The following is a 51,398-nucleotide window of genomic DNA, read 5'->3' as shown; positions in this document are numbered from 1 at the left end:
AAAACACAACCCGCTACGGGGGAGACTTACCCGAAATCTGATTTATTCAACAAAGCCCTACGCTTTCTAAAAAAAGTCTGATTAGATTTTTAAACATTCAAATCCCTTTGTAGAAAGTCGGCTAAATCATCCAGGCTTGAAAAAGCATTTGATTTCATTTTTTCAAATAATTTTGAAAGGATTGGCTCGCAAAAATAATAGAGCATCTCCAGTTTTGCCTGGTACAGAATCCAGTAATAATCGGGGTTAATAGCTTTCAAATGGCGGGCAGCGAGAGCGCATTTCTGTTGAATGCCATAGAACTGGAGAGCAAATACCCCTTGTGGTAATTTTGTCGTGAGACGTTCAACAACAACTTTCGAAATAAGGCTGGAGTGAGAAAGCGCGACCGAGGCCGCAGTAGCAAACGCATAGCGTGTTGCTCCCGCTACGTTCATATGAGCGCTAAGTTCTGCAATTCTTTTTGTGAGTTTACGGGCTGAACCTTCTGCATTACCATCCTCTATGTCATCACATATCGTTTTCAGGTACAGATAAAATATGTGTGCAATGACGTCGGCGTGTTTGAAAATCGACTCTATTGAGTAGAGCGTTCTGATTTCTTCAGCTTTTAACTCCTGACAGACATCATTATACTGGGGTATAAAACATGATGAATACCAACTAACTCGTTCAATACCAGAATATATATCGGATGCAACCCCTTTTGCAGATCGTAAAATGCCACCTGTTGCGTACTGCACAGTGAGAGCCAAATGGCGGTCACTCTGAAATTTTGTCCTTAAATAATCAGAAGCCTTCATGACGTGACATCCTTAATGCGTTTTATAATTTACCTTATTATTGCTACCACATAACTAATATCCTCTTTTTTAAAGACAGCTGGTAAGCATTAAATGTTATACGAAATCAATATATTTCAATGGTTTCTGATTGATGTTATCAATCCAGCGCCTTCACCATTTTCCCGCTCGCCACAAACGTGCCCGCTCCCAGATGATGCAGCGTATTCAGCTTATCCCCGTCAAACTGCCAGCGCCCGGCGACAAATGCGCGTGCATCCGCCGCGGCGGAAACCACTTCGCCAAACAGGGTGTCATATTTCTCTGCCGCAGAGGTTACAGGCAATAACCGGCACTCCATCCACGCCAGGCATTTCTCTTCAATCACCGGCAGGCCAAGCTCAGGCCCGTTCACGACCGGGATCCCGTAGCAGTTAAATTTATCTTCGTCGCGCCCGCTGACGCTGCCGACCGCGTATGTCCAGTTGGCTGCCGCCACCCCGGGGATCACAATGCCGAATTTCCCGCTGCGCTCGATCAGCTCCCGTGACCAGGCGCTTTTGTCGACCACAATCGCGATGCGCGGCGGTTCAAACTCGACCGGCATAGACCATGCGGCGGCCATGACGTTGCGACGATCGATGGTCTCATCCCGGCTGGTGATGAGCACGGTGGGTCCGTGATTCAGAAGACGGCTGGCATGACGTAATTCAACAGGGCGAAAGTGGCTCATAGGATCTCCTCGTGTACACGATGAGTATGACGAAAAAGCACTTTTGCGCATATGCATAAGGGAAAATAGTTTATAAACAGGGAATATCCCATTCTGGAGCCAAACATGTCCCCATTTCTGAGTGCTTATTTCGCCCGCACGGGCTGGCAGCAGCCCGTACAGGTTGATATCGATACCCTGCGGGGGCTGCATTTACACCATAACTGCGCCATCCCTTTCGAAAATATCGACGTTGTATTGCCGCGGGAAATTCATCTGGACGACGGGTGTCTGGTGGACAAACTGGTCACCGCACGTCGCGGGGGATATTGCTTCGAGCAAAACGGTCTGTTCGAGCGGGTATTACGCGAAGTTGGGTTTACCGTGCGCAGCGTGCTGGGGCGGGTTGTGCTGGCTAATCCGTCGCAGATGCCTCCGCGCACGCACCGGCTACTGCTGGTGGAGCTTAACGGCGAACGCTGGATCGCCGATGTGGGATTTGGCGGACAAACGCTGACGGCGCCGATTCGTTTGATCGCCAACGAGGAGCAGGAAACCCCGCACGGGATTTATCGTTTGCTGAGCGAGGGTAACGACTGGGTACTGCAATTCCGCCATCACGAGCACTGGCAGTCGATGTACCATTTTGACCTGGCGACCCAGTACTTCAACGATTACGTGATGGGAAATTTCTGGTCGGCGCACTGGCCGCAGTCCCATTTTCGTCATCACCTGCTGATGTGCCGCCATCTGCCGGACGGCGGCAAGCTGACGCTGACCAACTTTAATTTTACCCACTGGCAGAATGGTCATGTGGAGGAGCAGATCCATTTGCCGGATGCGGAGGCGCTGTATAAGCTCATGCAGGAGCGGTTCGGACTGGGCGTTGATGACCCGAAGCACGGCTTTACCCTGGCAGAACTAACGGCAGTGATGGCGGGGTTTGATACGCATCCCCAGGCGGGTAAATAGCCCGGTGGCGGCTACGCCTGACCGGGCCTGCGGGAGCATGAACGCAGGTCGGGAAAGGCGAAGCCGCCACCCGACAAAATCAACGGCGCGATCTCACTACCTGATACCGACGGGTGAAGTACTCAAACGGCGCGCTCCACACGTGCACCAGACGGGTGAACGGGAAGATAAGGAAGATCGTCATCCCCAGCACCAGATGCACGCGGAAGATCGGCGCGACGCCGCTTAACATCTCCGACGAGCCACCCCTGAACGTCACGATCCCCTGCGCCCAGCCGACCAGCTTCATCATCTCGCTTCCGTCAGGATACTGGGCGGAGAACGGAATGGTCGACAGCCCAAGAATGCACTGAAGCAGCAGGATACTCATGATGATGATATCCGGCGTGGTGGACGTGGCGCGTACCCGCTGGTTGAACAGGCGGCGGTAAAGCAGCATTGACCCGCCAATCAGCGTCAGCACCCCGCAAATCCCGCCCGCGATCATGGCTAACTGCTGTTTAACCGCGACGGGTAAAAACCAGGCGTACATCCAGTGGGGGGTTAACATGCCGAACAGGTGCCCGAAGAAGATCCCCAGGATCCCGATATGAAACAGGTTCGAGGCCCAGCTCATCCCGCGTTTGCTGAGCATCTGGCTCGACGAGGCGCGCCAGGTGTACTGCCCGTAGTCGTAGCGCAACCAGCTACCGAGGAAAAAAACGGTGGCGCAGATATACGGATAAATGTCATAGAAAAACACGTTCAGGTAATGTGTCATTTTGGGCCTCCGGCGCTGACGTCCACGTACTGCGGCGCGACGTCCTGGCTAAAGCGTCGTTGATATTGCTGCATCGGCGAGCTGTCGCACGATGTGGCGTTGTCTTCGATAAACTTCACCTGTTCCTCTTCCCACACCGCGTCCAGCGCCTGACGGGTATCATCCCGTTTTTCACCGGACACCTGTTTCGCCACGCTGTCGCTGGAAAGCCGCGTTTCCGCCAGCGTCAGCAGGGCGTCAAACAGCTGGTAATGCGCCACGCCGCGCTGTTTCAGGCGGCCACCAATCAGCGCCAGGATCGGCGCGACGTTTTGCAGCCCTTCGCGCGCTTCGTCGTCGGTAACGATGCTAAGGTATTCCAGATAGAGCGGCAGATAGTCCGGCAGCTCGCGGCAGTCCAGCTGAAGGCCCGCTTTCTCATACTGACTCATGAGATCGACCATCGCCTGACCGCGATCGCGAGACTCGGCGTGAACATGCTCGAACAGCAGTAGCGAGGTTGCGCGACCACGTTCAAACACTTCACACCATTCAGCCTGCTTATCCAGCAGCGGGGCGCTCAGGTGCTGCTGCGCAAACGGCAGCAGCATGGGCGCGTCCTGTTCAACCAGGGAAAGCGCTTCGTCGCGGTTTTCCCACAGCAGTTCATCGGGATACTCTATCAGCAGCGCGATGATTTTGAGGATTTGCATTACTCTCCCTCCCCGTGATCGCGCACCTCGGTGATGTTAATCGCATCGATGCGGCTGCTGTTGAAGAGGTTGAATTTGGTGTCAGAGCCGTGGCAGCCGTCGCCAAAGGTGAAGCCGCAGCCGTTTTTCTCCGGGAAGGCATCGCGCGCCATTTCACGGTGGCTGGTCGGGATCACGAAGCGGTCTTCGTAATTAGCAATCGCCAGGTAGCGATACATCTCCTCAACCTGCGCTTCGGTCAGGCCGACCTCTTCAATGGCGCGGGTATCGGTCACGCCTTCCACGGTCTGGGAGCGTTTGTAGTGACGCATCGCCATCATGCGTTTCAGGGCGCGCAGCACCGGCCCGGTATCGCCAGCGCTCAGCATGTTTGCCAGGTACTGCACCGGGATGCGCAGGCTTTCAACCGCAGGCAGGACGCCGTCGCTCTGCGGCAGACCGCCCGCATCCGCGTAGGACTGGATCGGCGACAGCGGCGGCACATACCAGACCATCGGCAGGGTGCGGTATTCCGGGTGTAGCGGCAGGGCGAGCTTCCAGTCCATCGCCATTTTGTAAACCGGCGAACGCTGGGCGGCGTCGATCACGTTCTGCGGAATACCCTGCTTCAGCGCCTCCTCAATCACCGCCGGATCGTTCGGGTTGAGGAACACGTCGCACTGACGCTCGTACAGATCGGTTTCATGCTCGGTGCTTGCCGCCTCTTCAATACGGTCCGCGTCGTACAGCAGCACGCCGAGATAGCGGATGCGCCCGACGCAGGTTTCCGAGCAGACGGTCGGCTGGCCGGACTCGATGCGCGGGTAGCAGAAGATGCATTTTTCTGATTTGCCGCTCTTCCAGTTGAAGTAAATTTTCTTGTACGGGCAGCCGCTGATGCACTGACGCCAGCCGCGGCATTTGTCCTGGTCGATCAGCACGATGCCGTCCTCTTCGCGCTTATAAATGGCGCCGCTCGGGCACGTGGCGACGCAGCTCGGGTTGAGGCAGTGCTCGCACAGGCGCGGCAGGTACATCATGAAGGTGTTTTCAAACTGACCGTACATCTCCTTCTGGATCTTCTGGAAGTTGCGGTCGCGGGCGCGCTTTTCAAACTCGCCACCCAGCAGCTCCTCCCAGTTGGGTCCCCAGACGATTTTGTCCATCCGCTTGCCGTCGATCAGCGAACGTGGGCGGGCGGTAGGGAGGTGATCCCCCTCCGGCGCGCGGTGCAGATCCTGATAGTCAAAGGTGAAGGGTTCATAGTAATCGTCAATCTGCGGCAACACGGGGTTGGCGAAAATCTTCGACAGTACGCCCATTTTGCCCCCGAGGCGCGGGGTCAGCTTACCGTGGATCCCGCATATCCAGCCGCCTTGCCACTCATCCTGATCTTCCCAGTTTTTCGGATAACCAATCCCCGGTTTGGTCTCCACGTTGTTAAACCACGCATACTCCATCCCTTCGCGCCCGGTCCAGACGTTCTTACAGGTGACCGAGCAGGTGTGGCAGCCAATGCATTTATCGAGATTCAGTACCATGCCAACCTGTGAGCGTATTTTCATTTTTTCGCCTCCTGTACCTGATCCCGACCTTCGCCGTCCAGCCAGTTAATGTTTTTCATTTTGCGGATCATGATGAACTCGTCGCGGTTCGAGCCGACGGTGCCGTAATAGTTGAAGCTGTAGGCCAGCTGCGCGTAGCCGCCAATCATGTGGGTCGGTTTCGGGCAGACGCGGGTGACGGAGTTGTGGATCCCGCCGCGCCGTCCGGTCACTTCTGACCCCGGAATGTTCAGGATGCGCTCCTGGGCGTGGTACATCATGGTCATGCCCGGCGGTACGCGCTGGCTGACCACTGCGCGTGCGGTGAGAGCGCCGTTGGCGTTGAAGGCTTCGATCCAGTCGTTGTCCTCAATGCCCAGCTCGCGCGCGTCGGTTTCGCTGATCCAGACAATCGGCCCACCGCGCGACAGGGTCTGCATCAGCAGGTTTTCGCTGTAGGTGGAGTGAATGCCCCATTTCTGGTGCGGCGTCAGGAAGTTGAGCGCTTTTTCCGGGAAGCCGTTCGGCGGGATCTCGCGCATATGGGTGACGCTGCGGGTATCAATCGGCGGACGATAGGCCACCAGACTCTCCCCGAAGGCGCGCATCCAGACGTGATCCTGATACAGCTGCTGGCGGCCTGAAATCGTGCGCCACGGGATCAGCTCGTGAACGTTGGTATAGCCTGCGTTATAGGAGACGTGCTCGCTCTCAAGGCCGGACCACGTCGGGCTGGAGATGATTTTGCGCGGCTGCGCCTGAATATCGCGGAAGCGGATTTTCTCGTCTTCTTTGTTCAGCGCCAGATGGGTGTGATCGCGCCCGGTCAGTTCCCCGAGGGCTTCCCAGGCTTTGACCGCGACCTGACCATTGGTTTCCGGCGCGAGGGCGAGGATCACCTCTGAAGCGTCAATGGCGGTCTCGATGCGCGGGCGACCTTTCGCCGGGCCGTCGAGCTTGACGTAGTTGAGCTTGCCGAGGAAATCGACCTCGTTCTGGGTGTTCCACGATATGCCTTTTCCGCCGTTGCCGAGCTTGTCCAGCAGCGGCCCAAGGGCCGTAAAGCGCTCGTAGGTTTCCGGGTAGTTGCGCTCGACCACGGCGATGTTCGGTGCCGTTTTGCCGGGGATCAGATCGCATTCGCCTTTGCGCCAGTCCAGAATATCAAACGGCTGCGACAGTTCCCCCGGTGAATCATGCTGTAGCGGCTGTAGCACCACGTCAGTTTCGGTGCCGAGATGCCCGACGCACACTTCAGAGAACACTTTGGCGATGCCCTTGTAGATCTCCCAGTCGCTGCGGGATTCCCACGCCGGGTCAACGGCGGCGGAAAGCGGGTGAATAAACGGATGCATGTCCGAGGTATTCATGTCGTCTTTTTCATACCAGGTGGCGGTGGGCAGGACGATATCCGAGAACAGGCAGGTGCTGGACATGCGGAAATCGAGCGTCACCAGCAGATCCAGCTTGCCCTCAATGGCGGCGGTTTGCCACTCCACCTCTTCAGGCTTCACGTCGTCCGTTGAGCCTAAATCCTCACCCTGAATACCGCTTTCGGTGCCAAGCAGGTATTTCAGCATGTACTCATGGCCTTTCCCGGACGAGCCGAGCAGGTTCGAGCGCCAGACGAACAGGTTGCGCGGGTGGTTCTTGCCGTTGTCCGGCTGTTCACAGGCGAAGCGAATATCACCCGATTTTAACGCCTGCACGGTATAGTCCTGCGGCGACATCCCGGCGGCGTCGGCGCGGGCTTTCACATGCAGCGGATTAAGGTTGAGCTGAGGGGCCGACGGCAGCCAGCCCATGCGCTCGGCGCGCACGTTGAAATCGATCAGGTGTCCGGTGAATTTCGTCGCGTCTGCAAGGGGAGAAAGCAACTCCTGGGCGGTCAGCTTCTCATAGCGCCACTGGCTGGCGTGGTTGTAGAAGTAGGAGGTGCTGTTCATCTGGCGCGGCGGGCGGTTCCAGTCCAGCGCGAAGGCCAGCGGCAGCCAGCCGGTTTGCGGGCGCAGCTTCTCCTGGCCCACATAGTGAGACCAGCCGCCGCCGCTCTGCCCGACGCAGCCGCAGAAGACCAGCATGTTGATCATCCCGCGGTAATTCATGTCCATGTGATACCAGTGGTTTACACCAGCACCGAGGATGATCATCGAACGGCCATGGGTTTTATGCGCCGTGTCGGCAAATTCGCGGGCGATTTTTTCAATCAGATACGCGGGCACGCCGGTAATTTGTTCGCCCCAGGCCGGGGTGTAGGCTTTTATCTCGGCGTAGTTTAACGCGGCGTTACTGTCTTCCAGACCGCGATCGAGGCCGTAGTTCGCCAGCACCAGATCGTACACGCTGACCACCCGTCGCTGGCTGCCGTCGGCCAGCGTCAGGTTTTTACTCGGTACGCGGCGCGTCAGCACCGGCTCCTGCTTCACGCTGCGGAAGTGTGGGTTTTCGTTACCGCCGAAGTACGGGAAGGCGACGTCCGCCACGCTGTCGTGGGTGATGAGCAGGGATAGCGTCAGCTCGGTTTCCTGACCCGCCGCCAGCGACTCCAGGTTCCATTTGCCTTTTTCACCCCAGCGGAAGCCGATGGATCCGTTCGGCGCCACCAGATTCCCGGCCACGTCAAAGGCGATGGTTTTCCACTCCGGATTATTGGTTTCGCCCAGCCCGTCGGCCAGATCCGACGCGCGCAGCATGCGGCCCGGCACCACGCGACCGTCTGCCTGCTCATCCAGCAGGACCAGCATCGGCATGTCGGTGTAGCGACGGCAATAGTTGAGGAAATACTCGCTCGGGTTATCAAGGTGGAACTCTTTAAGAATCACATGGCCCATCGCCATGGCGAGGGCGCTGTCGGTACCCTGTTTGGGAGCCAGCCACTGGTCGCTGAGCTTCGCCACCTCCGAGAAGTCCGGCGTAATGGCGACGGTCTTGGTCCCTTTGTAGCGCACTTCGGTGAAGAAGTGGGCGTCCGGGGTACGCGTCTGCGGCACGTTCGAGCCCCAGGCGATGATATAGCTGGAGTTGTACCAGTCGGCGGATTCCGGCACGTCGGTCTGCTCGCCCCAGGTCATCGGCGATGCGGGCGGCAGGTCGCAGTACCAGTCGTAAAAGCTCAGGCAGGTGCCACCCAGCAGGGAGAGATAGCGCGTTCCGGCGGCGTAAGAGACCATCGACATCGCCGGAATAGGGGAGAAACCGGCCACGCGATCCGGGCCGTAATGTTTGATGGTCCAGACGTTGGCGGCGGCAATAAGCTGGTTGAGTTCTTTCCAGTTTGAGCGGATAAACCCGCCTTTACCGCGCGCCTTTCTGTAGCTCTGCGCTTTTTGCGGATCGTTCTGTATGGCGTCCCAGGCCAGCACCGGATCGGTATGCTGCGCCAGCGCCTCGCGCCAGAGTTCAATCAGCCTGCGGCGCACCAGCGGGTATTTAAGACGGTTGGCGCTGTAGAGATACCACGAGTAGCTCGCGCCACGCGGGCAGCCGCGCGGTTCGTGGTTGGGCAGGTCAGGGCGGGTGCGCGGGTAGTCGGTCTGCTGGGTTTCCCAGGTCACCAGGCCATTTTTGACATAAATCTTCCAGCTACAGGAGCCGGTACAGTTAACGCCGTGGGTGGATCGTACAATTTTGTCGAACTGCCAGCGCTGACGGTAGCTGTCCTCCCAGTCGCGGTTGGTGTGATACACCTGCCCGTGTCCCTCGGCGAAACTGTCGCCTTTTGTTTTGAAGTAACGGAAGCGGTCCAACAGTTTGCTCATGACATTTCTCCTGCTTCGATAGCATGGCCGGAGGGTGAGGCATCACACTCCGGCGAAGATATAGTTATTATTTTTGTGAGGATTTGCGGCCATACACCAGCCAGGTGACGAGCACGCAGACGATGTAAAAAACGAGAAAGACTTTCATGGCGCCTACCGGAGAACCGGTCATCGCCAGTGACGTACCAAAGGCTTTGGGAATAAAGAACCCGCCCACCGCACCGATGGCAGAGATAAAGCCCAGCGCGGCAGCCGTTTCGGTCACAGCTTCATGCTGCGCCTGTTCGTCGCTCCCGCCCTGTTTTTTCACGCGGTCGAGGGTGATTTGACGGAAGATAACCGCGATCATCTGGAAGGTCGATCCGCTGCCCAGGCCTGCGGTCAGAAACAGGCCCATAAAGACCAGATAGAAGGCCATAAAACTGCCGGAACCTGATCCGGGAAGCGTCAGGAAAATCAGGGCGCTAAAGATGGCCATAAAAACAAAGTTGATCAGCGTAACGCGCACGCCGCCCAGCCGGTCAGAAATCATCCCGCCAGCCGAACGCGCCAGGGCGCCAATCAGCGGACCGAAGAAGGCGAGGTGCAGGATGTTCACGTCCGGGAACTGGGTTTTCGACAGCATGGCAAAGCCCGCCGAGAAGCCGATAAACGAGCCGAAAGTCGCCAGGTAGAGCAGGCTCAGCAGCCAGAGGTGAAAGCGCTTCAGCACCGGAAGCTGGCTGGCAATGGACGCTTTCGAACTGGCGATGTCATTCATGCCAAAAAACGCCGCAATGGTGGCCAGAATCAGCAGCGGCGCCCAGATCCAGGCCGCGTTCGCCAGCCACATCGTCGAGCCATCCTCCTGCGGTACGCCGTGCACGCCGAGGAAGGTGAACATCGGCAGGAAGATGACCAGCGGCGCAACCAGCTGCATCACGCTGACGCCCAGGTTTCCCAGCCCGCCGTTAATACCCAGCGCGCTGCCCTGTCTGGCTTTCGGGAAGAAGAAGCTGATGTTTCCCATGCTGGAAGCAAAGTTGGCGCCAGCAAAACCGCACAGCAGCGCGATGATGATGAAGACCCAATAGGGCGTAGCGGTATTCTGGATGGCGATCCCAAGCCAGACACAGGGCACCACCAGGATCACGGTGCTTAACACGGTCCAGTAACGTCCGCCAAATATCGGTACCATAAAAGAGTAGGGGACGCGCAATATCGCGCCGGAGAGAGAAGGTAATGCTGTTAGCATAAAAAGCTGATCGGTGCTGAAATTAAATCCGACCTTATTAAGATTCACCGCAATAGCGCTAAACAACATCCATACACAAAACGCCAGAAGCAAACACGCGACGGAAATCCACAGGTTTCTGCGTGCGATATGTTTCCCTTTATTCTCCCAAAATTGCGCGTTTTCCGGTTTCCAGTTACTCAACAGATGCTGATTACTCTTCTCACTTTGATGTGACATATCACCCTCTTGCTTACCAAATGAAGAGAAAAAAGAAGTGAAAACAGAAAGATAGTTGTCGATGGTTTGTAGAAATTATTGGATGTTATGGGATACATCTGAAAGGATAGATAAAAAAGCGAATCCCTGAGTTTGGAATGGGAATCAGGGTTCGCTTTATGTGTTACTAATTGTAACTTTTTGCAGAAATTAATACCCCGATGGGAGTATTAAAACAATTCGAGGGAGATAAGTTTATCCAGATGCTTATTAAATGCCGCATCGTCCATTTCAGGCATATTTAATACGTATATGCCGTCCAGTCCGCATACCAGGCCGATTAATCGCCAGGCAATATTTTCTGGCTGGTCAGCAAGCGTAAAGGCGTTGGCCTCTGCGCCGGCACGGATAATCGCGACCGTCTCCTGGTGCCACATCTCCATGGTCAGAACGTAAGCGCCTTTAATGTCGCTATCCCGGCTGGCAAGAATTTGCGCCTCCCGCCACAGTCGAATATAAGGCTCAAACCCGCCGTCATCGCTGCCGAGCATAGCATGCAGGCGCTCGCGCCACCCGGCGTTATCGCCTACGATTTCAGCGTCCAGTAAATCGCGGATCAGCCGCACAAACGCCAGCGATTTAAGTTCGCCCGCCGAGGCAAAGTGGTGATGAACCTGCCCGGTTGCAACGCCCGCTTCGGCGGCGATGCGGCGAACGGTCATCGCAGCTAACCCTTCAGTCAGCGCCACGCGCATCGCGGCCTGAAGGATCTCTTCCCGCCGTTCGTCCTTGCTCAGATAACGCATATTTTCTCACTCTTAATGGCAACGAAACGAGTGTAACAAAGAGCTGGACAAGTGTTCAACTTTACGTAGGATCGCAATCTGGACATGTGTCCAGTTTTTAAGTGATAAGGAAATTTATGTTTCGTCAGTGGTTAGCGTTAGTGATTATCGTGCTGGTGTATATCCCGGTGGCGATTGACGCGACGGTGCTGCACGTGGCGGCGCCAACATTGAGCATGACGTTAGGTGCCAGCGGCAACGAATTGCTGTGGATTATTGATATTTACTCGCTGGTGATGGCGGGGATGGTGCTGCCTATGGGCGCGCTGGGGGATCGCATTGGCTTCAAGCGCCTGCTGATGATCGGCAGCGTGCTGTTTGGCCTGTCTTCGTTAGCGGCGGCTTTTGCGCCGTCCGCGGGCTGGCTGATTGCCGCCCGCGCGTCGCTGGCGATAGGGGCGGCGATGATCATCCCGGCAACGCTTGCAGGGATCCGCACCCTGTTTACTGACGCGCGGCACCGTAATATTGCTCTCGGCGTCTGGGCGGCCGTTGGTTCGGGCGGCGCGGCGTTTGGCCCGCTGATTGGCGGCATGTTGCTGGAGCACTTCTATTGGGGGTCAGTGTTCCTGATTAACGTGCCGATCGTGCTGATCGTGGTTTCGCTTGCTGCGCGCTTTGTGCCTGTTCAGCAGGGGCGTCCCGAACAGCCGCTCAATATCAGCCATGCCATTATGCTGATTGTCGCCATTTTACTGCTGGTCTATAGCGCCAAAACCGCCCTTAAAGGAGTGCTGTCGCCGTGGATGGTGGCCTGCACGCTGCTTACCGGGGCGGTGATGCTGTTTATTTTCGTCCGTATCCAGCTGCGCGCCCGCGTGCCGATGATCGACATGCGTCTGTTTTGCCATCGCATCATTTTAAGCGGCGTGGTTATGGCAATGACCGCCATGATTGCGCTGGTGGGATTTGAACTGCTGATGGCGCAGGAGTTGCAGTTCGTGCATGGTTTTACGCCGTTTGAAGCAGGGATATTTATGCTGCCGGTGATGGTGGCGAGCGGATTTAGCGGACCGATCGCGGGTGTGCTGGTCGGGCGTCTGGGGCTACGCATTGTCGCGGCCGGGGGTATGGGGTTAAGCGCAATCAGTTTTATCGGCCTGTCGACGCTTGATTTCAGCACCCAACAGTGGCAGGCATGGAGCCTGATGGTGCTGCTGGGCTTCAGTGCCGCCAGTGCACTGCTGGCATCGACGTCAGCGATCATGGCCGCCGCCCCGAAAGAAAAAGCGGCAGCCGCAGGCGCGATCGAAACGATGTCCTATGAGCTGGGGGCCGGTCTGGGGATCGCCATTTTCGGTCTGCTCCTGACCCGCAGCTTTTCGGCGTCTATTGAACTGCCGCAGGGGATGAGCGCGTCGCTTACCGATAAAGCCTCGTCCTCCATCGGTGAAGCGATGAAGGTTGCGCAGGAGCTGACGCCGTCGCTGGCCGAGCCGGTAATAATGGCGGCAAAAACCGCCTTCATTACCTCGCACAGCGTGGCCCTGAGCAGCGCGGGAGGCATGCTGCTGATACTTGCGGTGGGTATCTGGTTTAGTCTGGCGAAGGTCGGGCAACAGCAATAAAAAAGGCCAGCCGTTAAGGCTGGCCTGAGTGCACTAACACATCTTAGAACTGGTAGGTCAGACCCACTGCCACGATGTTGTCGGTAGCCACTTTGGCATCTTTGGTGAACTGGCTGTCGTCAACCAGGTTGATTTTGTAATCAACGTAGGTGGACATGTTTTTGTTGAAGTAGTAGCTCGCGCCAACGTCAACGTATTCAACCAGATCCTGATCGCCGTAAGAACCGATGTCCTTACCTTTGGATTTCAGGTAAGCGATGGACGGACGCAGGCCGAAGTCGAACTGGTACTGAGCCACAACTTCGAAGTTCTGCGCTTTGTTGGCAACGTGACCGTTACCGAACGCCGTCATGTTGCGGGTTTCAGAGTAGGTGGTTGCCAGGTAGATGTTGTTCGCATCGTACTTCAGGCCAGCAGCCCAGACTTCTGCGTTTTCGCCACCGGCGTTCAGGTTGCTTGCTGCACGAACCTGACGGTCAGTACGGTCAGATTTCGCGTAGGTCGCACCCACACCAAAGCCGTCGAATTCATAGGTAGAAGAGAGACCCCAGCCGTCACCGTTGGATTCGGTGATGTCGTCACGGTCGTTTTTACCCTGGTACTGTGCCGCCACGTTCAGACCGTCAACCAGACCGAAGAAGTCGGTATTACGGTAGGTTGCAACGCCAGTGGTACGGCCAGTCATGAAGCCGTCAGTCTGCGTCCAGGTATCGCCACCGAATTCTGGCAGAACGTCAGTCCATGCGCCGATGTCATAAGCCACACCGTAGTTACGACCGTAGTCGAAAGAACCAAACTCATCGAATTTCAGACCAGCAAATGCCAGACGGGTTTTGTTGCCGTCTGCACCCTGATTTTCAGAGCGGTTGCCCTTGAACTCATATTCCCACTGGCCGTAACCGGTCAGCTGATCGTTGATCTGGGTTTCACCTTTGAAACCAAGACGCACATACGTTTTGTCGCCGTCGCTACCAGCATCATCAGAAAAATAGTGCAGACCCGTAACTTTGCCGTACAGATCCAGTTTGTTACCGTCTTTGTTAAAAACTTCAGCCGCGTTAACAACGCCTGCTGCCAACATGGAAGTGACTGCCACTGCAACTAATTTAAGTTTCATCTTAAATAATCCTTATAATTTTATTTAGGTATTTCCTAAGCCATCTGAGCGATTTTTAAACGAGGCTTATCGTCAATGGCAGACTATTTTTAAAATTCCATAGACTGCTTTCAATAATAAGTTTCAAAATATTAAAGATAATTTCAATTAGTGTGATCCTGATCCGATAAATTGCTCTCATCTCGCCGAAATAGATTAATATATATACATAAATTGATTATTAACCGACCATGATAATATGGCTACACATAGTTTATGAAGGTTTTAGTTTTTAGATGAAACTAACGGATATTAGCGCAAAATAAAAAAATATAAGGCGTGTAAACTTCTTTTAGAACAGTTGATTATGAATTTTACGGCGAGCAGAAGCTTGTTTTTGAATAAACACATTCAGAAATATACTATTGCAATTCGTGCTATATAGCCCGGGAATATTGGTAGTGAATTAATTACCTGTGTTGTCAGTTTATGTCAATTAACACAACTGTCTGGCTTTACATTTGCACTCTATACAGAAATATAAACACACGCGAATGTTAAGAATTATATTCCCGAGTGTGATCACATATTAAAATATTGTTAATTTTTTTGCCGGGCATATTTCGTGCCCGGCAAAAATAAAAAGCTATTTGCGTGTGGCGTACCAGCATAGCAACGATCCGGCGCAGACCATTAATGCCCCTTGCCAGAATGAGAATGAAAGCGGGGAGCTGAGTAAAAATGCCGCCAGTGCGGCGGAAAGAACGGGCGTGAAATAGGAGACAGCCGCAAGCACCGTCACGTTACCGTGGAGAATACCGATATTCCATGCGGCGTAGCCAAAGCCAAGGGCAACACCGCACATCAACAGCTTCACCACCACCGGTACGCTGAACACCATTTCGGGCTGATCGCTGACGGCATATTTAACCCACAGGCTCAGGGCAGTCAGCAGGACGAACAGGGTAATGCCATTTTGTCCTTTGGCATACTTACTGGTGACGGTGCAGTAGGCGGCCCAGATAAAGGCGCCGGCAAATGCCAGCCCATAACTTAGCGGGCTGGAGACGACGTTTTGCATGATGTCATTCAGATGCAGGCCGTTTTCGCCGCCTAAAACCCAGCACACGCCCAACAGCGAGACGAGAAGCCCCGGGATCACCCAGAGGGTGGATTTTTGCCCGTTGAATAAAATCGCGAATGCTATCGTCAGGCTTGGCCACAGATAATTGACCATACCCACTTCAATCGCCTGCGAGCGTGTTGCGGCATATCCCAATGACAGGGCCAGGCACATCTCATAGCTGACAAACAAGATGCTGCCCGCAATGAGATAGCGCGTGGAAAAACGCCGAAGATCCGGAAAACCTACCGTCATCAGACATAACAGCCCGCTGACGGTGTAAATCATTGCCGCGCCGCCCACCGGGCCCAGTCCCTCGCTGACGCTGCGGATAAGACCCACCATGGTGCTCCACAGCAATATGGCCGCCAGACCAATCAGCGTTGCTCTTTTTCTGTCCATTACCCTGCCAGTCTTTTAAAAATCAAAGGGAAAACTTATAGCATCTATCCGCGGCAGCTGGCGAATTTTCTCAGAGCCTGTTAACCCGAAAGGATTAAAAAATCGTACCGGCAGTGACTATTAAGGGGGCTAAGACTGGCGACCTTGATTTGACGCAAAAAAAACAGGGGCTTTGCTGTTAGTTTGCGGCGCGAAGTCTTATCAGATAACGAGGACAGCAATGGACGTCAGTCGCAGACAATTTTTTAAAATCTGCGCGGGCGGTATGGCCGGAACAACAGCCGCAATGCTGGGATTTGCTCCCAAAATGGCGCTGGCTCAGGCACGCAACTATAAACTGCTGCGCGCGAAAGAGATCCGTAACACCTGCACATACTGCTCCGTGGGTTGTGGGTTATTAATGTATAGCCTGGGGGATGGCGCGAAGAACGCCAAAGAAGCGATTTATCATATTGAAGGGGACCCGGATCATCCGGTGAGCCGCGGGGCGCTTTGCCCGAAAGGGGCGGGCCTGCTGGATTATGTTCACAGTGAAAACCGTCTGCGCTACCCGGAATATCGAGCGCCGGGTTCAGACAAATGGCAGCGCATCTCCTGGGACGAGGCCTTCTCCCGAATTGCAAAACTGATGAAAGCGGATCGCGACGCCAACTTTATTGAAAAGAACGAGCAGGGCGTCACCGTAAACCGCTGGACCTCCACCGGGATGCTGTGTGCCTCTGCGGCAAGTAATGAAACCGGCATGCTGACGCAAAAATTTGTGCGCTCCCTTGGCATGCTGGCGGTTGATAACCAGGCGCGCGTCTGACACGGACCAACGGTAGCAAGTCTTGCTCCAACATTTGGTCGCGGTGCGATGACCAACCACTGGGTTGATATCAAAAACGCTAACGTCGTGGTAGTGATGGGCGGTAACGCCGCTGAAGCCCATCCGGTGGGATTCCGCTGGGCGATGGAAGCGAAAAACAACAACGATGCGACGCTCATCGTCGTCGATCCACGCTTTACGCGTACGGCATCGGTGGCCGATATTTATGCGCCGATCCGCTCCGGTACGGATATTACGTTCCTTTCCGGCGTGCTGTTGTACCTGATCGAAAACAATAAGATTAATGCGGAATACGTTAAGCATTACACCAATGCCGGTCTGCTGGTGCGGGAGGATTTCGCCTTCGAAGATGGCCTGTTCAGCGGCTATGACGCCGGGAAACGTCAGTACGACAAATCGTCCTGGAACTATCAGTTCGATGAAAACGGCTACGCGAAACGCGATGACACCCTGACCGATCCGCGCTGCGTGTGGAACTTGCTGAAACAGCACGTTTCCCGCTACACGCCGGACGTGGTGGAAAACATCTGCGGCACGCCGAAAGCGGACTTCCTGAAAGTGTGTGAAGTGCTGGCCTCCACCAGCGCCGCCGACAGAACCACCACGTTCCTTTACGCACTGGGCTGGACGCAGCATACCGTGGGCGCGCAGAACATTCGCACCATGGCGATGATCCAGCTGCTGCTCGGCAACATGGGGATGGCCGGTGGCGGCGTGAACGCCCTGCGCGGACACTCCAATATTCAGGGCTTAACCGACCTCGGCCTGCTGTCGACCAGCCTGCCGGGTTACCTGACCCTGCCGTCCGAGAAACAGACCGACTGGCAAAGCTGGCTTGACGCCAACACGCCAAAAGCGACGCGCCCGGACCAGGTGAACTACTGGAGTAACTATCCGAAGTTTGCCGTCAGTCTGATGAAATCGTTCTACGGCGATGCGGCGCAGAAAGAGAACGACTGGGGCTTTGAGTGGTTGCCGAAATGGGACCAGGCTTACGATGTCATCAAGTATTTCAACATGATGGATAAGGGCGCCGTCACGGGGTATATCTGCCAGGGCTTTAACCCGGTGGCGTCATTCCCGGATAAAAACAAAGTTGTTCGTAGCCTGAGCAAGCTGAAGTACATGGTGGTTATCGATCCGCTGGTCACCGAAACGTCTACCTTCTGGCAAAACCACGGTGAATCAAACGATGTCGATCCGACAGCGATCCAGACCGAGGTGTTCCGCCTGCCATCGACCTGCTTTGCGGAAGAGGACGGTTCTATTGCCAACTCTGGCCGCTGGCTACAGTGGCACTGGAAAGGTCAGGATGCGCCGGGCGAAGCGCGTAATGACGGCGAAATTCTGGCGGGCATTTACCATCGCCTGCGCGAGATGTATCGCACAGAAGGTGGCAAAGGCGCTGAGCCGCTGCTGAAGATGAGCTGGAACTACAAGCAACCGGATCATCCCGAGTCCGAAGAGGTGGCAAAAGAGAACAACGGCGTGGCGCTTGCCGACCTGTACGATGCCAACGGCAATCTGGTGGCGAAGAAAGGCCAACTGCTGAACAGCTTTGCGCTGTTGCGTGACGACGGCACCACGGCCTCTTCCTGCTGGATCTACACCGGCAGCTGGACGGAGCAGGGTAATCAGATGGCCAACCGCGATAACGCCGATCCATCAGGCCTGGGTAACACCCTGGGCTGGGCATGGGCGTGGCCGTTGAACCGCCGCGTACTGTACAACCGTGCCTCCGCAGACGTGAACGGCAAGCCGTGGGATCCGAAACGCATGCTGATTGAGTGGAACGGCTCGAAGTGGACGGGGAACGATATCCCGGACTTCAACACCGCCCCGCCGGGCAGCAACACCGGGCCGTTTATCATGCAGCCGGAAGGGCTGGGACGTCTGTTTGCCATCGACAAACTGGCGGAAGGGCCGTTCCCGGAACACTACGAGCCGATGGAAACGCCGCTGGGGACCAACCCGCTGCACCCGAACGTGGTGTCCAGCCCGGTGGTGCGCATCTATGAAGAGGACGTGCTGCGTTTAGGTAAAAAAGACAAATTCCCGTATGTGGGAACGACCTACCGCCTGACCGAGCATTTCCATACCTGGACCAAACACGCGCGGCTTAACGCCATCGCGCAGCCGGAACAGTTTGTGGAGATAAGCGAAACGCTGGCGAAGGCGAAGGGCATTGCCAATGGCGACCACGTGAAGGTCAGCAGCAAGCGCGGCTTTATTCGTGCGGTGGCGGTGGTCACCCGTCGTCTGCAAACGCTGAACGTGCACGGCCAGCAGGTGGAAACGGTGGGTATTCCGCTGCACTGGGGCTTTGAAGGGGTGGCGCAGAAAGGCTACATCGCTAATACCCTGACGCCAAACGTCGGCGATTCCAACTCGCAAACGCCGGAGTACAAAGCGTTTCTGGTCAACATCGAGAAAGCGTAAGGAGCGATTAAATGGCGATGGAAACACAAGACATTATTAAACGCTCCGCGACTAACCCGATCACTCCCGCGCCTCGCGCGCGGGACTACAAGGCAGAAGTCGCCAAGCTGATCGATGTCTCCTCCTGCGTGGGCTGTAAAGCCTGCCAGGTGGCCTGTTCGGAGTGGAACGATATCCGCGACGAGGTGGGGCACTGCGTTGGCGTTTACGATAATCCGGCTGATCTGAGCGCTAAATCCTGGACGGTGATGCGCTTTAGCGAAACCGACCAGAACGGCAAACTGGAGTGGTTGATCCGCAAAGACGGCTGTATGCACTGTGAAGATCCGGGCTGCCTGAAGGCATGCCCGTCTGCTGGCGCAATCATTCAGTACGCCAACGGGATTGTCGACTTCCAGCAGGATAACTGCATCGGCTGCGGGTACTGCATCGCAGGCTGTCCGTTTAATATCCCGCGTCTCAATAAAGAGGATAATCGGGTCTATAAATGCACGCTGTGTGTCGATCGCGTCAGCGTCGGCCAGGAGCCTGCCTGCGTAAAAACCTGTCCGACCGGGGCGATCCACTTCGGCAGCAAAAAAGAGATGCTGGAAGTGGCGCAGCAGCGGGTGGATAAGCTCAAAGCGCGCGGCTATGACAAGGCAGGGATTTATAACCCGCAAGGCGTGGGCGGTACGCACGTCATGTATGTTCTGCACCACAATGACCAGCCGGAGTTGTATCACAATCTGCCGAAAGATCCGGCGATCGATACCTCCATCAATCTCTGGAAAGGGGCGCTCAAACCGCTTTCAGCAGCGGGCTTTATCGCCACCTTTGCCGGGCTGATTTATCACTACATCGGTATCGGGCCGAATAAAGAGGTGGATGACGACGAGGAGGAGCATCATGAGTAAGTCGAAAATGATAGTGCGCACAAAATTTGTCGATCGCGCCTGTCACTGGACGGTGGTCATCTGCTTCTTCCTGGTGGCGGTATCCGGCATTTCGTTCTTCTTCCCGACGCTACAGTGGCTGACGGAAACCTTCGGGACACCGCAGATGGGGCGCATTTTGCATCCGTTCTTCGGCGTGCTGATTTTCGTGGTGCTGATGTTTATGTTCGTGCGTTTCGTTCATCACAACATCCCTGACAAGCAGGATATTCCGTGGCTGAAGGGAATTGTTGAGGTTCTGAAAGGCAACGAGCATAAAGTCGCGAAGGTGGGTAAATACAACGCCGGACAGAAGATGATGTTCTGGACCATCATGAGCATGATTTTCGTGCTGCTGGTGACCGGAGTGATCATCTGGCGTCCGTATTTTGCCCAATACTTCCCGATTCAGGTGGTGCGCTACGCGCTGCTGATCCACGCGACCTCGGCCATCATTCTGATCCACGCCATCCTGATCCATATGTATATGGCATTCTGGGTGAAGGGGTCGATTAAAGGCATGATTGAAGGGAAGGTGAGCCGCCGCTGGGCGCAAAAACACCATCCGCGCTGGTACCGGGACGTTGAGCGTCTTGAAGCGCAAAAAGAGAGTTCGGAAGGGTTGAAGTAAACCTGGCGCCGTCGGCATTGTCCGGCGGCGCTGCGCTTGCGCGGGCGGGGATAACGACCTGGCAGGCTGACGTCATGTGTTAGTTAATAAGCGATCAATTGCTGCTATAACATCCTGACGAGCGTTACGTAAATTACAAACAAAGTCTTTTGGATTAATTTTCTGGTTATTAAGATGAGTTATCATTGGTGAATAAATCAGAAACGTTTCAAATTCAATATTGACTCGTGGGGCCAGATGGCTCTGCCATAACGGTAGCCTGTTATTTTTCGCGAGCGGTACAATGACGCGTGTGGGGAGATCGTCATAACAATCATCCTGAATGAGCATATAATAAGGAAGCTGATCCCGGGTTGCCGCAGACGTATTACGATAAACATTAAATTGTCTCAGCATCAAAGCACCTTGAAAAAATCATCATCAGTTATAGTCCCATGTTTCTCCACAAACTCATTCATTGCTCGTATAAATGCGCGATCCGCGTCAGACGGATGATGCGAGGCAACAGAGTATGGCTTCGCATCGACTACAGGCTTTGTGGATGGGATACGTCTTGAAGGGTTAGACTCTGCTGTACGTTTCATTAATATCTCCTTTGTTGGTACGGCCATTATCAACCGCAGCCAACAAAAAACAATACTGTTCCCCCTGGTAATCTACATTATGCGAGCCATCTTCCAGTAATATCAAAACCGTTCCGCAATATAGCGGAAGGGATATTTTGTAGGTTTCACTTTACCGATCTTGCGTTTCGGTAAATCCACCTTGTCTACGTGAATTTCTTTATAGGGGATCTGGGAAAGCAGATGCGAAATAATATTCAGTCGCACCCGTTTTTTATCTTCTGAACGCGCCACAAACCACGGCGCCCAGGCGGTGTCGGTTGCTTTAAACATCGCGTCGCGGGCGAGGGTATATTCATCCCACAGATTGAAAGATTTAATGTCCATTGGAGACAGTTTCCAGATCTTGCGACCATCATTAATGCGATCGCGCAGGCGGCGCTCCTGCTCTTTTGGCGTTACCTCAAGCCAGTACTTCAACAGGATGATCCCGGCATCGACCATCGCTTTTTCCATCACTGGCGTTCCATCAAGAAATTTTTCGACCTGCTCTTCGGTACAGAACCCCATGACTTTTTCCACCCCAGCGCGGTTGTACCAGCTGCGGTCGAAAATGACGATTTCACCGGCAGAGGGCAGATGGGAAACGTAACGCTGAAAATAGAGCTGACTTTTCTCTTTATCGGTCGGGGCCGGTAGCGCAACCACGCGGAACACCCGAGGGCTGACGCGCTCGGTGATCGCTTTGATAGTACCGCCCTTACCGGCGCCGTCTCGCCCTTCAAAAACAATACAGACCTTTAACCCTTTGGCGACCACCCATTGCTGGAGCTTAACCAGTTCAACATGGAGGCGGCGAAGCTCTTGTTCGTACGCTTTGGTTTTGAGTGGCGCATTTTTTGCGACATCATCAACACGGGTTTTCTTCTTACTGACCATGGTGGGTCTCCCTTTGTGTCCGGTCGCGGGATCGAGGCCGTATTAAGAGTGTAATCGACCTGAATGAATGGATTAATGTGTCAGAAAGTTGATTTGAACTGGCTCACCATACAAGTTTAATCAATAATGCACGCTGCATATTTTTCAACAGTGGTCGCGGTATGAAAAAGACAATTTTTTCGTTAGCACTGGGTACCTTTGGCCTGGGGATGGCTGAGTTTGGCATCATGGGTGTGCTGACAGAGCTGGCTCACGATACGGGAATTTCGATTCCCTCCGCCGGAAATATGATTTCGTTTTACGCTTTTGGCGTGGTGATCGGCGCGCCGATTGTGGCGCTGTTCTCCAGCAAATTCTCGCTGAAAACAACCCTGCTTTTTCTGGTGGCGATGTGCGTTGTCGGAAACGCACTCTTTACCTTCTCTGACTCCTACGTGGGGCTGGCGGCGGGGCGCTTAATCTCTGGTTTCCCGCATGGCGCGATTTTCGGTGTGGGGGCGATAATCCTGTCAAAAATCGCACCGCCGGGTAAAGTGACGGTCGCTGTGGCCGGGATGATTGCCGGGATGACCGTTGCCAACCTGCTTGGCGTTCCGCTCGGAACATGGCTCGGACACGAATTTAACTGGCGTTATACCTTTTTCTTAATTGCGGTCTTTGATGCGCTGGTGATCCTCTCTGTTCTGCTGTGGGTGCCAGACATTCGCGACACGACAACCACCCGGCTGGCCGAACAATTTCACTTCCTGAAGAAACCGGAACCGTGGCTGATTTTTGCCGCTACGATGTTTGGCAATGCCGGGGTGTTTGCCTGGTTTAGCTTCGTGAAGCCGTTTATGGTCAACGTGTCAGGTTTCTCCGAGGGCGTCATGACCGCGATCATGATGCTGATGGGGCTGGGCATGGTGCTGGGTAATGTGTTCAGCGGCAAGCTTTCGTCGCGCTTTAGTCCACTGCGCATTGCTGCCACCACCGACCTGGTGATTGTGGCTTCCCTGCTGGCGTTGTTCGCATTTGGCGAGCTTAAAACAGCTTCACTGGTGATGGGATTCGTCTGCTGTGCCGGGCTGTTTGCGCTCTCTGCGCCGCTGCAAATTCTGCTGCTGCAAAATGCGAAAGGCGGCGAGATGCTGGGGGCCGCAGGCGGGCAAATGGCGTTTAACCTCGGCAGCGCAATTGGCGCTTATTTCGGTGGATTGATGATTACGCTCGGCTTTAGCTGGAGCTATGTCACGCTGCCGGCCGCGATTTTATCCTTCTCTGCGATGACCTCTCTGCTGATGTATGGTTATTTATGTGCCAAAAAGCGTCAGGCCAACGCGCGCGCGTTGGCCTGAAGTCGCCTTTTGGGTCTCCACACCCTTCACCGGGGAGACCCTCGCGGTTAAGAACGTAAATCAATCACCATACGGCCACGGATCTGGCCCTGTTCCATCTCTTTGAAGATGGCGTTGATATCTTCCAGTGGGCGCATTGTAACTTTCGGTTTCACCTTACCTTCAGCCGCAAACTGGAAGGCTTCGAGCAGATCCTGACGGGTACCCACCAGGGAACCCACTACCTGAATCCCATCCAGAACCAGACGTGGAATATCCAGGCTCATCGCTTCTGGCGGCAGGCCTACAGCCACCACGCGGCCACCGGCTCGCACCGCGTCAACGGCAGAGTTGAAGGCCGCTTTCGCTACCGCCGTCACCACCGCCGCATGTGCACCGCCGGTTTTCTCCTGAATCACTTTTGCCGCATCTTCACTGCGGGAGTTCACGGTTAAGTCTGCGCCCATGCTGGCAGCGAGCTTCAGCTGCTCGTCATTCACGTCAATGGCGATAACTTTCGCATTGAAGACATTTTTGGCGTATTGCAGCGCGAGGTTGCCCAGACCGCCCAGACCGTAGATCGCAATCCACTGGCCGGGTTTGATGTCAGAAACTTTTACCGCTTTGTAGGTGGTGACCCCGGCGCAGGTGATACTGCTGGCCGCCGCAGAGTCCAGCCCCTCCGGGACTTTCACCGCGTAGTCCGCGGTGACGATGCACTCTTCCGCCATGCCGCCGTCAACGGAGTAACCCGCGTTTTTCACGTCACGGCACAGGGTTTCGTTGCCGGTATTACAATATTCACAATGGCCACAGCCTTCGAAGAACCACGCCACGCTTGCACGATCGCCAACTTTTAGCGACGTGACGCCCGGACCAATCTCTTTGACGATACCAATCCCTTCGTGGCCGAGGATCACCCCGGTCTTGTCGCCAAAATCGCCGTTTTTAACATGGAGATCGGTATGGCACACGCCACAGCACTCCATCTTCAGCAGCGCTTCACCATGCTTGAGCGCGCGTAAGGTTTTTTCTGTGACGTTAACCTGATGATCCTGAGTGACAACAGCAGCCTTCATGTGTTTCTCCTTTCATGATGAGTATCTGCATAGCAGGTCTGATTACCCATTAAGGATTAATACTTTGGCGCTGTAATGCAAGGAAACGGCAACATAATGTCATTAATTAATGCATTTTCGGATTAAGAAAAGGGCGTACCACGCATAAATTGGGGTGAAAAACACTGGCCCGGCGATCTCACCGCCGGGCTCAGATTTACAGCTGCGCTTCTATCACCTCAATCTCTTTTCGCCATTGTGCCTGCAACTGCGGTTTTTGGTGTTTTGGCTTGCGCGCCAAATCCTCTTCCAGCAGCGTTTCGAGGGCAACCAGGCGTTCAAGCAGATCGTCAGACGCTGAAGAGGGTGGCGTTGATGCGGCCTTCGACGCCTCAGGTACAACCGGACCGGTGCCCTCACGCAGGCGTTCAAACACCGCCTCCGCATCGTGCCATTCGCTCAGCCTGCCGTCCTCAATCAGCCAGAAACGGTTGCAACTCTGGCGAATTAACTGACGATCGTGGCTCACCAGCAGCACGCCGCCTTCAAACTGTTGCAGCGTTTCTGCCAGCGCCTCTTTGCCTTCCATGTCGAGGTGGTTGGTCGGTTCATCGAGCATCAGCAGACTATAGCGGGCAAGCGTCAGGCCGACAAACAGCAGGCGCGAACGTTCCCCGCCGCTCAGCGTACTGACTTTTTGCCCGTGACGCGCCCATGGGAACCCGGCACTGATGAGCGCCATTTTGCGGGTCTGCGGATCTGGCGCGAAAGGCTCCAGCGCATCAAGCAGCGCCGCATCGTCCGGCAACTGGTGCAGGGTCTGATCGTAGTAGCCGGGCGAGACGCGCGGGTGACGCTTAAGCCGGTCGTCCACGATCTCGTCGCGAAAATAACGCCAGATAAGCCTCAGCAGCGACGATTTACCACAGCCGTTACGTCCCACAATCGCCACGCGATCGCCGCTTTTCAGCCGGGCGCTGTCGAGCGTCAACAGGTCTGGCAAACCCGGCGCAGGGGGTACGCCGAGGTGGGTCATTTCCAGCAGGCGGTCAGCCCGAAGCGCGTCCCCGCGCAGGGTTAAGGTCCACTGGCTTCCCGCCGTCAGTTCCGTCTGACTCTCTTTCAGCCGTTCAACCTGTTTTTCCATCTGCTTAGCCTTCCGGGAGAGATCTTCGTTGTCGTAGACCTTGCCCCAGGTCGCGAGACGTCTGGCGCTGGCCGTTACGCGGTCGATCTCTTTTTGCTCTGCCTTATGGCGTAGCGCATCGCTTTCGTCTTTCGCGTCGAGCGCCTTGCGGGCGGCAGTGCAGGGAAGGGCGAAGGCGTGCAGCGTCTTATCGCGCAGGAACCAGCTGCCGTTGGTTACCGCGTCCAGCAACTGCCTGTCGTGTGAGACCAGCACAAAGCTGCCGGACCAGTTTTGTAAAAACTGCTCCAGCCACAGCAGGGTCGGCAAATCGAGGTGGTTGCTCGGTTCGTCCAGCAGCAGCAGATCCGGATCGTTTATCAACGCTCGTGCCAGCAGCAAACGCGTATGCTGACCGCCGCTCAGCGTGGCGGACTGCAACAGGGTTTCCTGCACCGTAAAGCCCATCCCGGCCAGCAGCGTCTCGGCTTTCCAGCGCAGGCTGTCGCGCTCAGCTAAAGGCAGCTGCGCCAGCACCGCATCCAGCATAGTCAGGGGATAAAGGGTCTCCGGCAGATGTTGTTCCACGCGCGCCAGCAGGCAATGTCCCGCCAGCGAAACGGTTCCGGCGGCAGGGGACTGCGTCCCGTCGAGGATTTTCAGCAGCGTACTTTTTCCGCAGCCGTTATCACCCAGCAGGCCAATGCGATCGCCTTTTTTTAACGTAAAGGAGAGAGAGTCGAAGAGCGTGCCGAACGCCGTATCAACGCGTAAAGAATGTGCAGTGAGTAGAGTGCTCATTGTTGCTTACCCAGGAGCTACAGGCATGTTTATGCCTCGTCAAACATCGCTGACGATAACTCAGTAAGCCCGAGAGAAGGGATTTCAGGGGTAGGTGTCTTCGCTCAAGCGGAAGTTATCGCAGCACGATACCGATAACGCTTGAGCTGGTGCGATCACCAAATGTATGTGAAACATTGAAAATTTCACAGTACAGCATAATTGGCCTCCTTATATATTCAGTAGGTTAATGGATGAAGGGAGTGTAGCGGGGGAAAATGGGTTTGGCTAGTGGGTAGAGCCGTATATTCCCCCCTCACCCTAACCCTCTCCCCAAAGGGGCGAGGAGACTGTCCGGTGCGGTTTTCACCCTCTCCCCTTTGGGGAGAGGGCTGGGTGAGGGGCAATATTTAAATCGAAGTACGACGATAGCTACGGTATTCCGGCATCCAGAAATTATCGTCAATCGCCTGCTGCAACGCGTCGGCAGAGGTTTTCACCGCGACGCCTTGCTGCTGCGCCATTTTGCCAACTGCAAAGGCAATAGCGCGGGACACTTTGTGAATGTCCTTCAGCTCAGGCAGTACCAGCCCTTCACCGTTGTTCACCAGCGGTGAGTGACCCGCCAGCGTTTCGCTCGCGGACATCAGCATTTCGTCGGTGATGCGTGACGCGCCGGAGGCGATAACCCCCAGACCAATACCCGGGAAAATATAGGAGTTATTACACTGTGCGATGGGGTAGAGTTTGTCCTTCCACAGCACCGGATCAAACGGACTGCCGGTCGCGACCAGCGCCTTACCTTCGGTCCAGGCGATGATATCCTGCGGCGTTGCCTCCACGCGTGAAGTCGGGTTAGACAGCGGCATCACGATTGGACGTTCGCAGTGTTTATGCATCTCGCGAATAATCTCCTCCGTGAAGAGACCGGTCTGCCCGGACACGCCGATCAGTATGTCCGGCTTCACGTTGCGCACCACGTCAAGAAGCGAGAGCACTTCGTTGTCGGTATCCCAGTTTTTCAGGTTCTCGCGCTTCTGCACCAGTTTGGTCTGGAACGGGAGCAGGTTCGGCATACCGTCGGTCAGCAGGCCAAAACGATCCACCATAAAGACGCGGGAGCGGGCCAGCTCTTCGCTTAAGCCTTCGCGCTGGGTCTGGGCAATAATTTGCTCGGCGATGCCGCAGCCCGCGGAGCCTGCGCCCAGGAAGACAATTTTCTGATAGCTGAGCTGGCTGCCTGCCGCACGGCTCGCAGCAATCAGCGTTCCCACGGTGACCGCCGCGGTGCCCTGAATGTCATCGTTGAACGAGCAGATCTCATCGCGGTAGCGGTTCAGCAGTGGCATGGCGTTTTTCTGCGCGAAGTCTTCGAACTGCAACAGCACGTCCGGCCAGCGGTGCTTCACGGCCTGGATGAAATCATCAACAAACTGATAGTACTCGTCGTCGGTAATGCGCGGGTGACGCCAGCCCATGTACAGCGGATCGTTCAACAGCTGTTGGTTGTTGGTCCCCACGTCCAGCACCACCGGCAGGGTGTAGGCCGGACTGATCCCGCCGCAGGCGGTATACAGTGAAAGCTTACCGATGGGGATCCCCATCCCGCCAATGCCCTGGTCGCCGAGGCCCAGAATACGTTCGCCATCGGTCACCACGATCACTTTGATGTTGTGGTTAGGCACGTTTTGCAGAATATCGTCCATGTTGTGACGGTTCTGGTAGGAGATGAACACACCGCGGGAACGGCGGTAGATCTCTGAGAAGCGTTCACACGCCGCGCCGACGGTTGGGGTGTAAATGACGGGCATCATCTCTTCGAGATGGTTCTGCACCAGGCGGTAGAAGAGGGTTTCGTTGGTGTCCTGGATATTACGCAGGTAGATGTGTTTATCGATTTCGGTTTTAAAGCCCTGATACTGGATCCAGGCACGTTCTGCCTGTTCTTCAATGGTTTCGACCACTTCAGGCAGCAGGCCCAGCAGGTTAAAGCTGCTGCGCTCTTCCATGCTGAAGGCGCTGCCTTTGTTCAGAAGGGGGAATTCCAGTAAAACCGGACCGGCGTAAGGAATATAAAGGGAACGATGTTTTTTCAGTTTGTTGTCCATGTCACTCACTCTTTTTAAGAAGATCCGTCCCTGACACTGCTGTTTGTCATCTTTCTGGCCTGTGCTACGGGGTGCGGTCGGGCGGTATTATAAAGGAGCTGAATATTAATTACCGCAACACATAAACAAAAACACCACCGGGGAAACCGATGGTGTTGTGAATTTCGTACTGGAACTTACTTGTCTGCCTGACGTTTCCTGCCCGTGGCGTGGGTCACTTGCTTTTCGCTCCCCTCTTCAATAACCACTTTACGCTGGTTAGAGAGCTTGTAGTTCAGTCCCAGAATATGGCGTGCCTGACGGTTCGATTTCATATTAACTCCTCAATCCTGTTGATAGTTTTAAGGACAAGTTTGCTTACGCAAACGAAATGTAACCCCTTAGGTTGCAGATCCAGCTTAGCAGGTTTTTACAAAGGTGCATTTTGCCCGCTGACGACGTAGTTAATGGTCTGCTGGTAGATGTCACTGAGAATGTCATTATCCGTGGATTCCACCCATTTGGTCAGTTCCATCAAAATGTCATCTTCAGTAACAACACCGTGCTCCGCCTGAAGACCCTGTGCAATCGCGTTAACGAGTTCGGGTTGTGCTGCTGTGGTATGTGCCGGGTAATAAGTAAACATGCTGCCTCCGTGTCGTTGTCTGTTTAATGTTACGGCGTGCAAAATCGTAATTCGTATTCAGATTGGCAAATATTTTTGCCGTTGTGGCTCAGATTCGTCCTGGAAATAAAAATATCATATCCCGTAGCACAGAAATAAAATTTAGGGTTTCCAGCGACGTAAATTTGTCGTTTTTTCATAAGGCATGGGCGTCGGCCAGGAGATCAATTCCACAATGCTCCCCCAGGGGGTTTGTCCGTAGCAGAAAGCATTATCTTCACCTTGCTCATCCGGAAACGTGAGCGGCTTTGGCTCGGTAAACATCTCGCCGCCGGCTGCGGTGAACGCAGCTATCGCCTTGTCAAAATCGTCAACATAAACAGCAAAATGCTGTAGGCCAAAGTCGCTGGCGCGGGCAGGCATACCCTGTTCAGGGCCATGCATTTCGAAAAGTTCTATGCCGGGTCCGTGAGGCATGGCGAGCATGCGGATGGCGTGAATTTTAGTGCCGGGAAATAATTTTAAGGTGTGTTGCTGGGCGGTCTGGTCAATATTATCGGTTTCAGCATCGACAGAATGATATAAAACCTGTGCGCCGAAAGCGCGTTCAAAAAATAGGGTGACTTTTTCAATGTCGGGCACCGTAATACCAATATGGTCAATGCCCCTTACTGACGATTGCATATTAATCTCCTGCTATAAAAAATGTAAATATAGCAGGAGATAATCAGGTGATTACCACTTCATTTCGCCGGTATTCACTTTCGCACTCAGTTCCAGCGAACTGACTTCCGCCAGGTTCGGCCACTGTTTTTTCATCGTGTTGATTACGTCGGTTGACGCTTTATGCGACGTGAGGGCCAGTTCAAACTGCTGAAGATAGCGACGGGTAAAGTCGATAGCGCCGGTACCCGCTGGCGGTGTCCCCAGGTAGTGGCCCGGAATAACGCGTTCGGGATGATGGGCTGCCATGCTATCCAGCGTCTGCTGCCACTGTTTGCGGCTTTCCGGCGTTTGGGTATCCGCCGTCCAGACGTGAATGCCCCACGAGACGCCCGTGCCGCCGAGGATGGTTTTTGCGGATGGGATCCAGACATACGCCGCATAGCTCTCAGGCTCTTCAATATTCACTCTCTCACCGTCAATCATAAAGGTGGTTGAGGCAAGCACTTGCGGCACGTAGAGCTGTGTCGGCGCGCCGTCTTTCATCTGCGGCCCCCAGAAGGCGAGCTTCGCGTCTTTTGTGGCCCTGATATGGTCCACCACCTGTTGCGTGGCGACAACTTTGGCGTTGGGGAAGGCTTTCACCAGCGGTTGCAGGCCGAAATAGAAATCCGGATCGCCGGAGGTGATCACAATTTTGTTCAGCGTTTTACCGCTGTGGCGGATTTTTTCTACCAGCGCTTCGCCATCTTTGACGCTGAACTGCGCGTCAAACAGCACCGCTTCTTTCGGGCCAGACACCAGGGTGGAAGAAACGGCAAAAATGCCTTTTTCCTGCGGGTTGTACGTATCAATGGTTAACGGCGCGGCAAAGACGGCCGGAGTGAAAAGGGTGGTCAGCAAAGCAAGGCGGGCGATTGTCATGGTTATGTCTCTGTTCTTCAGGAAAGTCTCTATTGTACGGATCTCTGCATTTGCCAGAATTCCTGAAACAGGAGATGCTTAGTTTCATAAATCGAGCAAATGGAGGTCAGAATGGATCGCGTTATTGCCGCTCAGGTGTACAACCGCATCTGTGAGCTGGGGAGTTTAAGCGCGGCGGCGCGGGCGCTGGGGATCTCCCGTCCGATGGTGAGCCGTTATCTGGAACAGATGGAGAAGTGGGCCGGTGCGCGGCTGGTAAACCGTTCCACCCGCAAGCTGACGCTGACGGCGGCGGGGGAGAAAGTCCTGCAAAAGACACGCACGCTCTCGCAAATTTCTCAGGAAATCGAAGATCAGTCCGTGAAGGAATCCCCCTCAGGCACCCTGCGTGTCGCCTGCGCGCATTTTACCGCGATGCAGATTATCGCTCCGGTGCTGCCGGATCTGTTGCAGCGTTACCCGCAGCTGCGCATTGAGCTGGATGTGAATAACCATCCGGTGAGCCTGGTTGGGGAGCGAATTGACGTGGCGATCCGTATCACCGATAACCCCGAGCCGGGCATGATCGCCCGCCGACTGGGAGAGTGTCGGTCCGTGCTTTGCGCTTCGCCGCTCTACCTCGCCAGCCGGGGTGTTCCAGAGCAACTAGAGGATTTAGCCCGGCACAACTGCCTGCATTACAGCTTTTTTGCCGGTCAGTCGTGGCGTTTTTTATCGCCCGAAGGGGAGCCGGTTACGACGGCGGTCAGCGGCAATCTCAGCGCCAGCATTTCGTCTCTGCTGATGGAGGCGGCGATAAACCACTGTGGTATTGCCATGCTGCCCGAGCGCGAGGCCGACACGGCGCTAAGGCAGGGTAGCCTGGTGCCGGTGCTCAGCGACTTTACGCCAAAACCGATTGGTATTTTTGGCATTTATCAGTCGCGTGACTACCAACCTGCGGCGCAGCGTGTGTTCCTTGACGCGCTGGCAAACCACCTTGCCACGCGCTCGGACTAATCTGTCTTCCACGCAAAATGGATTATGCGTCCTATACTTATCCCTTTGTAAGCCAAAAGGAGAGCAAGAATGACGATTCATAAGCACGGTTCAGCACACTGGTCTGGCGACATCAAACGCGGGAAAGGGACGGTTTCAACAGAGAGTGGCGTCCTTAACCAGCAACCTTACGGCTTTAACACCCGCTTTGAGGGCGAAAAAGGAACCAACCCGGAAGAGCTGATTGGTGCAGCGCACGCGGCCTGTTTCTCTATGGCCCTGTCGCTGATGCTGGGTGAAGCGGGCTACACCGCTGATTCCATCGATACCACGGCGGATGTCTCGCTGGATAAAACCGACAGCGGTTTTGCCATCAGCAAAGTGGCGCTGCAAAGCAAGGTGACGGTCCCGGGTATTGATCCACAGCAGTTCGACGGCATTATTCAGAAAGCGAAGGCGGGTTGTCCGGTGTCGCAGCTGTTGAAAGCGGAAATTACGCTGGATTACAAACTGAACTGATATCAGGCCGGGCAAATGCCCGGCTAACCTTTTACCGCCGCAGGGAAGACCTCGGCAAGCCACGCAATAAACACTCTCAGGCGATGCGTTAAATGCCGACTCTGTGGATAGACCACGTGAAAAGGATACGCCTTAGGACGCCAGTCGCTCAGGATCTCTACCAGCGCACCCGTTTTCAGATGCGCTCTCGCAGCATAGCCAAACGTCTGAATAATCCCTAAACCCGCCAGCGCCGCGGCCAGGTGTGCGTTGCTTTCATTGACTCCAAGATGGTGCGGAACGCTGATCTCCAGCGGTTCACTCCGCTCGAGGAACCGAAACGGGAATGCGCGTCCGGTAACGGGGGAAAGGTAGCTTATCAGCTTATGGCCGTTGCGCAGCTCCTGCGGATAGGCAGGGATGCCGTGAGTCTTAAGATAGCCCGGCGTCGCGCAGGCGATCATCCGGGCGTCACCGATATGCCGGGCGATAAGCGAAGAGTCATCCAGCGGGCCGCCGCGGATCACGCAGTCTACGTTTCCACTGATTAAATCTACCGGACGATCGGCTACCCCCAGGCTGATGCGCAGGTCCGGGTAGCGCTGAAAAAAATCCGGCAGCAGGGGTATCAACACGTCCCGGGCGGTTGAGCCTCCCACGTCGATACGCAAATGGCCTTTAGGCGTGCAGCACGATGCGCGAAAGGCGGTATCAATGTCCTCTATATCAATTAATACCCGCAGCACTTTCTCGTAATATTCCATGCCTTCTGCCGTCGTGACCACCCGGCGCGTAGTGCGATGCAGCAGCCGTGTTTCCAGGTGCGCTTCAAGTGATTTTACCAGCTTGCTCAGCGTGGCTATCGGCATGTTCAGGGAGTCTGCCGCTCGGGTAAAGCTTCCGGATTCAACCACCCGCGTAAAGGCGCGCATTGCCATTAGCTGATCCACACAGATCTCCTCTGATTATTTCCTGCTGTGAAAATTCATTTTCATTTTTGCCCGTTTATCGCTAATCCCGCAAGGACTAAAGTCTGCCTGACGCGGGCAAACGCTCCTCTTTTACATCACAACAGAAGGTTATGAGTATGAATACAACGCTTGCAGGAAAAATCGCTCTGGTGACCGGCGGCAGCACCGGTATTGGTCTCGCAACGGCACAGGAGCTGGCGGCGCAGGGAGCGAAGGTCTATATCACCGGACGTCGTCAGGCCGAACTGGATGCTGCCCGGGCAGACATTGGCGCCGCGGCGGTAGCTATCCGCGCGGACGTCTCCAGAATGGCCGATCTGGATGCGGTTTACGCGCAGATTGCTAAAAAAGAAGGACGACTCGATATTCTGTTCGCCAACGCCGGGGGCGGCGACATGCTGCCGCTGGGCGCCATCACCGAAGAGCAGTTTGACCGGATTTTTGCCACCAACGTGCGCGGCGTGCTGTTCACCGTCCAGAAAGCGCTGCCGCTGCTCTCCTCTGGTTCATCCATTATCCTCACCGGATCGACGGTTTCGATTAAGGGAACGGCGAATTTCAGCGTCTACAGCGCCAGTAAAGCCGCCGTGCGTAACTTTGCCCGCTCCTGGGCGCTGGACTTACAGGGCCGCGGGATACGCGTCAACGTCGTCAGCCCTGGCCCCGTGAAAACGCCCGGTCTTGGCGATCTGGTTCCCGAAGAACAGCGTCAGGGATTATACGATGCGCTGGCGGCCCAGGTGCCGCTGGGTCGCCTGGGCGCGCCGGGTGAAGTCGGGAAAGCCGTGGCGTTTCTGGCATCCGATGCCGCCAGCTTTATTAACGCCACGGAGCTGTTTGTCGATGGCGGGATGGCGCAAATCTAGCGGTTACGCCAGCAGCGTACGCTTCGGCCTCCCTCTGCGGGCTGAAGCAGCTGCGGCCGTTCGCACCCCTCTGTTGCCAGCGGGCAGCGGTCGCGAAAATAGCACCCATCGGGCAGGTGGCGATTACCCGGGAGATCGGTTTTGCGTAATGCCAGGTCTTCGTCCAGCGGTTCTCCGGTACGGGGAACGGAGTCAAGCAGCAGCTGCGTATACGGATGCCGCGGCTGTCCCAGCACCTGGTCCGCCGGACCCAGCTCCACAATCTGCCCCAGATACATCACCGCCACCCGGTCGCTCATGTGCCGGACCACCGAGACGGTGTGCGAGATCAGCACGTAGGTCAGATTGCGCTGCTGTTGCAGGGCAACCAGCAAATTGAGGATCTGCGCCTGGACGGAAATATCCAGCGCGCTGGTGGGTTCATCCAGCACGATGATGTCCGGATCCGAGGAGAGCGCCCGAGCAATGGCGATGCGCTGACGCTGGCCGCCGGAAAACGCATGCGGCAGACGGTCAAGATATTCCGCTCGAATGCCCACCTGCTGCGCCAGCGTCTCAGCCAGCTGGCGACGCTCCCGTTCGCTGCGGCGTTGCTGGATCCACACCGGCTCGGTGATGATGCGCCAGACGGGTAAACGTGGATCGAGAGACGAGAGCGGGTCCTGAAATACCATCTGCATACCGCCTGCCGCATTCGCGCGCTGACACGCACCGGTACTCGGTTGGAGCATGCCCATAAGCAGCTGAGCCAGCGTGCTTTTCCCACAGCCGGATTCCCCTACCACGCCCAGCGTTTCCCCGCGATGGATCCGGAGATCCATGCCGTTCAGAGCGTGCACCTGCTCCGTCACGCGCCCGAGCCAGTTTTTGCGTGCAGGAAAATTCACATGCACGCTGTCCAGTTCCAGCAGTACCTCAGACATGGCGTGTCTCCTGTTGTGGGTACCAGCAGGCTGCCTGCTGGCCTTCTGCGCCCGTGGAAATTAAGCGCGGCGTTTCACCGCATTTCGCTCCGGCCGCAAAACAGCGTTCGCGAAAGGCACATCCGCGTGGCAGGTGGCTGAGGTTAGGCACCGTGCCGGGAATAGCCGGGAGGATCTCGCGCGGTTCACCATTTTCCGGGGCACACCGCAGCAGGCCAATGGAATAGGGGTGTACAGGATGGTGAATTAAGGTCTGCGTGCTGCCGCTTTCGATCACGCTGCCTGCGTACATGACGTACATCCGGTCACAAAGCTGCGAGACGACCGCCATATCGTGGCTGATAAACAGCACCGACGTCCCGCTGGCGCGCGCTTTATGTTTCAACAGCCGTAGCACCTGGCGCTGAACGGTCACATCCAGCGCGGTGGTCGGTTCATCGGCAATGATCAGCTCCGGCTCGCAGGAGAAGGCGAGGGCGATCATCACCCGCTGGCGCATACCGCCGGAAAGCTCAAACGGATAGCGGTCCATCACCTGCGCCGCGTCCGGAATTTGCATCTCGCCCAGCAGGGCGACCGCCTTCTGCTGCGCGTCGCGGCGTGAAAGCGGCTGATGCTGGCGGATCACCTCCACCATCTGCCTGCCAATCCGGCGCGTGGGGTTGAGCGCCGTCATCGGCTCCTGAAAAATCATCGCCACCCTGGCGCCGCGCCACTGGCGAAGCTGTTTTTCTGATGCGTTCAGCACATCTTCCCCGAGCAGCGTCACCCGGCCATGGTGAACATGGTAACTGCCTTCCGGCAGCAGGCGCATCGCCAGCATCGCGGTGACCGATTTTCCCGAACCCGACTCGCCCACCACGCCGACAATTTCACCCCGGCCAATCTCCAGCGAAACGTGGTTCAGCGCATGTACATCGCCGCGAAAAATGGGGAAGCTCAGGTGCAAATCTTCAATCGATAATACGGAATCACTCATGACTGCTTCCCTCCTGATTTGGGATCCAGCAGGTCGCGAAGACCATCGCCAAACAGATTAAACCCGACCGCCGTGATCAAAATTGCCGCCCCCGGAAACGCGCAATACCACCACTGGTCTAGCACGTAGTTACGCCCGACGGCCACCATCGCGCCCCATTCGGCGGTGGGCTGCTGCGCGCCTAATCCGATAAAGCCCAGCGTGGCGGCCATCAGAATGGCGCTGCCGATATCCAGCGACGCCTGCACGATCAGCGGCGGCAGGGCGTTACGCAGGATATGCCAGCTGATCAGGTGCCAGCGCGATGCACCAAAAGTGCGGGCGGCCTGCACGTAGGTGAACTGACGCACGACCAGCGTCTGGCCACGCGCCAGCCGCACGTAAAACGGAATGCGCACGATCGCAATCGCCAGCATCGCGTTAAACAGGCTTGGGCCGAGCGCGGCGGCCAGCGCCATGGTCAGCACCAGCGAGGGGATGGAGAGCATAATGTCCATGATGCGCATGATGATGGCGTCGCCGCGTCCGCCGAGTACGCCGGACAAACAGCCGAGCAGCGAACCGATGCCGCCCGCAATCACCACCACCGCCAGCCCCGCCGTGATGGACTGCTGGCTGCCCACCAGCACGCGGCTGAACAGATCCCGTCCCACCTCATCGGTACCAAACCAGTGCTGGGACGAAGGCGCCTGCAAGCGGGCGGTCAGATCCAGCGCGTTCGGATCGTGCGGGACGATCCACGGCGAGACCACCATCATCAGCAGCATCACGATCATAATGACTCCGCCGATCAGCGTGAGCGGGCTTTTGCGCAACATCCAGAACAGCTTTGCCCAGTTGATGCGCTGTTTAGCGGTGCTGACGGGGACGGGCGTTTCCTGAGTTAACATCATTCGGCACCTCCGCGCCCGATTCGCGGGTCAATCCACAGATACAGCAGATCGACCACCAGATTAACGAAGACATAGGCCAGCGACACCACGACCGCAAAGCCCATGACGGCAGGGAAATCCAGCGCCTGAATGGAGGTCACCACCCAGGCGCCCATCCCTGGCCAGGCAAACACGGTTTCGGTGAGGACTGCCCCGTACAGCAGATCGCCCAGCGCCAGCCCGAGCACGGTAATGGAGGGGATCATGGCGTTGGGTAAGGCATAGCGCAGCACGATGTACCAGCCCGGCAACCCGCTTGCGCGGGCGGTACGAATGTAATCCTCGCTCAGCTGCTCCAGCATCGCGGAACGTACCTGACGCGCTACGATCCCCAGATGGACAAAAGCAAGCGTCAGGGAGGGTAAAATCAGGTGCTGTAGGGCGTTAAAAAACACTTCGCCGTTGCCTTCCAGCAGGGCGTCCAGCAGATAAAACCCGGTAACGTGGGCGGGGGGATCGAGCCAGTCGTCCAGCCTGCCGCCGCCGGGCAGAATTTGCAGCTGCCCGTAGAACAGAACGATAACCCCCAGTCCCAGCCAGAAGGCAGGCGTCGAAATGCCCGTCATCGCCATCAGCCGCACCAGGTGATCCAGCCAGCGGTTACGGTACACCGCCGATAAAATGCCCAGCGGCACGCCAATCACCAGCGCCAGCAGCAAAGAGCAGAAGGCCAATTCCAGCGTGGCGGGGAAAAAGGCTTTCAAATCTTCCGCAACGGGGCGACCGGTGCGAATGGATGTGCCCAGATCGCCGTGCGCCAGCGCCTCTACATAGCGGCCAAACTGAATGTAGAGCGGTTGATCCAGCCCCAGCTGCTGGCGGATGCCTTGCACGATGTCATCGCTGGCGCGGTCACCCGCCAGCAGGCGGGCCGGATCGCCGGGGATCAGGTGTGAAATAATAAAAGTAATAATACAGACACCGGCCACCACCAGGATTAACCCCCAGCAGCGCTGGCGCACAATGCTCCAGAACGTCATACACTTCCCCCCCGGCGTGGGCCGTTACTTACTCATGGTGGCGATGTTAAAGACCTGCTCAAGCATCGGGTTAAAGGTGAAGCCTTTGACCTCTTTGTTCATCGCCAGCTGGTAGTTCTTCTGGAACAGATAAACGTAAGCCGCTTCGTCAATCACCACTTTCTGCGCCTGCTGGTAATCTTTGGTGCGTTCCGCCTGATCGGTAGTTTTCAGTGCCGCCTGCAACAAGGCGTCGACCTCTTTGTTCTCATAGAATGAGCGGTTGCCCGGCAGCCCTTTTTTGTCCGATTCGAACCAGTAGTTCATGAACATATACGGGTCAGCGAAGTCCGGACTCCAGTTACCAATCGCAATGTCATAATCACCTTTGCCGACGCGGTCGCGCATGGTGGCGTTCGCCAGTTTCTCCAGCTTGACGTTGATTCCGAGCTTGCTCAGACTCGCCTGCGTGGAGAGGGCGATAGGCTCCCAGTTCGGGTCGTTATCGGAGTAGAGGAACGTCAGGCTGGCGGGTTTATCGTTGACCTTCTCCAGCGCTGCTTTGGCTTTCGCCTCGTCAAAGCTGTACTGCATGGCGTTCGCATCAAAGCCCCACATGCCTTCCGGGATCGGGCCGCGCATCTGCTTGCCGTTCCCGCTGAGAATGCCTTTCACCATTCCCTGATAGTCGGTGGCCCAGGAGACCGCGCGGCGCAAATCCACCTGATTCATCGGAGGCTTACTGTTGTTCAGATAGAGGTAGGTCACCCGCAGGGACGGGTATTCCGCCACGGCCACTTTGCCTTCCTGCTTCAGGGCGGCGAGCTGATCCACCGGCAGGGCGTCGGCGATATCCAGATCGCCACGGGAAAGTTGCAGGCGACGCGAGGCGCTTTCACCGATAATCTTCACCGAGACGCGCTTAAAGTGCGGTTTTTCGCCCGGCCAGTGTGGGTTGGGCACCATCACCAGCTGTTGACCTTTCCGCCAGCTTTTCAGCATAAACGGGCCGGAACCCGCGGTGTTTTGCGCCAGGAAACCGCGCGCATCGTCGGCGGCATTGGCTTTCAGCACCGCCGGGTTGACGATCGACGCGCCGTCATTGGCCAGTGTGTAGAGGAACGGGGCAAACGGCTGGCTGAGGGTGAATTTCACCGTATGCGCATCCACCGCGTCCACTTTCAAATCTTTCGGAAACGCTTCGGACGGCCCCTGGTTGATTTTCAGCAGACGTTCAAACGACAGCTTGACCGCTTCGGCGCTCACCGGCGTGCCGTCGGAAAATTTTGCATTATCCGCGAGGGTGAACGTCCACTCCTTCTGGTCGTCTGACGCCTTCCAGCCCGTCGACAAATCGCCTTCCACCTCCGTGGTGCCAGGCTTGTATTTCACCAGACGCTGGTACGAAGGGTAGGTCACCGTCCAGTCGTTGTTATCGATAGTGACCGCCGGATCCAGCGTTTGCGGATCGGCAGCTTTCCCAATTACCAGCATATCTTTTGGCACCGCCGCCAGCGCGAGTGGGGCGCTCAGGGCGAGCGTAGCGGCAATCAGGGTAGTAAGCAGCGTTGTTTTCATGGCCGGGCTCCAGAATTACAGTGAGTGTGTGGTCGGATAACAGGCGAACTGGTCATCTAACAGCGGATAGCTGGCGGCATTCGGCAGTTCGAAATGCCACCACTCGCTGCTGATGCCCACAAAACCGCCGCCGTACATCACGGCGTTCAGGAGCAGACGATTACGCTGCGCCTCGGGCGGAACGGAAGGGTGCCAGGCATGAGACCGGTCGTGCATTTCGTCAAACCCGGCCCCCATATCCAGCACATTGTCGTGTTCATCCATCAGCGTGACGTCAATGGCGGTGCCCCGGCTGTGGTTAGAGCCAATGGCGACATCCACCACGTATTCCGGATTGGGGCAGGCATCCCAGAGTTGCGCCTGCGCCTGCTGAGGGCGGTAGGCGTCGTAAACCACCAGTTTCAGACCCGCGAGCGCTGCGATGCTGATCGATTTCGCCAGCGCGGTGGCGGCATCCGTATGCAGCAGGCACGCGGCCTGCTGGTAGATCGGGCGGCCGGTAATGTTATCGGCGGTCGCGTATTTCAGATCGATATGCAGCGTGGGAAAGGTTTTCGCCACATCAATCAATTGACTCTCTTCAGGCATAGCTCCGCTCCTTTAGCGTTCAAATTGACCAAACTCTTGTTGTAGTTGTCGGTTGATTGCCAGACGCTCCGGCAGCGCATCTCCCAGCGCCTCCACAACGCCCGACAGCAGCAGGTTGAACAGACAGCTCACCGGCGCCAGCGAATCCCAGAAATGGCCGGTATCGGTCTTCACCTGGAGTAAATCAATCGGGTAATCCCGCGCCCACGGGCACCAGATATCGGTGATCAGCGCCATCGACAGGCCTTTTTCACTCGCCACGCGGCAGTACTGACGGGCAATGGCGGAGTAGGCGCGGGTATCCGTCAGCACGATATACGGGTTTGCAAAGCCGGAGTTAAGCGACTCCACCCAGCTGCCGGAGAGCCCCTCGGAATAGCTCACCCGCGGGCGCAGATACTCCAGATGGCTGAAGAATGCATTGGCGATCCCGCGCGTGGACTGGATCCCCAGCACGAAGACGGCATCGGCATGGGTAAGGTGCTGGACCACCTGCCTGAACGTTTCGCTTTGCGCCAGCTGGTAGACATGGGCAATGGCGTCCACCTCCAGCGACAGGGAGTGCTGAAGGCGATCTGACAGCGGCTGTTGCTGTTTCCAGGAGTCAAGACGCTCGTTAATGCCCCAGGGCTGGTGGGGATCGCGCAGGCTTTTTTTGGCATCATCCAGGTTGCGATAGCCCAGCTTGCGCAGAAAGCGTCCGACGGTGATCCCGCTGGTGGACGTGGCCAGCGCCACGCTCTCTGCCGTTTCAAAGGGGATCTGCCCGACGTGCGCCAGCATCCAGCTTGCCACCCGCTTTTCGCTCGGGGTGAGCTGGCTGAAAGTTGCTTCGATACGGCTCAACACCTCAGGTTTGGTCGTCATACCGCCTCGCTGTTAACTGGCTGTCAAAGGCCGGGTTTCTGTTACCGGATTAACAATGCAGGACGCGTGCCATGTTCACATTGCGGCGAAAACGCGCTGTGCAGCAAAGTTAATGCAATATTTGTTTAACAGATGATCAACATTTGTGCAGCGTAGTTCACTTTTGGTGCAGTGTCCGGGTTGAGGGGTATCTATTTGGTGAATACGTCAGTCTCTTCACATTTTTTGGTAAGATGCATGCTCTGGGAATAAGAGAGGGAGCCTCACATGGCGAATTTGCCCTGGCGGGTCAGCGTGCGCCTGATGGCTCTCGCAAAAAAAATAGCGATGGTCATCGGGATCATTGTGCTCGTTCTGCTGGCGGTGCGGGTTTATCTTTCGCAGCAGGGACCAGCCCTGCATCACTGGCACACCTGGCGGGCGGACGAAATGTCCGTGCAGGAGATAGATAACGCGAGCTTCGCGGCTTACGTCGCGCGGGAAAACGCCATCTTCACCGCTCTTGACGCGGAGGTGACGGCGAAAGTCACCCCCGCAGAGCGCACGCCGCTGAACCGCTATTACCGTCAAAGCCTGGTGTGGCCAGGACACTTTTCCCCGGATGTGAACCGGTCGTTTGTGCTGATGCCTGCCGGAAAACCGCGCGGAGCGGTTGTGTTGCTGCACGGTCTGACGGATTCCCCCTACAGCGTCAGGCATCTGGCCCTGAATTATCAAAAGCACGGCTTTGTGGCCGTTGTGCCGCGGTTACCCGGACACGGCACGGCACCGGGCGCGCTGACAAATGTTGAGTGGGAGGCATGGCTGGCGGCAACGCGCCTTGCGGTTCGTGAAGCGACGCGCCTGACGGGGAACGATCTCCCCCTGCATCTGGTGGGCTACTCCAACGGCGGGGCGCTGGCGATGAAATACGCCCTCGACGCCCTTGATGCGCCTGAACTGCGTAAACTTCAGCAGATTGTTTTGCTGTCACCGATGATTGGCGTCACGGCATTTGCGCGCTTTGCCGGATTCGCCGGGCTACCGGCCCTGTTACCGGCGTTTGCGAAAGCTGCATGGCTCAACATTTCGCCGGAATACAATCCCTATAAATACAATTCGTTCCCGGTGAATGCGGCACGTCAGTCGTGGCTGCTTACCCGGGCGCTGCATGAGCAGATAAATCGCGATGTTCATGACCACAAACTGACGCAGTTCCCGCCGGTACTTGCTTTCCAGTCGGTGATGGATTCAACGGTCAGTACCCGCGCCGTGGTGACCGGGCTGTTTGACCAGCTTCCGGCAAACGGCAGCGAACTGGTGGTATTTGATATCAACCAGGCCGGGAGTTTCCGCCCCTTGTTTAAGCCCGCATCCTGGACGGCGGTGGCTGACCTGCTGCCCGAGGCAAAAAGACGTTACAGTGTCACTATTGTCACCAACGCCAGCGCCGACAGGTTTGATATGGTGGCAAAAACAACGCCAGCGGGTAGCACCCAGCAATCGGTGGTGCCGCTGTCGGTCTCGTATCCGCAGGAGGTATATTCCCTGTCACATGTTGCCATTCCGTTCCCGCCTGATGACGATCTGTATGGCCGCCATCCTGACGTGAAAAACCGCTATGGAATTAGCCTCGGGACGATTGCCCTGTGGGGAGAAACATCGGTGCTGAGCGTCGGCAAAGATGCGCTGATGCGCGTGACGTCGAATCCGTTCTATGACTATATGCAGACGCGGATCGACAGCCGTATCAGGGAGCATTAAGCCCGGCGTGGAATAGATTAGGTCACACCGGGGAACTGTGTTAAACAGTACCGTTCAGGCGTATACACCATATCGGACCCGTTTTTGTGCTGACAACTCTTATTTATCGAAGCCAGTTGAGCTTAACCTGTACCTCAGCAGCGTTAAGCGCGCTGGTTGAACAGGCCAGGATCCGAAACACGGAGCAGGGCATTTCCGGCATTCTTCTCTCCCGCGGTCATGACGTTCTGCAAATTCTTGAAGGCACGGAACAGAGCGTGGTCGCGCTTTTTAACACCATCCGTGCGGATGACCGGCATACCGGCGTGGTGGAGCTGATGCGCGATTACGGTCCGCGCAGACGTTTTGATAACGTGGGAATGCTGCTGTTTGACCTGGATGTTGAGACCCCGAAAGCGGTTCTGGCGTCGGTTCTGCATTACAGCAAGCTGGAAAGCTATCTGACTTCTGAGGATCGGGTCTTCAAATTCATTCAGACCTTTATTACCGGCAAAGCCGCGGTTCCACCCGCATCGGATTATGAGCCTGATAAATGGACGCTTTCGCCTGAGCGCGCCCCGTTTGGCGAAGGGTTAGGCCTGCTGGCGGGTCAGCCCTGTCAGTTTGCGCTGCAACCGATTATCGAGCCGTCCGAAGGCAAAATTAGCTCCCTTGAAGCGCTCATACGCGGAAACGACGGCGGCAGCCCGGAGCATTTCTTCCGTAGTCTCGATCGCGAACAGATTTACCAGGTCGACCTGGAAACCAAAGCCTGGACCTTTGCGCTGGCACAAAAGCTGGGCATTGGCAGCCACAAACTGGCGGTTAACCTGCTGCCAATGTCGCTGGTCAACGTGCCGGGTGCGGTAGAGTTCCTGGTCACGCAGATCAAAAAGCACGGACTTCAGCCAGAGCAGGTGATCATTGAAGTCACTGAGAACGAGATGATCTCTGGCTTCAACCAGTTTAACAGCGCCATTAAACAGCTGCGTGCGGAAGGGGTTGGGCTGGCGATAGATGATTTTGGTTCTGGCTATGCCGGGCTGTCGCTGCTTACCCGGTTCCAGCCGGATAAGCTCAAAATCGACAGGGAGATCGTCAGCGATATCCACCTGAGCGGACCGAAGCAGGCGATTATGAAGTCGATAATCAGCTGCTGCACCGATCTGGAAATTACGCTGGTCGCAGAAGGCATAGAGAAGACAGAAGAGTGGTGCTGGCTTGAATCCGCCGGTATTCGCCGCTTCCAGGGCTTTTTGTTCGCCCGCCCGCTGCTCAACGGTGTGGGTGATATTCACTGGCCCCACCGGCTGCGTTAAGCAAATTTTCCCTCGCCATATTTCCCCGACACAATGCCTGTGCTTAAATAGCTAAATCGGTTTAACATGATTTAGCTAAGAAGGTGATATGGAGACGATCTGGGTACTTGGCGATGCAGTGGTGGATCTTCTGCCCGACGGAGAGGGCAAACTGCTGCGATGTCCGGGCGGCGCACCGGCCAACGTTGCAGTGGGGATTGCGCGTCTGGGCGGCAGAAGTGCATTTATCGGTCGGGTGGGCGACGATCCCTTCGGGCGCTTTATGCAAAAAACGCTTGAGAATGAGAAAGTGAATACAGAACGGTTGCGTCTGGATCCGCAGCATCGCACCTCTACGGTGGTGGTGGATCTTGATGATGACGGAGAACGTACCTTTACTTTTATGGTGCGCCCGAGCGCTGATCTTTTCCTCGATGCTGCCGACCTCCCGCCATTCCGCGCGGGGGAGTGGCTGCACGTCTGCTCTATCGCGCTCAGCGCCGAACCCAGCCGTTCCGCGACGTTTCATGCGATGTCCGCGATCAGACAGGCGGGGGGATTCGTCAGCTTTGACCCGAATATTCGCGCCGATCTCTGGCACTATGAAGTGGAGTTGCGCCACTGTCTTGAGCGGGCATTAACCTGTGCCGATGTGGTGAAAATCTCGGTGGAAGAGCTGGCGTTCATAACCGGGAATGCGCAGGTCCATGAGGGGCTGGCGGCGCTGATGCGCGCCTGTACGGCCAGGCTGGTGCTGGTGACGCAGGGCAAAGAGGGCGTAACCGCCTGGCAGGAAGGGGCGTTGACGCACTATCCTGCATCGCCCGTGGAATGCGTTGATACCACCGGCGCGGGGGATGCTTTCGTCGCCGGGCTGCTGTTCGGTCTGGCACATGATGGCGAAGCCCGTCTCTCAGAGGTCATCACGCTGGCGCAGCGCTGCGGGGCGCTGGCCACAACCGCAAAAGGGGCAATGACCGCGCTGCCTTACCATCACGAACTGTAATTCCTCTTTCAGGGCCGTCGGACGACGGCCTGAATTGTCGCCTCGATCACACTTACTAAAACGGTTTAGCAAAAAACGTTGCCGATCCAAAATTCGGCGGTTTAGTATCAGCAACCTAAACCGGTTTAGCAATTTAGCACTTTCACTGTAATTTTTAGGGATGCGACAAAATGTATAAAAAACGCAGACTTGCCGTGATGATAGGCATGCTGGCCGGCAGTACCTCTGTTTTTGCCCAGACGGATATGACACGTATTGAAGCGCGTCTGGCGGCGCTGGAGCAGCGTTTGCAGGAGGCGGAAACCCGCGCGCAGGTGGCTGAAAAGCGCGCCACGGCAGCGGAACAGAAAACGCAGCAGCTGGTGGCCGCGCAACAGAAAGCGCAAACCACCACGCAGGCGGTGGCGCAGCGTACCACGGCGCTGGAGGAGAAAGCCGATCGGACAGGCGGCTTTGAGTTTCACGGTTACGCCCGTTCCGGCCTGCTGATGAACGACGCGGCCTCCAGCAGCAAAAGCGGCCCTTATCTGACGCCCGCCGGAGAAACGGGCGGGGCCATCGGGCGTCTGGGGAACGAAGCGGATACCTACGTTGAGCTGAATGTTGAGCACAAACAGACGCTGGAGAGCGGTGCGACGACGCGCTTTAAGGCGATGCTGGCCGACGGCCAGAAAACCTATAACGACTGGTCGGCAGACAGCAGCGACCTGAACATTCGTCAGGCCTTTGCCGAACTGGGTAATCTGCCGGACTTTACCGGTGCGCTGAAGGGCAGCACCTTCTGGGCGGGTAAGCGTTTTGACCGCGACAACTTCGACATTCACTGGCTGGATTCCGACGTGGTGTTTCTCGCCGGGACCGGCGGTGGCGTCTACGACGTGAAGTGGAACGATACGCTGCACAGTAACTTCTCCCTTTATGGCCGTAACTTCGGCAGCGAAGAGGAGATCGACAACAACGTTCAGAACTACATCCTCAGCATGAACCACTTTGCCGGGCCGGTGCAGATGATGGTCAGCGGCTTACGGGCAAAAGATAATGACGATCGTAAGGACAGCAATGGCGATCCGATTAAAACCGACGCGGCGAATAACGGGGTACATGCCCTGGTGGGTCTGCATAACGAGAGTTTCTACGGCCTGCGGGAAGGTTCCGCCAAAACGGCGCTGCTTTACGGCCACGGTCTGGGTGCCGAGGTGAAAAGCATTGGTTCAGACGGCGCGCTGCTTTCAGAAGCCGATACCTGGCGCTTTGCAAGTTACGGTGTCACGCCGCTGGGCGGTGGCTGGCACATTGCGCCCGCCGTACTGGCGCAAAGCAGTAAGGATCGCTACGTGAAGGGCGACAGCTATGAGTGGGTCACGCTCAATACGCGGCTAATCAAAGAGGTGACCCAGAATTTCGCGCTGGCGTTCGAGGGCAGCTATCAGTACATGGATTTACACCCGGAAGGCTACAAGGATCGCAATGCGGTTAACGGCAGCTTCTACAAGCTGACCTTCGCCCCGACGTTAAAGGCGGGCAAGATTGGCGATTTCTTCAGCCGTCCGGAGCTGCGTCTGTTCGCCACCTGGATGGACTGGAGCAGCAAGCTGGATAACTACGCCAGCGATGACGCCTTTGGCAGCAGTGGCTTCAACGCGGGCGGGGAATGGAACTTTGGGGTGCAGATGGAAACCTGGTTTTAACCCTTCACGCTCCCGCACTGCGGGGGCGTTTCGAACATCATAAAAAGAGGTCAGGAAGAGGTATCTATGGATTTTAATCATATTGCGCGCGAGCTTATTCCGCTGCTCGGTGGCAAAGAGAACATTGCCAGCGCAGCACACTGCGCCACGCGCCTTCGTCTGGTGCTGGTCGACGATGCGCTCGCCGACCAGCAGGCCATCGGTCAGGTTGAAGGCGTGAAAGGCTGTTTCCGGAACGCCGGGCAGATGCAGGTGATCTTCGGCACCGGGGTGGTGAATAAGGTTTACGCGGCGTTTATTCAGGCGGCAGGAATTAGCGAGTCCAGTAAATCGGAAGCGGCGGATATTGCAGCCCGCAAGCTGAACCCGTTCCAGCGTATCGCGCGTTTGCTCTCCAACATCTTCGTGCCGATTATCCCGGCGATCGTGGCCTCGGGTCTGCTGATGGGGCTGCTCGGGATGGTAAAAACCTACGGCTGGGTTAATCCGGATAACGCGCTCTATATCATGCTGGATATGTGCAGCTCGGCGGCGTTTATCATTCTGCCGATCCTGATTGGCTTCACCGCCGCGCGGGAGTTTGGCGGCAACCCGTATCTGGGGGCAACGCTCGGCGGCATTCTGACGCACCCGGCGCTGACCAACGCCTGGGGCGTAGCGTCCGGCTTCCACACCATGAACTTCTTCGGTCTTGAAATCGCCATGATTGGCTATCAGGGAACCGTCTTCCCGGTGCTGCTGGCGGTGTGGTTTATGAGTATTGTGGAAAAACAGCTGCGCCGGGCGATACCGGATGCGTTAGACCTTATCCTGACGCCGTTCCTGACCGTCATTGTCTCCGGCTTCATCGCGTTGTTGATTATTGGCCCCGCGGGACGCGCGCTGGGCGACGGGATCTCCTTCATTCTCAGCACCCTGATTGCCCACGCAGGCTGGCTGGCCGGGCTGTTGTTTGGCGGGCTGTACTCGGTGATTGTCATTACCGGTATTCACCATAGCTTTCACGCCATCGAAGCCGGGCTGCTGGGTAACCCGTCGATAGGCGTTAACTTCCTGCTGCCGATCTGGGCGATGGCGAACGTAGCGCAGGGCGGGGCGTGTCTGGCGGTGTGGTTCAAAACCCGTGATGCCAAAATCAAAGCCATTACCTTACCGTCGGCGTTTTCCGCGATGCTGGGCATCACCGAAGCGGCGATTTTTGGTATCAACCTGCGTTTCGTGAAGCCGTTTATCGCGGCGCTGATTGGTGGTGCTGCGGGCGGTGCCTGGGTGGTGTCGGTGCATGTCTACATGACCGCCGTTGGGCTGACGGCGCTTCCCGGCATGGCGATCGTCCAGGCCAGCTCGCTGCTCAACTATATTATCGGCATGGTGATTGCCTTTGGCGTGGCGTTCACCGTCTCTCTGCTGCTGAAATATAAGACGGACTCTGAATAATGACGTTAACTTCCCGCTGGCCTGCCGTGTTGCAGGCCGTTATGCAAGGCCAGCCGCGTGCGCTGGCGGACAGCCATTATCCGCAGTGGCATCCCGCGCCGGTGACGGGGTTGATGAACGATCCGAACGGATTTATCTGGTTCGCCGGGCGCTACCACCTGTTTTATCAGTGGAACCCGCTGGGCTGCGACCATCGCTATAAGTGCTGGGGACACTGGAGCTCAGCAGATCTGGTGCACTGGCAGCACGAGCCAATGGCGCTGATGCCCGACGAAGAGTACGACCGCAACGGCTGTTACTCCGGCAGCGCCGTGGATAACAACGGCGTGCTGACCCTGTGCTATACCGGCAACGTTAAGTTTGACGATGTTGGCCGCACCGCCTGGCAGTGTCTGGCGGTGCAAAATGACGATGGCACGTTTGCCAAACTGGGGCCGGTATTGCCCCTGCCGAACGGGTACACCGGGCACGTCCGCGATCCGAAAGTATGGCGCCATGACGGGCGGTGGCACATGGTGCTTGGCGCGCAGGACCGGCAAAAGCGCGGCAAGGTGCTGCTGTTTACGTCAGCCGATTTGCACACCTGGACGTCCTGCGGTGAAATCGCCGGTCACGGCGTTAACGGACTCGCAGACGCAGGTTATATGTGGGAGTGCCCGGATCTGTTTGCGCTGGATGGCACACACGTCTTGATCTGCTGCCCACAGGGGCTGGCGCGCGAACCGCATCGCTATCTCAATACCTTTCCGGCAGTCTGGATGAGTGGGGCATTTGATTATCAAACGTCTGCATTTGCGCACGGCGAACTGCATGAGCTTGACGCCGGTTTCGAGTTTTATGCGCCGCAAACCACGGTGGCTGAAGATGGCCGCCGCATCCTCATCGGCTGGATGGGCGTGCCGGACGGCGAGGAGATGCTCCAGCCTACGCGGGCGCACGGCTGGATCCACCAGATGACCTGTCCACGGGAGCTGCGCTACCGCGACGCTAAGCTCTGGCAAACGCCGGTACGTGAGCTGGAAACGCTGCGCGAGAGTGAACATCACTGGCAGGGCCGCGCCGACGCTGCGCCGGTACTGGCGGGAGCGCGTCTTGAGTTCGAAGTGAGCGCATCGAGCGTGAATGTGGATTTTGCCGGTGCGTTGCGTCTGGTTGTGGATGACGAGGGGCTACGTCTGGAACGCGCCAGCCTGAAAACCGGAGAGACGTTGACCCGCTACTGGCGGGGCCATGTTCATCATTTACGCGTGTTGTGTGACCGTTCCAGCGTCGAAATTTTCATCAATCACGGTGAAGGCGTCATGAGCAGCCGCTATTTTCCTGACCATCCGGCTCAGGTGCGCTTCGAAGGTGCGTCCGACATCACATTACGCTACTGGTCGCTGCGCAGCTGCATGATAGAATAGTGGTTTTGGCAGCCGGAACTAAGTCGTTGTGAGAAAAACAAAACGCGTCACCATTAAAGATATCGCGGCGCTGGCGGGGGTATCAAAAGCCACCGCCAGTCTGGTTCTGAACGGTCGCAGCAAAGAGCTTCGGGTGGCGGAGGAGACGCGCGAGCGCGTGCTGGCGATTGCCAAAGAACATCATTATCAGCCCAGTATTCACGCCCGTTCGCTGCGGGATAACCGCAGCCACACCATTGGTCTGGTGGTGCCGGAAATCACCAACTACGGTTTTGCCGTTTTTTCCCATGAGCTGGAGACTCTCTGCCGCGAGGCGGGTGTTCAACTGCTGATCTCCTGTAGCGATGAAAATCCGGGCCAGGAGACGGTGGTGGTCAATAACATGGTGGCCCGTCAGGTGGACGGGCTGATTGTCGCCTCCAGCATGCTCAACGACGCGGACTATCAAAAGCTGAGCGAACAGTTACCCGTGGTGCTCTTTGACCGTCATATGAACGACAGCTCTCTGCCGCTGGTCCTTACCGATTCGATTACCCCAACCGCCACTCTGGTGGCCGACATCGCCCGCCAGCATCCGGATGAGTTCTACTTCCTCGGCGGGCAGCCGCGGCTTTCCCCGACGCGTGACCGTCTGGAAGGGTTTAAGCAGGGGCTGCGCGATGCCAACGTCGAGTTACGTCCGGAGTGGATCATTCATGGTAATTACCATCCCAGCTCCGGCTATGAAATGTTTGCCGAGCTTTGCGCGCGTCTGGGCCGTCCGCCAAAAGCTCTCTTTACCGCCGCCTGCGGTCTGCTGGAAGGGGTGTTGCGCTATATGGGGCAACATAATCTGCTGCAAAGCGATATACGTCTGGCCAGCTTCGACGATCACTATCTCTATGATTCTCTGACCATTCCTGTCGATACCGTTCGTCAGGATAACCGACAGCTCGCCTGGCACTGCTTTGATCTGATTGGCAAACTGATTGAAGGGGAAACGCCGGAGCCGATCCAGCGTAAACTGGACGCCACCCTGCAACGGCGATATAAGGCTGCCAAGTGACGGTGTAACGTTTCCTGGATGCATCAATAACTTTAATTAATTAAAGATCTGATTCAGCCGATAACCAAAGGGAAATTATATCCCTGAGGTGTGTTATGTCGTTGAAAAAATCATCCCTGATTATCCTGTTTTCCCTGCTTTTCTTCTTTGTGGCCAGCATCCTTACCAGCGTTGGGCTCATCATTAAAAGTAATAATTCGCTGGATAATGTGAACAAAGAAATTCAGGTAGTTCTGTCCATTATTGACCCCATTAACCACAGCCGTACCCTGCGCGTCAGGGTCATGGAGTATGTGAAGATGGTGGAAGCGGGGGACGCCACCGACTCGTCTGCAAAACTGGCTTCGGTTAAAGAGGCGCTGACCAAAGCCGATAGTGCATTTTCGGCGTTTATGGCCTCGCCGCGTTTGCCGGATGAAGCCCCGCTGGTCGCTGCCTACCAGGAGGCGTGGCAAAACTACCGTAATCAGGGACTCGCGCGCCTGATTGCCGCTGCCGCCGCCCATGATGTGTCGCGTTTCAACGCCCTTATTCCCGTGGTGTCTCAACTCGATCGCCAATATGAAATTGTGCTCGACCAGGTTCTCTCCGTGCACCAGAAATACGCCAAAACGCTGAACGAGGATGCGAGTCGGAATTTCGTTTCGGGTCTGGTCATCATCGCCTGCATTGCGGTGCTGTTTGTGGTGGTGATCCTCGCCGTCAGCCTGCTGATGAAACGCGTGGTGTTTGCGCCGGTGAACCTGGCGCGCGAGCACTGTCGCCAGATTGCGGACGGGAAGCTGGACGTACCGGTACCGGTCAAGCGTGATTCCGGGAATGAAATCGATCACCTGATGTCCTCGATGGAGCAGATGCGCCAGGCGCTGCTCTCCACCATTTCTCAGGTGCGCGATGCCAGCCAGACCGTGACGCATGCGGCGCAGGAAATTGCCTCCGGCAATATCGACCTGGCTTCCCGTACCGAGCAACAGGCTTCGGCCCTGACCCAGACGGCCGCCAGCATGGAAGAGCTGAGCGCGACGGTGGCGAATAACACCGACAACGTTTTCCAGGCCGGTAAGCTGGTGCAGGATGCTGTAAAAAATGCCCATACCG

The 51,398-nt window shown here is 56.3% G+C and carries 45 protein-coding genes (1 of these 45 only partly in view); 17 read left to right on the top strand and 28 right to left on the bottom strand.

The annotated features are described in order from the left end of the window. Positions 1 to 89: 89 nt before the first annotated feature. Both ACOTX7_RS09265 and ACOTX7_RS09260 read right to left on the bottom strand, forming a co-directional pair. Positions 90 to 803 (bottom strand): hypothetical protein, encoded by a 714-nt coding sequence (locus tag ACOTX7_RS09265; protein ID WP_221813190.1) that lies wholly within the window; start codon positions 801 to 803, stop codon positions 90 to 92. 139 nt (positions 804 to 942) lie between these two features. Continuing rightward, positions 943 to 1,515, bottom strand: coding sequence for a flavin reductase family protein (locus tag ACOTX7_RS09260; RefSeq protein WP_205923832.1), 573 nt, complete (start codon positions 1,513 to 1,515; stop codon positions 943 to 945). A 105-nt stretch (positions 1,516 to 1,620) separates the two neighbouring features. On the opposite strand from ACOTX7_RS09260, the gene nhoA reads away from it, so the two are divergent. After that, entirely contained in the window at positions 1,621 to 2,466 is an 846-nt protein-coding gene (nhoA, locus tag ACOTX7_RS09255; protein WP_205923833.1) for an N-hydroxyarylamine O-acetyltransferase, read from the top strand. A gap of 79 nt (positions 2,467 to 2,545) precedes the next feature. Here nhoA and narI read toward each other — a convergent pair whose 3' ends face one another. The 6 genes from narI to ACOTX7_RS09225 form a co-directional block, all read right to left on the bottom strand. Continuing rightward, positions 2,546 to 3,226 carry a respiratory nitrate reductase subunit gamma gene (narI, locus tag ACOTX7_RS09250; RefSeq protein ID WP_221256030.1) on the bottom strand — a complete coding sequence of 227 codons (681 nt, stop codon included), beginning with the start codon at positions 3,224 to 3,226 and terminating at the stop codon, positions 2,546 to 2,548. Continuing rightward, positions 3,223 to 3,918 carry a nitrate reductase molybdenum cofactor assembly chaperone gene (gene narW, locus ACOTX7_RS09245; protein WP_006810721.1) on the bottom strand — a complete coding sequence of 232 codons (696 nt, stop codon included), beginning with the start codon at positions 3,916 to 3,918 and terminating at the stop codon, positions 3,223 to 3,225. Before narW ends, narI begins: the two co-directional genes overlap by 4 nt. Beyond that, positions 3,918 to 5,462, bottom strand: a complete 1,545-nt coding sequence (gene narH / locus ACOTX7_RS09240; RefSeq protein WP_421626071.1) for a nitrate reductase subunit beta — start codon at positions 5,460 to 5,462, stop codon at positions 3,918 to 3,920. The genes narW and narH overlap by 1 nt, the downstream gene beginning before the upstream one ends. After that, on the bottom strand, positions 5,459 to 9,199 hold the full coding sequence (locus tag ACOTX7_RS09235; RefSeq protein ID WP_214591735.1) for a nitrate reductase subunit alpha: 3,741 nt from the start codon (positions 9,197 to 9,199) through the stop codon (positions 5,459 to 5,461). Before ACOTX7_RS09235 ends, narH begins: the two co-directional genes overlap by 4 nt. 67 nt (positions 9,200 to 9,266) lie before the next feature. Continuing rightward, complete coding sequence (locus ACOTX7_RS09230) at positions 9,267 to 10,652, bottom strand: NarK family nitrate/nitrite MFS transporter (RefSeq protein ID WP_126506783.1); 1,386 nt, start codon at positions 10,650 to 10,652, stop codon at positions 9,267 to 9,269. 209 nt (positions 10,653 to 10,861) lie between these two features. Continuing rightward, positions 10,862 to 11,437: a TetR family transcriptional regulator gene (locus ACOTX7_RS09225; RefSeq protein WP_006810717.1), complete on the bottom strand. Its 576-nt coding sequence runs from the start codon at positions 11,435 to 11,437 to the stop codon at positions 10,862 to 10,864. A 116-nt stretch (positions 11,438 to 11,553) separates the two neighbouring features. Here ACOTX7_RS09225 and ACOTX7_RS09220 point away from each other — a divergent pair, with 116 nt between their 5' ends. Then, a complete protein-coding gene (locus ACOTX7_RS09220) occupies positions 11,554 to 13,044 on the top strand; it encodes an MFS transporter (protein ID WP_221813188.1) in 1,491 nt (496 codons plus the stop codon). Positions 13,045 to 13,087: 43 nt separating this feature from the next. Here ACOTX7_RS09220 and ompC read toward each other — a convergent pair whose 3' ends face one another. Both ompC and yddG read right to left on the bottom strand, forming a co-directional pair. Beyond that, the gene (gene ompC, locus ACOTX7_RS09215) at positions 13,088 to 14,161 is read right to left on the bottom strand and encodes a porin OmpC (protein ID WP_006810715.1); all 1,074 of its coding nucleotides are present in this window, start codon (positions 14,159 to 14,161) and stop codon (positions 13,088 to 13,090) included. 625 nt (positions 14,162 to 14,786) lie between these two features. Next, positions 14,787 to 15,665 carry an aromatic amino acid DMT transporter YddG gene (gene yddG, locus ACOTX7_RS09210; protein ID WP_221256027.1) on the bottom strand — a complete coding sequence of 293 codons (879 nt, stop codon included), beginning with the start codon at positions 15,663 to 15,665 and terminating at the stop codon, positions 14,787 to 14,789. Positions 15,666 to 15,885: 220 nt separating this feature from the next. Between yddG and fdnG the strand changes: the two genes are divergently transcribed. From fdnG to fdnI, 3 genes are read left to right on the top strand one after another with little or no spacing between them, the layout of a single operon-like run. After that, complete coding sequence (gene fdnG / locus ACOTX7_RS09205) at positions 15,886 to 18,933, top strand: formate dehydrogenase-N subunit alpha (RefSeq protein ID WP_221256026.1); 3,048 nt, start codon at positions 15,886 to 15,888, stop codon at positions 18,931 to 18,933. A gap of 11 nt (positions 18,934 to 18,944) precedes the next feature. Next, positions 18,945 to 19,829, top strand: a complete 885-nt coding sequence (gene fdxH / locus ACOTX7_RS09200) for a formate dehydrogenase subunit beta (protein WP_063933650.1) — start codon at positions 18,945 to 18,947, stop codon at positions 19,827 to 19,829. Then, positions 19,822 to 20,478 (top strand): formate dehydrogenase-N subunit gamma, encoded by a 657-nt coding sequence (gene fdnI, locus ACOTX7_RS09195; protein ID WP_006810709.1) that lies wholly within the window; start codon positions 19,822 to 19,824, stop codon positions 20,476 to 20,478. Before fdxH ends, fdnI begins: the two co-directional genes overlap by 8 nt. A 72-nt stretch (positions 20,479 to 20,550) precedes the next feature. Here the strand turns inward: fdnI and ACOTX7_RS09190 are convergent, their stop codons facing one another. The 3 genes from ACOTX7_RS09190 to ppk2 all read right to left on the bottom strand — a co-directional run bounded on the left by ACOTX7_RS09190 (position 20,551) and on the right by ppk2 (position 21,980). Continuing rightward, positions 20,551 to 20,874 (bottom strand): CcdB family protein, encoded by a 324-nt coding sequence (locus ACOTX7_RS09190; protein WP_047354839.1) that lies wholly within the window; start codon positions 20,872 to 20,874, stop codon positions 20,551 to 20,553. Continuing rightward, positions 20,874 to 21,062, bottom strand: a complete 189-nt coding sequence (locus tag ACOTX7_RS09185) for a hypothetical protein (RefSeq protein WP_047354838.1) — start codon at positions 21,060 to 21,062, stop codon at positions 20,874 to 20,876. Before ACOTX7_RS09185 ends, ACOTX7_RS09190 begins: the two co-directional genes overlap by 1 nt. A gap of 102 nt (positions 21,063 to 21,164) precedes the next feature. Continuing rightward, positions 21,165 to 21,980: a polyphosphate kinase 2 gene (gene ppk2, locus ACOTX7_RS09180; RefSeq protein WP_221813186.1), complete on the bottom strand. Its 816-nt coding sequence runs from the start codon at positions 21,978 to 21,980 to the stop codon at positions 21,165 to 21,167. Positions 21,981 to 22,141: 161 nt separating this feature from the next. Between ppk2 and araJ the strand changes: the two genes are divergently transcribed. Then, positions 22,142 to 23,317: an MFS transporter AraJ gene (gene araJ / locus ACOTX7_RS09175; RefSeq protein ID WP_006810707.1), complete on the top strand. Its 1,176-nt coding sequence runs from the start codon at positions 22,142 to 22,144 to the stop codon at positions 23,315 to 23,317. Positions 23,318 to 23,364: 47 nt separating this feature from the next. Here the strand turns inward: araJ and adhP are convergent, their stop codons facing one another. The 7 genes from adhP to ACOTX7_RS09140 all read right to left on the bottom strand — a co-directional run bounded on the left by adhP (position 23,365) and on the right by ACOTX7_RS09140 (position 30,559). Continuing rightward, on the bottom strand, positions 23,365 to 24,375 hold the full coding sequence (adhP, locus tag ACOTX7_RS09170) for an alcohol dehydrogenase AdhP (protein ID WP_205923841.1): 1,011 nt from the start codon (positions 24,373 to 24,375) through the stop codon (positions 23,365 to 23,367). A 196-nt stretch (positions 24,376 to 24,571) separates the two neighbouring features. Beyond that, on the bottom strand, positions 24,572 to 26,281 hold the full coding sequence (locus ACOTX7_RS09165) for an ABC-F family ATP-binding cassette domain-containing protein (RefSeq protein WP_221256024.1): 1,710 nt from the start codon (positions 26,279 to 26,281) through the stop codon (positions 24,572 to 24,574). A 389-nt stretch (positions 26,282 to 26,670) separates the two neighbouring features. Next, the gene (locus ACOTX7_RS09160) at positions 26,671 to 28,368 is read right to left on the bottom strand and encodes an NAD-dependent malic enzyme (RefSeq protein WP_006810704.1); all 1,698 of its coding nucleotides are present in this window, start codon (positions 28,366 to 28,368) and stop codon (positions 26,671 to 26,673) included. Positions 28,369 to 28,544: 176 nt separating this feature from the next. Next, positions 28,545 to 28,682, bottom strand: a complete 138-nt coding sequence (sra, locus tag ACOTX7_RS09155) for a stationary-phase-induced ribosome-associated protein (protein ID WP_006810703.1) — start codon at positions 28,680 to 28,682, stop codon at positions 28,545 to 28,547. A 95-nt stretch (positions 28,683 to 28,777) separates the two neighbouring features. After that, positions 28,778 to 28,993 (bottom strand): biofilm-dependent modulation protein, encoded by a 216-nt coding sequence (gene bdm, locus ACOTX7_RS09150; RefSeq protein WP_006810702.1) that lies wholly within the window; start codon positions 28,991 to 28,993, stop codon positions 28,778 to 28,780. Between the two features lie 141 nt (positions 28,994 to 29,134). Next, the gene (locus ACOTX7_RS09145; RefSeq protein WP_221256023.1) at positions 29,135 to 29,656 is read right to left on the bottom strand and encodes a VOC family protein; all 522 of its coding nucleotides are present in this window, start codon (positions 29,654 to 29,656) and stop codon (positions 29,135 to 29,137) included. A gap of 51 nt (positions 29,657 to 29,707) precedes the next feature. Beyond that, complete coding sequence (locus tag ACOTX7_RS09140) at positions 29,708 to 30,559, bottom strand: Vmh family MBL fold metallo-hydrolase (RefSeq protein ID WP_159403291.1); 852 nt, start codon at positions 30,557 to 30,559, stop codon at positions 29,708 to 29,710. Positions 30,560 to 30,670: 111 nt separating this feature from the next. Between ACOTX7_RS09140 and ACOTX7_RS09135 the strand changes: the two genes are divergently transcribed. Next, positions 30,671 to 31,558, top strand: a complete 888-nt coding sequence (locus tag ACOTX7_RS09135; RefSeq protein WP_260630810.1) for a LysR family transcriptional regulator — start codon at positions 30,671 to 30,673, stop codon at positions 31,556 to 31,558. A 69-nt stretch (positions 31,559 to 31,627) separates the two neighbouring features. Then, positions 31,628 to 32,056 (top strand): OsmC family protein, encoded by a 429-nt coding sequence (locus tag ACOTX7_RS09130; RefSeq protein ID WP_003857069.1) that lies wholly within the window; start codon positions 31,628 to 31,630, stop codon positions 32,054 to 32,056. A 23-nt stretch (positions 32,057 to 32,079) separates the two neighbouring features. Here ACOTX7_RS09130 and ACOTX7_RS09125 read toward each other — a convergent pair whose 3' ends face one another. Beyond that, complete coding sequence (locus ACOTX7_RS09125; RefSeq protein WP_221256021.1) at positions 32,080 to 32,985, bottom strand: LysR family transcriptional regulator; 906 nt, start codon at positions 32,983 to 32,985, stop codon at positions 32,080 to 32,082. Between the two features lie 137 nt (positions 32,986 to 33,122). Between ACOTX7_RS09125 and ACOTX7_RS09120 the strand changes: the two genes are divergently transcribed. After that, complete coding sequence (locus ACOTX7_RS09120) at positions 33,123 to 33,872, top strand: SDR family oxidoreductase (RefSeq protein ID WP_221256020.1); 750 nt, start codon at positions 33,123 to 33,125, stop codon at positions 33,870 to 33,872. Here the strand turns inward: ACOTX7_RS09120 and ACOTX7_RS09115 are convergent. From ACOTX7_RS09115 to ACOTX7_RS09085, 7 genes are read right to left on the bottom strand one after another with little or no spacing between them, the layout of a single operon-like run. After that, a complete protein-coding gene (locus ACOTX7_RS09115) occupies positions 33,869 to 34,795 on the bottom strand; it encodes an oligopeptide/dipeptide ABC transporter ATP-binding protein (RefSeq protein ID WP_421626070.1) in 927 nt (308 codons plus the stop codon). The genes ACOTX7_RS09120 and ACOTX7_RS09115 overlap by 4 nt on opposite strands. Then, the gene (locus ACOTX7_RS09110) at positions 34,788 to 35,774 is read right to left on the bottom strand and encodes an ABC transporter ATP-binding protein (RefSeq protein WP_221256018.1); all 987 of its coding nucleotides are present in this window, start codon (positions 35,772 to 35,774) and stop codon (positions 34,788 to 34,790) included. The genes ACOTX7_RS09115 and ACOTX7_RS09110 overlap by 8 nt, the downstream gene beginning before the upstream one ends. Then, the gene (gene ddpC / locus ACOTX7_RS09105) at positions 35,771 to 36,667 is read right to left on the bottom strand and encodes a D,D-dipeptide ABC transporter permease (protein WP_221256017.1); all 897 of its coding nucleotides are present in this window, start codon (positions 36,665 to 36,667) and stop codon (positions 35,771 to 35,773) included. The genes ACOTX7_RS09110 and ddpC overlap by 4 nt, the downstream gene beginning before the upstream one ends. Further along, positions 36,664 to 37,686 carry an ABC transporter permease gene (locus ACOTX7_RS09100; protein WP_006810693.1) on the bottom strand — a complete coding sequence of 341 codons (1,023 nt, stop codon included), beginning with the start codon at positions 37,684 to 37,686 and terminating at the stop codon, positions 36,664 to 36,666. Before ACOTX7_RS09100 ends, ddpC begins: the two co-directional genes overlap by 4 nt. Before the next feature lie 24 nt (positions 37,687 to 37,710). After that, positions 37,711 to 39,243, bottom strand: coding sequence for an ABC transporter substrate-binding protein (locus ACOTX7_RS09095; RefSeq protein WP_221256016.1), 1,533 nt, complete (start codon positions 39,241 to 39,243; stop codon positions 37,711 to 37,713). 15 nt (positions 39,244 to 39,258) lie between these two features. Next, positions 39,259 to 39,831, bottom strand: a complete 573-nt coding sequence (ddpX, locus tag ACOTX7_RS09090; RefSeq protein WP_221256015.1) for a D-alanyl-D-alanine dipeptidase — start codon at positions 39,829 to 39,831, stop codon at positions 39,259 to 39,261. Between the two features lie 12 nt (positions 39,832 to 39,843). After that, complete coding sequence (locus ACOTX7_RS09085; RefSeq protein ID WP_006810690.1) at positions 39,844 to 40,698, bottom strand: MurR/RpiR family transcriptional regulator; 855 nt, start codon at positions 40,696 to 40,698, stop codon at positions 39,844 to 39,846. Positions 40,699 to 40,965: 267 nt separating this feature from the next. Between ACOTX7_RS09085 and ACOTX7_RS09080 the strand changes: the two genes are divergently transcribed. From ACOTX7_RS09080 to ACOTX7_RS09045, 8 genes are all read left to right on the top strand, one after another. Continuing rightward, entirely contained in the window at positions 40,966 to 42,441 is a 1,476-nt protein-coding gene (locus tag ACOTX7_RS09080) for an alpha/beta hydrolase (protein ID WP_221256014.1), read from the top strand. Between the two features lie 86 nt (positions 42,442 to 42,527). After that, the gene (locus ACOTX7_RS09075; RefSeq protein ID WP_221256013.1) at positions 42,528 to 43,739 is read left to right on the top strand and encodes a diguanylate phosphodiesterase; all 1,212 of its coding nucleotides are present in this window, start codon (positions 42,528 to 42,530) and stop codon (positions 43,737 to 43,739) included. A gap of 88 nt (positions 43,740 to 43,827) precedes the next feature. Next, positions 43,828 to 44,724 carry an aminoimidazole riboside kinase gene (locus ACOTX7_RS09070; RefSeq protein ID WP_221256012.1) on the top strand — a complete coding sequence of 299 codons (897 nt, stop codon included), beginning with the start codon at positions 43,828 to 43,830 and terminating at the stop codon, positions 44,722 to 44,724. A gap of 170 nt (positions 44,725 to 44,894) precedes the next feature. Further along, the gene (locus tag ACOTX7_RS09065; RefSeq protein ID WP_221256011.1) at positions 44,895 to 46,412 is read left to right on the top strand and encodes a carbohydrate porin; all 1,518 of its coding nucleotides are present in this window, start codon (positions 44,895 to 44,897) and stop codon (positions 46,410 to 46,412) included. A 66-nt stretch (positions 46,413 to 46,478) separates the two neighbouring features. Continuing rightward, positions 46,479 to 47,849, top strand: a complete 1,371-nt coding sequence (locus ACOTX7_RS09060) for a sucrose-specific PTS transporter subunit IIBC (protein ID WP_421626069.1) — start codon at positions 46,479 to 46,481, stop codon at positions 47,847 to 47,849. Further along, entirely contained in the window at positions 47,849 to 49,255 is a 1,407-nt protein-coding gene (locus ACOTX7_RS09055) for a sucrose-6-phosphate hydrolase (RefSeq protein ID WP_221256010.1), read from the top strand. Before ACOTX7_RS09060 ends, ACOTX7_RS09055 begins: the two co-directional genes overlap by 1 nt. Before the next feature lie 28 nt (positions 49,256 to 49,283). Continuing rightward, a complete protein-coding gene (locus ACOTX7_RS09050; protein ID WP_006810683.1) occupies positions 49,284 to 50,300 on the top strand; it encodes a LacI family DNA-binding transcriptional regulator in 1,017 nt (338 codons plus the stop codon). A gap of 95 nt (positions 50,301 to 50,395) precedes the next feature. Continuing rightward, positions 50,396 to 51,398: the 5' portion of a methyl-accepting chemotaxis protein gene (locus tag ACOTX7_RS09045; protein ID WP_221256009.1), read on the top strand. Its footprint extends 548 nt past the window's final position; 1,003 of the gene's 1,551 nt are visible here — the first part of the coding sequence; the start codon lies at positions 50,396 to 50,398; its stop codon lies beyond the right edge, outside the window.

It is taken from the genome of Enterobacter cloacae complex sp. IR5418 (genome assembly GCF_049238105.1).
GTDB classification, from domain to species: domain Bacteria; phylum Pseudomonadota; class Gammaproteobacteria; order Enterobacterales; family Enterobacteriaceae; genus Enterobacter; species Enterobacter hormaechei.
Note: the sequence above shows the minus strand (reverse complement) of the source record. Positions and strands in the feature narration are given on the sequence as shown.

Excerpts from the sequence above, each read along its gene's own strand:
- ACOTX7_RS09265 (WP_221813190.1), bottom strand. The coding sequence starts at position 803 with ATGAAGGCTTCTGATTATTTAAGGACAAAATTTCAGAGTGACCGCCAT.
- ACOTX7_RS09260 (WP_205923832.1), bottom strand. The coding sequence starts at position 1,515 with ATGAGCCACTTTCGCCCTGTTGAATTACGTCATGCCAGCCGTCTTCTG.
- nhoA (WP_205923833.1), top strand. The coding sequence starts at position 1,621 with ATGTCCCCATTTCTGAGTGCTTATTTCGCCCGCACGGGCTGGCAGCAG.
- narI (WP_221256030.1), bottom strand. The coding sequence starts at position 3,226 with ATGACACATTACCTGAACGTGTTTTTCTATGACATTTATCCGTATATC.
- narW (WP_006810721.1), bottom strand. The coding sequence starts at position 3,918 with ATGCAAATCCTCAAAATCATCGCGCTGCTGATAGAGTATCCCGATGAA.
- narH (WP_421626071.1), bottom strand. The coding sequence starts at position 5,462 with ATGAAAATACGCTCACAGGTTGGCATGGTACTGAATCTCGATAAATGC.
- ACOTX7_RS09235 (WP_214591735.1), bottom strand. The coding sequence starts at position 9,199 with ATGAGCAAACTGTTGGACCGCTTCCGTTACTTCAAAACAAAAGGCGAC.
- ACOTX7_RS09230 (WP_126506783.1), bottom strand. The coding sequence starts at position 10,652 with ATGTCACATCAAAGTGAGAAGAGTAATCAGCATCTGTTGAGTAACTGG.
- ACOTX7_RS09225 (WP_006810717.1), bottom strand. The coding sequence starts at position 11,437 with ATGCGTTATCTGAGCAAGGACGAACGGCGGGAAGAGATCCTTCAGGCC.
- ACOTX7_RS09220 (WP_221813188.1), top strand. The coding sequence starts at position 11,554 with ATGTTTCGTCAGTGGTTAGCGTTAGTGATTATCGTGCTGGTGTATATC.
- ompC (WP_006810715.1), bottom strand. The coding sequence starts at position 14,161 with ATGAAACTTAAATTAGTTGCAGTGGCAGTCACTTCCATGTTGGCAGCA.
- yddG (WP_221256027.1), bottom strand. The coding sequence starts at position 15,665 with ATGGACAGAAAAAGAGCAACGCTGATTGGTCTGGCGGCCATATTGCTG.
- fdxH (WP_063933650.1), top strand. The coding sequence starts at position 18,945 with ATGGCGATGGAAACACAAGACATTATTAAACGCTCCGCGACTAACCCG.
- fdnI (WP_006810709.1), top strand. The coding sequence starts at position 19,822 with ATGAGTAAGTCGAAAATGATAGTGCGCACAAAATTTGTCGATCGCGCC.
- ACOTX7_RS09190 (WP_047354839.1), bottom strand. The coding sequence starts at position 20,874 with ATGCTGAGACAATTTAATGTTTATCGTAATACGTCTGCGGCAACCCGG.
- ACOTX7_RS09185 (WP_047354838.1), bottom strand. The coding sequence starts at position 21,062 with ATGAAACGTACAGCAGAGTCTAACCCTTCAAGACGTATCCCATCCACA.
- ppk2 (WP_221813186.1), bottom strand. The coding sequence starts at position 21,980 with ATGGTCAGTAAGAAGAAAACCCGTGTTGATGATGTCGCAAAAAATGCG.
- araJ (WP_006810707.1), top strand. The coding sequence starts at position 22,142 with ATGAAAAAGACAATTTTTTCGTTAGCACTGGGTACCTTTGGCCTGGGG.
- adhP (WP_205923841.1), bottom strand. The coding sequence starts at position 24,375 with ATGAAGGCTGCTGTTGTCACTCAGGATCATCAGGTTAACGTCACAGAA.
- ACOTX7_RS09165 (WP_221256024.1), bottom strand. The coding sequence starts at position 26,281 with ATGAGCACTCTACTCACTGCACATTCTTTACGCGTTGATACGGCGTTC.
- ACOTX7_RS09160 (WP_006810704.1), bottom strand. The coding sequence starts at position 28,368 with ATGGACAACAAACTGAAAAAACATCGTTCCCTTTATATTCCTTACGCC.
- sra (WP_006810703.1), bottom strand. The coding sequence starts at position 28,682 with ATGAAATCGAACCGTCAGGCACGCCATATTCTGGGACTGAACTACAAG.
- bdm (WP_006810702.1), bottom strand. The coding sequence starts at position 28,993 with ATGTTTACTTATTACCCGGCACATACCACAGCAGCACAACCCGAACTC.
- ACOTX7_RS09145 (WP_221256023.1), bottom strand. The coding sequence starts at position 29,656 with ATGCAATCGTCAGTAAGGGGCATTGACCATATTGGTATTACGGTGCCC.
- ACOTX7_RS09140 (WP_159403291.1), bottom strand. The coding sequence starts at position 30,559 with ATGACAATCGCCCGCCTTGCTTTGCTGACCACCCTTTTCACTCCGGCC.
- ACOTX7_RS09135 (WP_260630810.1), top strand. The coding sequence starts at position 30,671 with ATGGATCGCGTTATTGCCGCTCAGGTGTACAACCGCATCTGTGAGCTG.
- ACOTX7_RS09130 (WP_003857069.1), top strand. The coding sequence starts at position 31,628 with ATGACGATTCATAAGCACGGTTCAGCACACTGGTCTGGCGACATCAAA.
- ACOTX7_RS09120 (WP_221256020.1), top strand. The coding sequence starts at position 33,123 with ATGAATACAACGCTTGCAGGAAAAATCGCTCTGGTGACCGGCGGCAGC.
- ACOTX7_RS09115 (WP_421626070.1), bottom strand. The coding sequence starts at position 34,795 with ATGTCTGAGGTACTGCTGGAACTGGACAGCGTGCATGTGAATTTTCCT.
- ACOTX7_RS09110 (WP_221256018.1), bottom strand. The coding sequence starts at position 35,774 with ATGAGTGATTCCGTATTATCGATTGAAGATTTGCACCTGAGCTTCCCC.
- ddpC (WP_221256017.1), bottom strand. The coding sequence starts at position 36,667 with ATGATGTTAACTCAGGAAACGCCCGTCCCCGTCAGCACCGCTAAACAG.
- ACOTX7_RS09100 (WP_006810693.1), bottom strand. The coding sequence starts at position 37,686 with ATGACGTTCTGGAGCATTGTGCGCCAGCGCTGCTGGGGGTTAATCCTG.
- ACOTX7_RS09095 (WP_221256016.1), bottom strand. The coding sequence starts at position 39,243 with ATGAAAACAACGCTGCTTACTACCCTGATTGCCGCTACGCTCGCCCTG.
- ddpX (WP_221256015.1), bottom strand. The coding sequence starts at position 39,831 with ATGCCTGAAGAGAGTCAATTGATTGATGTGGCGAAAACCTTTCCCACG.
- ACOTX7_RS09085 (WP_006810690.1), bottom strand. The coding sequence starts at position 40,698 with ATGACGACCAAACCTGAGGTGTTGAGCCGTATCGAAGCAACTTTCAGC.
- ACOTX7_RS09080 (WP_221256014.1), top strand. The coding sequence starts at position 40,966 with ATGGCGAATTTGCCCTGGCGGGTCAGCGTGCGCCTGATGGCTCTCGCA.
- ACOTX7_RS09070 (WP_221256012.1), top strand. The coding sequence starts at position 43,828 with ATGGAGACGATCTGGGTACTTGGCGATGCAGTGGTGGATCTTCTGCCC.
- ACOTX7_RS09065 (WP_221256011.1), top strand. The coding sequence starts at position 44,895 with ATGTATAAAAAACGCAGACTTGCCGTGATGATAGGCATGCTGGCCGGC.
- ACOTX7_RS09060 (WP_421626069.1), top strand. The coding sequence starts at position 46,479 with ATGGATTTTAATCATATTGCGCGCGAGCTTATTCCGCTGCTCGGTGGC.
- ACOTX7_RS09055 (WP_221256010.1), top strand. The coding sequence starts at position 47,849 with ATGACGTTAACTTCCCGCTGGCCTGCCGTGTTGCAGGCCGTTATGCAA.